At 70.2% G+C, this 57,671-nt stretch carries 49 protein-coding genes, 1 tRNA gene and 1 other RNA gene (2 of these 51 cut by a window edge); 31 read left to right on the forward strand and 20 right to left on the reverse strand.

The features are described 5' to 3' along the window. The 5 genes in view from ACFO6S_RS20055 to ACFO6S_RS20075 are tightly spaced (at most 9 nt apart) and all read right to left on the reverse strand, a layout consistent with a single transcriptional unit that may run on beyond the window. Positions 1-600: the start of an acyl-CoA dehydrogenase family protein gene (locus tag ACFO6S_RS20055; RefSeq protein ID WP_378419740.1), read on the reverse strand. It extends 1,623 nt beyond the left edge of the window; the window shows 600 of its 2,223 coding nt (coding positions 1-600); its start codon is at positions 598-600; its stop codon lies off the left edge, out of view. Positions 601-609: 9 nt separating this feature from the next. Further along, positions 610-1,524: an SDR family NAD(P)-dependent oxidoreductase gene (locus tag ACFO6S_RS20060; protein ID WP_378419741.1), complete on the reverse strand. Its 915-nt coding sequence runs from the start codon at positions 1,522-1,524 to the stop codon at positions 610-612. Next, on the reverse strand, positions 1,521-2,336 hold the full coding sequence (locus tag ACFO6S_RS20065; RefSeq protein WP_378419742.1) for an enoyl-CoA hydratase/isomerase family protein: 816 nt from the start codon (positions 2,334-2,336) through the stop codon (positions 1,521-1,523). The genes ACFO6S_RS20060 and ACFO6S_RS20065 overlap by 4 nt, the downstream gene beginning before the upstream one ends. After that, on the reverse strand, positions 2,333-3,346 hold the full coding sequence (locus ACFO6S_RS20070) for a TIGR03617 family F420-dependent LLM class oxidoreductase (RefSeq protein WP_378419743.1): 1,014 nt from the start codon (positions 3,344-3,346) through the stop codon (positions 2,333-2,335). The genes ACFO6S_RS20065 and ACFO6S_RS20070 overlap by 4 nt, the downstream gene beginning before the upstream one ends. Further along, positions 3,343-3,960 (reverse strand): TetR/AcrR family transcriptional regulator, encoded by a 618-nt coding sequence (locus ACFO6S_RS20075; RefSeq protein WP_378419744.1) that lies wholly within the window; start codon positions 3,958-3,960, stop codon positions 3,343-3,345. The genes ACFO6S_RS20070 and ACFO6S_RS20075 overlap by 4 nt, the downstream gene beginning before the upstream one ends. 96 nt (positions 3,961-4,056) lie before the next feature. Here ACFO6S_RS20075 and ACFO6S_RS20080 point away from each other — a divergent pair, with 96 nt between their 5' ends. Genes ACFO6S_RS20080 through ACFO6S_RS20090 form a run of 3 tightly spaced genes read left to right on the forward strand, consistent with a single transcriptional unit; the run spans position 4,057 to position 7,534 of the window. Then, positions 4,057-5,538, forward strand: coding sequence for an aldehyde dehydrogenase family protein (locus ACFO6S_RS20080; protein ID WP_378419745.1), 1,482 nt, complete (start codon positions 4,057-4,059; stop codon positions 5,536-5,538). Positions 5,539-5,594: 56 nt separating this feature from the next. Further along, entirely contained in the window at positions 5,595-6,731 is a 1,137-nt protein-coding gene (locus ACFO6S_RS20085; RefSeq protein ID WP_378419746.1) for a thiolase family protein, read from the forward strand. Positions 6,732-6,769: 38 nt separating this feature from the next. Further along, a complete protein-coding gene (locus ACFO6S_RS20090) occupies positions 6,770-7,534 on the forward strand; it encodes an SDR family NAD(P)-dependent oxidoreductase (protein WP_378419747.1) in 765 nt (254 codons plus the stop codon). Between the two features lie 95 nt (positions 7,535-7,629). On the opposite strand, the gene ACFO6S_RS20095 is transcribed toward ACFO6S_RS20090, so the two are convergent. Next, positions 7,630-8,622 (reverse strand): poly(ethylene terephthalate) hydrolase family protein, encoded by a 993-nt coding sequence (locus ACFO6S_RS20095; RefSeq protein ID WP_378419748.1) that lies wholly within the window; start codon positions 8,620-8,622, stop codon positions 7,630-7,632. A 131-nt stretch (positions 8,623-8,753) separates the two neighbouring features. Between ACFO6S_RS20095 and ACFO6S_RS20100 the strand changes: the two genes are divergently transcribed. The 4 genes from ACFO6S_RS20100 to ACFO6S_RS20115 all read left to right on the forward strand — a co-directional run bounded on the left by ACFO6S_RS20100 (position 8,754) and on the right by ACFO6S_RS20115 (position 15,381). Next, positions 8,754-9,398, forward strand: coding sequence for a TetR/AcrR family transcriptional regulator (locus tag ACFO6S_RS20100; RefSeq protein ID WP_378419749.1), 645 nt, complete (start codon positions 8,754-8,756; stop codon positions 9,396-9,398). Positions 9,399-9,639: 241 nt separating this feature from the next. Then, on the forward strand, positions 9,640-12,081 hold the full coding sequence (locus ACFO6S_RS20105) for a beta-glucosidase (protein ID WP_378419750.1): 2,442 nt from the start codon (positions 9,640-9,642) through the stop codon (positions 12,079-12,081). Positions 12,082-12,395: 314 nt separating this feature from the next. Beyond that, positions 12,396-15,026 (forward strand): winged helix-turn-helix domain-containing protein, encoded by a 2,631-nt coding sequence (locus tag ACFO6S_RS20110; RefSeq protein WP_378419751.1) that lies wholly within the window; start codon positions 12,396-12,398, stop codon positions 15,024-15,026. Positions 15,027-15,156: 130 nt separating this feature from the next. Then, positions 15,157-15,381: a hypothetical protein gene (locus ACFO6S_RS20115; RefSeq protein ID WP_378419752.1), complete on the forward strand. Its 225-nt coding sequence runs from the start codon at positions 15,157-15,159 to the stop codon at positions 15,379-15,381. Between the two features lie 89 nt (positions 15,382-15,470). On the opposite strand, the gene ACFO6S_RS20120 is transcribed toward ACFO6S_RS20115, so the two are convergent. Further along, the gene (locus tag ACFO6S_RS20120; RefSeq protein WP_378419753.1) at positions 15,471-16,274 is read right to left on the reverse strand and encodes a pentapeptide repeat-containing protein; all 804 of its coding nucleotides are present in this window, start codon (positions 16,272-16,274) and stop codon (positions 15,471-15,473) included. Between the two features lie 399 nt (positions 16,275-16,673). Here ACFO6S_RS20120 and leuA point away from each other — a divergent pair, with 399 nt between their 5' ends. Next, positions 16,674-18,482 carry a 2-isopropylmalate synthase gene (gene leuA, locus ACFO6S_RS20125; RefSeq protein WP_378419754.1) on the forward strand — a complete coding sequence of 603 codons (1,809 nt, stop codon included), beginning with the start codon at positions 16,674-16,676 and terminating at the stop codon, positions 18,480-18,482. 118 nt (positions 18,483-18,600) lie between these two features. Next, on the forward strand, positions 18,601-20,727 hold the full coding sequence (locus ACFO6S_RS20130; RefSeq protein ID WP_378419755.1) for an oxidoreductase: 2,127 nt from the start codon (positions 18,601-18,603) through the stop codon (positions 20,725-20,727). Between the two features lie 111 nt (positions 20,728-20,838). On the opposite strand, the gene ACFO6S_RS20135 is transcribed toward ACFO6S_RS20130, so the two are convergent. Beyond that, a complete protein-coding gene (locus ACFO6S_RS20135; RefSeq protein WP_378419756.1) occupies positions 20,839-22,671 on the reverse strand; it encodes an alkyl/aryl-sulfatase in 1,833 nt (610 codons plus the stop codon). 362 nt (positions 22,672-23,033) lie between these two features. Between ACFO6S_RS20135 and ACFO6S_RS20140 the strand changes: the two genes are divergently transcribed. After that, on the forward strand, positions 23,034-23,411 hold the full coding sequence (locus tag ACFO6S_RS20140; protein WP_378419757.1) for an SHOCT domain-containing protein: 378 nt from the start codon (positions 23,034-23,036) through the stop codon (positions 23,409-23,411). Between the two features lie 85 nt (positions 23,412-23,496). On the opposite strand, the gene ACFO6S_RS20145 is transcribed toward ACFO6S_RS20140, so the two are convergent. Further along, a complete protein-coding gene (locus ACFO6S_RS20145; RefSeq protein ID WP_378419758.1) occupies positions 23,497-24,396 on the reverse strand; it encodes a LysR family transcriptional regulator in 900 nt (299 codons plus the stop codon). Between the two features lie 72 nt (positions 24,397-24,468). Between ACFO6S_RS20145 and ACFO6S_RS20150 the strand changes: the two genes are divergently transcribed. The 4 genes from ACFO6S_RS20150 (at position 24,469) to ACFO6S_RS20165 (ending at position 28,184) form a co-directional block, all read left to right on the forward strand. After that, on the forward strand, positions 24,469-25,422 hold the full coding sequence (locus ACFO6S_RS20150) for an EamA family transporter (RefSeq protein WP_378419759.1): 954 nt from the start codon (positions 24,469-24,471) through the stop codon (positions 25,420-25,422). A 102-nt stretch (positions 25,423-25,524) separates the two neighbouring features. Further along, positions 25,525-26,784: a Mur ligase family protein gene (locus tag ACFO6S_RS20155; protein ID WP_378419760.1), complete on the forward strand. Its 1,260-nt coding sequence runs from the start codon at positions 25,525-25,527 to the stop codon at positions 26,782-26,784. Next, a complete protein-coding gene (locus ACFO6S_RS20160; protein ID WP_378419761.1) occupies positions 26,777-27,493 on the forward strand; it encodes a type 1 glutamine amidotransferase in 717 nt (238 codons plus the stop codon). The genes ACFO6S_RS20155 and ACFO6S_RS20160 overlap by 8 nt, the downstream gene beginning before the upstream one ends. A 64-nt stretch (positions 27,494-27,557) precedes the next feature. Beyond that, the gene (locus tag ACFO6S_RS20165) at positions 27,558-28,184 is read left to right on the forward strand and encodes a maleylpyruvate isomerase family mycothiol-dependent enzyme (RefSeq protein ID WP_378419762.1); all 627 of its coding nucleotides are present in this window, start codon (positions 27,558-27,560) and stop codon (positions 28,182-28,184) included. A 377-nt stretch (positions 28,185-28,561) separates the two neighbouring features. Here the strand turns inward: ACFO6S_RS20165 and ACFO6S_RS20170 are convergent, their stop codons facing one another. Together ACFO6S_RS20170 and ACFO6S_RS20175 are read right to left on the reverse strand one after the other, a co-directional pair. Continuing rightward, the gene (locus tag ACFO6S_RS20170) at positions 28,562-29,338 is read right to left on the reverse strand and encodes a VOC family protein (RefSeq protein WP_378419763.1); all 777 of its coding nucleotides are present in this window, start codon (positions 29,336-29,338) and stop codon (positions 28,562-28,564) included. Positions 29,339-29,456: 118 nt separating this feature from the next. Beyond that, the gene (locus tag ACFO6S_RS20175) at positions 29,457-30,851 is read right to left on the reverse strand and encodes an NAD(P)/FAD-dependent oxidoreductase (RefSeq protein ID WP_378419951.1); all 1,395 of its coding nucleotides are present in this window, start codon (positions 30,849-30,851) and stop codon (positions 29,457-29,459) included. A gap of 136 nt (positions 30,852-30,987) precedes the next feature. On the opposite strand from ACFO6S_RS20175, the gene ACFO6S_RS20180 reads away from it, so the two are divergent. Further along, positions 30,988-31,902 carry a LysR family transcriptional regulator gene (locus ACFO6S_RS20180; RefSeq protein WP_378419764.1) on the forward strand — a complete coding sequence of 305 codons (915 nt, stop codon included), beginning with the start codon at positions 30,988-30,990 and terminating at the stop codon, positions 31,900-31,902. Between the two features lie 52 nt (positions 31,903-31,954). Here the strand turns inward: ACFO6S_RS20180 and recR are convergent, their stop codons facing one another. Together recR and ACFO6S_RS20190 are read right to left on the reverse strand one after the other, a co-directional pair. After that, entirely contained in the window at positions 31,955-32,563 is a 609-nt protein-coding gene (recR, locus tag ACFO6S_RS20185) for a recombination mediator RecR (protein WP_378419765.1), read from the reverse strand. Positions 32,564-32,572: 9 nt separating this feature from the next. Continuing rightward, positions 32,573-32,872 carry a YbaB/EbfC family nucleoid-associated protein gene (locus tag ACFO6S_RS20190; protein WP_378419766.1) on the reverse strand — a complete coding sequence of 100 codons (300 nt, stop codon included), beginning with the start codon at positions 32,870-32,872 and terminating at the stop codon, positions 32,573-32,575. Between the two features lie 93 nt (positions 32,873-32,965). Between ACFO6S_RS20190 and ACFO6S_RS20195 the strand changes: the two genes are divergently transcribed. After that, positions 32,966-33,730 carry an Rv3717 family N-acetylmuramoyl-L-alanine amidase gene (locus ACFO6S_RS20195; RefSeq protein WP_378419952.1) on the forward strand — a complete coding sequence of 255 codons (765 nt, stop codon included), beginning with the start codon at positions 32,966-32,968 and terminating at the stop codon, positions 33,728-33,730. Between the two features lie 121 nt (positions 33,731-33,851). On the opposite strand, the gene ACFO6S_RS20200 is transcribed toward ACFO6S_RS20195, so the two are convergent. Next, positions 33,852-34,286, reverse strand: coding sequence for an SRPBCC family protein (locus ACFO6S_RS20200; RefSeq protein WP_378419767.1), 435 nt, complete (start codon positions 34,284-34,286; stop codon positions 33,852-33,854). Positions 34,287-34,545: 259 nt separating this feature from the next. Between ACFO6S_RS20200 and ACFO6S_RS20205 the strand changes: the two genes are divergently transcribed. Beyond that, a complete protein-coding gene (locus tag ACFO6S_RS20205) occupies positions 34,546-35,976 on the forward strand; it encodes an FAD-binding oxidoreductase (RefSeq protein ID WP_378419953.1) in 1,431 nt (476 codons plus the stop codon). Then, on the forward strand, positions 35,973-37,295 hold the full coding sequence (locus tag ACFO6S_RS20210) for a class I SAM-dependent methyltransferase (RefSeq protein WP_378419768.1): 1,323 nt from the start codon (positions 35,973-35,975) through the stop codon (positions 37,293-37,295). The genes ACFO6S_RS20205 and ACFO6S_RS20210 overlap by 4 nt, the downstream gene beginning before the upstream one ends. A gap of 120 nt (positions 37,296-37,415) precedes the next feature. Here ACFO6S_RS20210 and ACFO6S_RS20215 read toward each other — a convergent pair whose 3' ends face one another. After that, the gene (locus ACFO6S_RS20215; RefSeq protein ID WP_378419769.1) at positions 37,416-39,557 is read right to left on the reverse strand and encodes a 3-hydroxyacyl-CoA dehydrogenase NAD-binding domain-containing protein; all 2,142 of its coding nucleotides are present in this window, start codon (positions 39,555-39,557) and stop codon (positions 37,416-37,418) included. Between the two features lie 29 nt (positions 39,558-39,586). After that, a complete protein-coding gene (locus ACFO6S_RS20220) occupies positions 39,587-40,801 on the reverse strand; it encodes an acetyl-CoA C-acetyltransferase (protein WP_378419770.1) in 1,215 nt (404 codons plus the stop codon). A gap of 472 nt (positions 40,802-41,273) precedes the next feature. Here ACFO6S_RS20220 and ACFO6S_RS20225 point away from each other — a divergent pair, with 472 nt between their 5' ends. From ACFO6S_RS20225 to ACFO6S_RS20235, 3 genes are all read left to right on the forward strand, one after another. After that, a complete protein-coding gene (locus ACFO6S_RS20225) occupies positions 41,274-42,401 on the forward strand; it encodes a trypsin-like serine peptidase (protein ID WP_378419771.1) in 1,128 nt (375 codons plus the stop codon). A 460-nt stretch (positions 42,402-42,861) separates the two neighbouring features. After that, positions 42,862-43,800: an acyl-ACP desaturase gene (locus ACFO6S_RS20230; protein ID WP_378419772.1), complete on the forward strand. Its 939-nt coding sequence runs from the start codon at positions 42,862-42,864 to the stop codon at positions 43,798-43,800. Positions 43,801-43,968: 168 nt separating this feature from the next. Next, on the forward strand, positions 43,969-44,940 hold the full coding sequence (locus tag ACFO6S_RS20235) for an alpha/beta hydrolase (protein WP_378419773.1): 972 nt from the start codon (positions 43,969-43,971) through the stop codon (positions 44,938-44,940). Positions 44,941-44,967: 27 nt separating this feature from the next. Here the strand turns inward: ACFO6S_RS20235 and ACFO6S_RS20240 are convergent, their stop codons facing one another. Then, positions 44,968-47,373, reverse strand: coding sequence for a DNA polymerase III subunit gamma and tau (locus ACFO6S_RS20240; RefSeq protein ID WP_378419774.1), 2,406 nt, complete (start codon positions 47,371-47,373; stop codon positions 44,968-44,970). 204 nt (positions 47,374-47,577) lie between these two features. On the opposite strand from ACFO6S_RS20240, the gene ACFO6S_RS20245 reads away from it, so the two are divergent. Both ACFO6S_RS20245 and ACFO6S_RS20250 read left to right on the forward strand, forming a co-directional pair. After that, entirely contained in the window at positions 47,578-48,903 is a 1,326-nt protein-coding gene (locus tag ACFO6S_RS20245; protein ID WP_378419775.1) for an ammonium transporter, read from the forward strand. A 98-nt stretch (positions 48,904-49,001) separates the two neighbouring features. Next, positions 49,002-50,762, forward strand: a complete 1,761-nt coding sequence (locus ACFO6S_RS20250) for an alpha/beta hydrolase (protein WP_378419776.1) — start codon at positions 49,002-49,004, stop codon at positions 50,760-50,762. A gap of 93 nt (positions 50,763-50,855) precedes the next feature. Here ACFO6S_RS20250 and ACFO6S_RS20255 read toward each other — a convergent pair whose 3' ends face one another. Beyond that, positions 50,856-51,440: an HhH-GPD-type base excision DNA repair protein gene (locus ACFO6S_RS20255; protein WP_378419777.1), complete on the reverse strand. Its 585-nt coding sequence runs from the start codon at positions 51,438-51,440 to the stop codon at positions 50,856-50,858. A 91-nt stretch (positions 51,441-51,531) separates the two neighbouring features. Between ACFO6S_RS20255 and ACFO6S_RS20260 the strand changes: the two genes are divergently transcribed. Further along, on the forward strand, positions 51,532-52,191 hold the full coding sequence (locus ACFO6S_RS20260) for a DUF5701 family protein (RefSeq protein WP_378419778.1): 660 nt from the start codon (positions 51,532-51,534) through the stop codon (positions 52,189-52,191). Positions 52,192-52,215: 24 nt separating this feature from the next. On the opposite strand, the gene ACFO6S_RS20265 is transcribed toward ACFO6S_RS20260, so the two are convergent. Together ACFO6S_RS20265 and ffs are read right to left on the reverse strand one after the other, a co-directional pair. Next, entirely contained in the window at positions 52,216-53,508 is a 1,293-nt protein-coding gene (locus ACFO6S_RS20265) for an aspartate aminotransferase type Ic (RefSeq protein ID WP_378419779.1), read from the reverse strand. Between the two features lie 45 nt (positions 53,509-53,553). Next, an RNA gene (gene ffs, locus ACFO6S_RS20270) (signal recognition particle sRNA small type) lies at positions 53,554-53,648 on the reverse strand. A 150-nt stretch (positions 53,649-53,798) separates the two neighbouring features. Here ffs and ACFO6S_RS20275 point away from each other — a divergent pair. The 7 genes from ACFO6S_RS20275 to ACFO6S_RS20305 form a co-directional block, all read left to right on the forward strand. After that, a tRNA-Ser gene (locus ACFO6S_RS20275) sits at positions 53,799-53,886 on the forward strand. 490 nt (positions 53,887-54,376) lie between these two features. Then, positions 54,377-54,580 carry an MbtH family protein gene (locus tag ACFO6S_RS20280; protein ID WP_378419780.1) on the forward strand — a complete coding sequence of 68 codons (204 nt, stop codon included), beginning with the start codon at positions 54,377-54,379 and terminating at the stop codon, positions 54,578-54,580. Then, entirely contained in the window at positions 54,580-55,212 is a 633-nt protein-coding gene (locus ACFO6S_RS20285; RefSeq protein WP_378419781.1) for a GNAT family N-acetyltransferase, read from the forward strand. Before ACFO6S_RS20280 ends, ACFO6S_RS20285 begins: the two co-directional genes overlap by 1 nt. A gap of 55 nt (positions 55,213-55,267) precedes the next feature. Then, positions 55,268-55,447 (forward strand): thioesterase II family protein, encoded by a 180-nt coding sequence (locus tag ACFO6S_RS20290; RefSeq protein ID WP_378419954.1) that lies wholly within the window; start codon positions 55,268-55,270, stop codon positions 55,445-55,447. A 179-nt stretch (positions 55,448-55,626) separates the two neighbouring features. Next, positions 55,627-56,181 carry a TIGR03086 family metal-binding protein gene (locus tag ACFO6S_RS20295; RefSeq protein WP_378419782.1) on the forward strand — a complete coding sequence of 185 codons (555 nt, stop codon included), beginning with the start codon at positions 55,627-55,629 and terminating at the stop codon, positions 56,179-56,181. A gap of 56 nt (positions 56,182-56,237) precedes the next feature. Then, positions 56,238-57,143 (forward strand): tRNA glutamyl-Q(34) synthetase GluQRS, encoded by a 906-nt coding sequence (gluQRS, locus tag ACFO6S_RS20300; RefSeq protein WP_378419783.1) that lies wholly within the window; start codon positions 56,238-56,240, stop codon positions 57,141-57,143. Positions 57,144-57,303: 160 nt separating this feature from the next. Next, positions 57,304-57,671: the beginning of a DUF2189 domain-containing protein gene (locus ACFO6S_RS20305; RefSeq protein ID WP_378419784.1), read on the forward strand. 667 nt of this gene lie beyond the right edge of the window; 368 of the gene's 1,035 nt are visible here — the first part of the coding sequence; its start codon is at positions 57,304-57,306; its stop codon lies off the right edge, out of view.

Raw genomic sequence — 57,671 nt, forward strand, 5'->3', positions numbered from 1 at the left:
CACGTGCCCGGTGAGCGTGAGCCGACCGACCGTCCTGGTCGGGTCGGTGGCCTCGCAGGCCTGCACCCGGGCGGACTCCGCGAGATCGTCGGCGTCGAGCCAGAACCACAGGCCGACCCCGCTCGTGTCCGCGGCATCGGCCCGGACCAGGATCCGCTCGGCACCCGACAGCCCGAGGGTGGGATCGGAGGTACCGTCGACCACCCAGCCCTCCCCCGCCGCTCGGGCCGTCAGTCGGCCTTCGGCGACGAGCGCCCCGGTGGCGCCGTCACCGAAGGCGCTCAGCAGTTCGTCCGCCCCGGCCGGGGCCAGCGCGGCGACGGAACTGGCCAGAACCGTGGACAGGAAGGGCCCCGGGAACAGCGCCTTGCCGAACTGCTCGACCACTACCGCGAGTGCCGGCAACCCACAGTCCGCTCCGCCGACCGACTCGGGAAGATGCATTCCATGGAAGCCGTTACGCACCACGGCGTCCCAGGTCACCTTGCCGGAGAACATCGCGAAGTCCTTGCGGACCTCCTCGGTCGGCGCGGTCTTGCGGGCGAAGGCCAGGGCGGAATCGGCCAGTGCCTGCTGGTCCTCGTCGATCGGTAGTGCCATGGAAAGCTCCTAGGAGGTCAGTCGGACCGACAGGGACCACAGTTCCCCTGCGGTCGTGAGGTCGGTGGCGTGGCCGTCGGCCGCGCCTACCGCGCAGTCTGCGAGGTAGGCACCGCCGGCGGTGTCGAGCTCGGGAGCGGTTCCGCCCCACACCGAGGTCGCCGCGGCGGCGGGAACGGACTTGAGGTTGCTCAGCGCGTTCTCGGAGCCCTCCGACATCCGCCGCATCTGCGCCATGTCCTCGCGCGACATGTGACGGGCGAGGCCGGTGGCGCACACACCCGGATGCACCGCGAACGCGTGCACGCCCTGCTCGCCGAACCGCCGCTGCAGCTCGACGGTCATCAGGACGTTCGCGGCCTTCGACTGGCCGTACGCGACGAACTTGTCGTAGGCGCGGCTCTCGAAGTTCGGGTCGACGAGGTCCACGGGATGCGCCCGGTGCGCATCCGAGGACAGGGTGACCACCCGCGCGGGGCGACCGGAGCGATCGGCTGCGGCCGTCAAGGCCGGCAGCAGCGCCGTGGTGAGCGCGAAGTGGCCGAGGTGATTGGTGCCGAACTGCAGCTCGAATCCGTCCCGGGTGCGTTGCAGCGGCGGGTACATCACCCCGGCGTTGTTGATCAGGACGTCCACCGGCAGTCGCCGGGCTGACAGCCGAACAACCAGGGCGCGAATGCTTTCCAGGTTCGCGAGGTCGACTCCGAACACCTCCGGCTCGACTCCGGGGTGCGCTTCGCGGATCCGGGCCGCCACGGTGTCGGCGGCGACCGCGTCGCGTGCGGTGAGGACGACGTGGGCGCCCGCACCGGCGAGCGCCCGGGCTGTCTCGCTGCCCAGGCCGCTCGTCACCCCGGTCACGAGCACGGTCCGACCGCGCAGGTCCACTCCGTCGAGGACGTCCCCGGTGGTGCGCGCGGTCATCGCGGGTCGATCTCCTGCCAGTCGGTGGACAGCCGCGAATCCCATTGGGGGGCACGGCGCTCCGTGAACGCTCGAACACCCTCGGCGGCGTCCGGCTTACCCATCACCCTCAGGTGCAGCTCCGTCTCGAGCTCAGCCACCCGTTCCGGCCCGTACCCGCGCCGGACGGTCTGCCACAGCAGCCTCTTCGACAGCGCGGCCGACATCGGTGCCACGTTCACCGCGATGTCGTGAGCGATGCCCATTGCGGTGGGCAGCACCTCGTCCGCCGGCAGATGCCTGCTCGCCAGGCCCAGCCGGACCGCCTCGGCGCCGTCGAAGGTGCGACCCGTCAGCAGGATGTCCGCTGCTGCCGCCATGCCGGCGATGTGCGGAACGGTCCAGTGCGACATGGCATCCGGGATCACCCCCCGTCGGACCTGCGGAATGGAGTACTTGGCGTCGGTGGCGAAGATCCGGATGTCGGCCTGCATCGCGAGCGTCAGGCCGATGCCGATCGCGTGCCCGTTCACCGCGGCGACGACGGGCTTGCGCAGGTCGAAGGCGGGCGGGTTGACGGGCGAGGCCGTGAACGTGTCGCTTTCCGGCGCGGCGAAGGTGCCGTCGCCGCCGGTCATGTCGGCGCCCGCGCAGAACGCCGGCGAGGCGCCGGTGAGGACGATCGCCCGTACGTCGTCGTCGTCGTCGAGCGCCCGGTACGCCTCCCCCAGTGCCCGGCCCATGTCCTTGGTGAACGCGTTGCGCCGCTCCGGTCGGTCGAGGGTCAGCACCGCGACCCCCTGCCCCACTTCGACGGACAGCCCGCAGGTCACGACGCCGCCTTGACGGCCGAAATCATCTCGGCAACATGGAGATCTGAGACTGGGTAGCCAGGGAAGTAGCAGCACACCCGGTCCGCGTGGTCGCCGAAGCGCGCGACGATCTGCGCCGCGCACTGCTCGGGCGTGCCGTGCACGGCGAGGACGGCGAGCATGTCGTCGTCGATCAGTTCCGTCATCGCGGCGAACTCGCCGCGCTTGGACAACGCGTTGAGCTCCGGCTGTACGTCCGCCCAACCCTCCACCTCGAGGACCGGGCGGTACGCCGGGGTGGAACCGTAGAACCCGAGCAGGCCCCGCACACCCCGGGCGGCCGCGGCGAGTTCCTCCGGTGTGCGGCCCACACCCACGATCACCTGGGGGTACACCGCGAGGTCCGAACGCGACCGTCCGCCGCGCTCGAGGCCCTCCTCGATCGCCGGGACGGTCCGCTCACGGAAGTGCCGGACGCTGTTGAACGGCATGACGAGCAGCCCGTCCGCGACCTCGGCCGCGACCCTCGTCATCAGCGGGCCCAGCGCGCCGAGGCAGATCTCCGGCGGACCGTAGGGATTGGGACCGGGATTGAAGGTGGGCGGCATCAGGGTGTGCGTACTGAACTCGCCCTGGAACTTCAGCGGCGCCTGGCCCTCCCAGGCCGCGAAGATCGCCTTGATCGCCAGCACCATCTCGCGCATCCGGGCCGCGGGCCTGGACCACTCTGCGCCGTAGCGCTTCTCGATGTGCGGCCGGATCTGCGAGCCGAGTCCCAGCCGGAACCGCCCGCGGCTCAGGGTCTGCAGGTCGTAGGCGGTGTGCGCCAGGTGCAGGGGGCTCCGCGGCAGTGCAATGGCCACGTTCGTCATCAGGTCCGCCGAGGTCACGGCCGACGCCGCGACGAGCGGAACGAACACGTCGTGGGCACCCTCGAACGTGAACAGACCGTCCGCACCCAGTTCGACGAGTTCACGCGCCCGCGCGGCCGCGTCCTCGGGTCGGCCGTTCAACTGCACGTCGACCTTCACCGCGGTACCGCCTTGGTGTTCGCCGCCTCGTCCGCGTGTGCGGCCAGGACGTACAGGGCGCCGGCGAGCGACTCGACGAAGCTCGCCTCGCCCTCCGCACCCCGGGTGATGCCACGCATCGTCGTGGCACCGGAGAGCAGGTCGAACAGGAACATCGCATCTGCTCCGGCGGCGATCTCCCCCCGAGCGACGGCGCGGTCCAGCAGCTCCCGGAACGCCTGGCGCACCGGCCCCCCGATGGCGAGCAGGCGCTGACGCGCCTCCACGGACTGGGAATCGGCGAGCAGGCCCGGCACCCCGGCGCGCGCGGCGGGACGCGCGGCCCGCACCAGGAAGACCCGCACCCACGTCGCGAGGTCGGCGCGCAGGTCCCCGGATTCCTCCGGCAACGGATGCCCGCCCGTGCCGTGCACGGCCTCCTCGATCAGCGCCTCGCGGGTCGGCCACCGCCGGTAGATGGCCGGCGTGTTCACCTCGGCCATCCGGGCGATGGCGGCGACCGTCGTCTGCTGGTACCCGACCTTCGCCAACAGTCGACGGGTGGCGACCAGCACCGCCTGGTCCTTGCTCAGGTCACGCGGACGCCCTGCGCGGGCCGATGTCTCAGGCTTCACCATTACATATTAACCCGTTACATTAGTCGGCACCGACGCTTCGCATGAATACGGCCCGAGACCGACGCAGGACGGTGGACACACCGAGGAGGCACGATGAACGACGACCTTGCGGACATGGTCCCGCCCGCACGTCGGAACGGACGCTCGTCGAGGAAGCCCGTCGACATCCCCTGTGCAGGCACCGGCGCGGGCGCCACGCAGTCCGGACGAACGCGCCCGCTCCCGCGGCCCGACCCGTGGCAGGCGAGCTCGGCCCTGAGGTGTGTCAACCCCGCGACCCTCGAGCAGCTCGGGACAGTCGCGGTCACCACCGCCGATCAGCTCGACGACCTGCTCACCCGAGCACACCACGCGTTCGCCGGCTGGCGCGTCGACCGCGAGGTGCGGCGGCGTTACCTCACCGACTGCGCCCGCGAGCTCCTGCGCGCCGTCGACACCCTCGCGCCCCTGCTGACGATGGAACAGGGCAAGCCGCTCCGCGAATCCGAGGACGAGATTCGACTCGCCGCCGAGTGCCTGGCCGATGCCGCCGCCACCGCCTGGGAAGACGACGCCCTCGCCCACCGCTACGACGGACGCACCGCCGTGGTCGAGCACCGGCCGTTCGGGGTCGTCGCCGTCCTCGTCCCCTGGGATCTGCCGATCCTCCGCATGGCCGTCACGGTCGGCCCGGCCCTCGCCGCCGGCAACGCGGTCGTCGTCGAGCCGCCGGCCTCCGTAGCGCTCTCGGTCACGCGGACCGTCGAACTCCTGGGCTCTGCGCTCCCGCCCGGGGTCCTCGACGTCTCGGTCGGCACCCGCAGGGCAAGCAGTGCACTGGTTGCCCACCCGAAGGTCCGCCTCGTGTCCTACGCCGGATCCCGCCGCGGCGCGACGCGGATCGCCGGCCAGGCGGCTCGGCACCTCACACCGGCGACCCTGACCACGGCCTCCGGCTCGGCCGCCCTGCTGCTGTGCGACGCACCCGCCGACGAGGCGGCAATCACACTGGCCCGGAGCGCCTTTGCCAACGCTGGACAGACACTCGACGCTCCCAAGAGCGCCTACGTCCCTGCCCATCTGGTCGGCGACTTCTGCGACACCTTCGTGGACACCATCCGAACACTGACCGTCGGCGACGGCATGACCCCGGCCACCACGGTCGGTCCACTGCACAGCGCCCGGCAACTGACCCGCACCGAGGATCTTCTCCGCCATGCCATTGCCTCCGGCGCCGCGCTCGTCACAGGCGGCGGCCGCGGCACCAACCTGCCCGGACACTTTCTGGAGCCAACCCTGTTGCGGGACAGGGACGGTTTGCTCGAGCCCGAGACCGTGAGCAGCGGACCGGCATTCACCGTCATCGGATACCACGACTTCGACCAGGCACTCGACCGCATCAACAGCACCTTCCCAGTCCCCAACACCTCGGTGTGGGGTTCCGACCTCGACCGGGCCGCCAAGGTCGCCGAGCGCATCGACGCCGGTTCCGTCTCGGTCGGACGAAGCGAAACACTCTGTACAGCATGGCCGTTCGACGGTGGCGTCGACTGTGCGGTCGAGCAGTTCCTGCGTCAACGCGTCATCACTCACTGAACCCGGGCCTACGCCCCTTCCCACTCCAGCACCCAACCACCACAGGAGGAACCACAATGCACGACGCCGTCATCGTCGACGCCGTTCGAACACCCATCGGGAAGCGTGGCGGATCCCTTTCCGAGCTGCACCCGGCCGACCTGTCGGCCCACGTTCTCGCGGCCCTCACCGGACGCGTCGGCATCGACCCCGCCGAGATCGAGGACGTCATCTGGGGCTGCGTCGTCCAAGCCGGTGAGCAGGCAGGCAACATCGCCCGCACCGCCGCGCTGGCCGCCGGCTGGCCCGAGTCCGTCCCGGGCACCACCGTCAACCGCGCCTGCGGCTCGAGTCAACAGGCGCTGAGCTTCGCCGCCGCATCGGTGATCGCCGGACACGCGGAATTCGTCGTCGCCGGTGGAGTCGAGTCCATGAGCCGGGTGCCTATGGGCAGCGCGGCCATGGAGGGCAGATCGGCCACCCCGCCGAGCGTGCAGACACGCTACGGCGTGGAGGGCTTCAGCCAGGGCCTGGGCGCCGAGATGATGGCCGAGCGCTGGAATCTCGACCGCCGTACCCTCGACGAGTACGCGCTTCGCTCACACGAGCTCACCGCCCAGGCCATCGACACGGGCGCCTTCGACTCGCAGCTCGCACCGGTCGAGGGCCGCCTGGCCGTCGACGAGGGACTGCGCCGCGGCGGCTCGATCGACAAGCTCGCGACGCTGAAGGCACCGTTCAAGGAAGACGGGGTCATTCACGCGGGCAACGCATCCCAGATCTCCGACGGTGCCGCGGCGCTGCTGGTCACCACCGGCAGGATCGCCGCCGACCGGGGCCTGTCCCCCATCGCCCGCATCCACACCGTCGCGGTCACCGGCGACGACCCGGTAATGATGCTCAGCGGCCCCATCTCCGCCACCGCGAAGGCACTGTCCCGTTCGGGTCTGTCCATCGAGGACATCGGCGCGTTCGAGGTCAACGAGGCATTCGCCCCCGTGCCGCTCGCCTGGCTGGCCGAGACCGGTGCCGACGTCAAGCGCCTCAACCCGCTCGGCGGCGCCATCGCCGTCGGGCACCCGCTCGGCGGGTCGGGCGCGATCCTCATGACCCGGCTCGTACACCACATGCGCGCCAACGGAATCCGATACGGCCTGCAGACCATGTGCGAGGCCGGCGGCATGGCCAACGCCACGATCGTCGAACTCCTCTGACCGCGGCCACCCCGACGACACCGAAGGACTCTCACATCATGGAACTCAAGGGACTATCCGTCGCCGTCACCGGCGGCGCCTCCGGACTCGGGAACGCCACCGCACGGCGGCTGATCGACGGCGGCGCCTCTGTGACCCTCATCGACCTGCCGAGCTCCGACGGCAACACCGCCGCACGGGATCTCGGACCGAATGCACAGTTCGCACCGGCCGACATCACCGACACCGACCAGTTCGCCGCCGCGCTCGACGCGGCCACCGAGGCGGGCGAATTCCGCGGTCTCGTTCACTGCGCGGGCAGCGGCCGCGGCATGCGGATCCTCGACAAGCATGGCAACGCCGGCTCGCTCGAAGATTTCGAGCACGTCATCAAGCTCAACCTGGTCGGTTCGTTCAATGCACTGCGCCTCGGCGCCGAGCGCATCGCGAAGACGGACGAGGTCGACGGCGAGCGCGGGGCGATCGTGATGACCGCCTCCGTCGCGGCCTTCGAGGGGCAGATCGGCCAGATCAACTACACCGCGTCCAAGGCCGGGATCGTCGGCATGACCTTGACCGCCGCCCGCGACCTGGCAACCCGCCGCATCCGGGTGTGCACCATCGCGCCGGGCATCATGGACACCCCTCTGCTCTCCGGGATGCCAGATGTAATGCGCGCGGGCCTCGAGTCCTCGGTGCCCAACCCCTCGCGGCTGGGGCGAGCGGACGAGTTCGGCCAGCTCGCCGTGTCGATCCTGGAGAACCGCTACCTCAACGGCGAGACCATCCGGCTCGACGGGGGAATCCGCATGGCGCCCCGCTGACCTACGCAACAAGACACGCGATCGGTTCCTGCCGTTGGCAGGAACCGATCGCGTGGAAGGTATTCGGGTGGCGCCTGTCTCCTGCGCCGCCGGGATCAGCCGGTGATGTTGCTGGCCTGGTTGCTCCAGGCGGTCTGACTGAAGAGCTCGCCGGCGCCGGAGACGAATGCGCTGTGTGCGTACGCGTCGCCCCGCAGCTTGTCCATGTTCCAGGCGGTGAGGGTGCCGAGGAACCCCTGCACGCCGCTGACGCAACCCGGGTCGTTCGGCGGGCAGCCGGGCTGGCCCTGAATGTCGTTGTGGTTCGGGCCGTTCAGCGTGGCCGTCGCCTTCTGCACCGTGTCGGGGGTGGCGCCGTAGTAGCCCTGCGCGGACTGGGGACCGATCTGCTCCCACGGAAGCGGCTGCGTGGACAACGAGATGGGGCTTCCGGAACCGTTGACGTACAGGACGGAGCCGGTGGTGAGCTTCTGGGGGTCCGCGCACACGGTCATCGCCGCGTCCGGCTTCGGCAGGTTGAGCGTGCACATGTACTGGCCGGGGAGCTCGATGGGGACGGCGGTCTTGACGACGCCGCCCGAGGTGATGGCCGCGTTGAGGGTGCCGACCGCGCCCTGGGAGTGACCCATTGCGCCGACGTTGTCGGTGTCCAGCGTCTGGTAGAACACGCTCGACGGGTCGTCGTTCTGACCCTTGAGGAAGTCCACCGCCTGCAGCATCTCCTGTCCCGAGCCCGTGTTGGTGTTGTCGGGTGCGATCACCACGAAACCCCAGGACGCCAGGTGCGAGAGCAGGTAGTCGTACTGGAAGGGGTGCGCCCAGGTGCCGTCACCCCAGGTGATGATCGGGTGCTGCTCGCCGTTCGCGCCGATGTCGGTGGGGTACCAGACATCGAACTTGTGGCCGGACGAGTCGCAGCAGCCGAACCCCAGCTGCTTGGTCACCTCGAAGGGCCCCCGCTCGGAGTACGTGGCCTCGACGGACTTCGCCGGCGCGGCGCCCGGCGCGGGTGCACCGGCCTGCGCCGTGGCCCCGGACCCCAGCAGAGCCAGGGTTGCGGCGGCGAGGAGCACTACACCTCTACTCAAGCGACTGTTCATACGCCCGAGACTAACGATTGCACCTAACAGGCCTTAGGTCTTGTTATTCAATCGTTACGATGTTCGGAATGCCGCAGGTCGCCGCACCGGATCATCCCCGTCGTCGCTAGGCTCGCCCCGTGACTGAGCGACAGCGGGGCGGACGAGCAGCCAAGGCGGAAGCCAGGCGCGAGGCCATCCTCGACGCCGCGATGGCCGAGATTGCGGAGCGCGGGTACCGCGCCACCACGCTCGCCGCGGTGGCCGCACGCGTCGGCCTGACGCAACCGGGCATTCTGCACTACTTCCCCAGCAAGAAGCACCTGCTGATCGGCGTGCTGGAGGCCCGCGACCAGTGGGACACCGCGGCGGTTCTGGCTAGGTCGACCGACGTCCGACTGGCCCACCTCGAACAGGTCGTGGAGTTCAATGCCGAACGCCCGGGCATCGTCCAGACGTACACCGCACTGGCCGCGGAGAGTGCGACCGGACAACATCCGGCTCGCGAGTTCTTCACCGAGCGGTACGCCGCGGCCCGCGAGACGTTCACCGCATTCCTGCACAAGGAGTTTGGCGACCGGATGCCCGGCGGACTCACGCCCGAGCAGGCTGCACCGCTGCTGATCGCCGCGATCGACGGCATTCAGATCCAGTGGCTGCTGGCCCCGGACGAGGTGGACATGCCCGCCGCCTTCCGAAACCTCGTCGCCCTACTCACGGCCGGCGCCCCAGCCGAGGATCCGGCGGGCTCACGCTCACCGCACCCGCCCACCCCCGATGCTTAGATAACGTTTCAATAACGACACCTAGTGGACATTAGGTAAACGGTAGCCTGGGTATCACCTGTCCGGCGGGGCCCGCGCCCGCGGCGCCGTGATCGAGGCTGGCCGCGCGCTGATCCCGGGTCGAGGGTCCCCGCTCGACTAGCCTTCGCAAAACCCCAGCGCATCCTGGGTTCCGCTTCGGACACGGCCGCTCCGGCCGGAAGCCCAGGGCAATACCCGCCCGATGACGAAGGAGTTCACGATGGAAGACGAAGCGACTCACAAGGCCGTCGAATCGGCACTCGCCAAGCTGGATCTGGAGGCGAAGGCGCGACTGCTCCAGGGACAGGACATCTGGACGCTGCCGCCGCTCCCCGAGATCGGCCTCGGCTCCCTCGTGATGTCCGACGGCCCGGTCGGTGTGCGCGGGGCCAGTTGGGGTCCGGAGGACCCGTCCGTCCTGCTGCCCTCCCCGACCGCGATGGCCGCGTCCTGGGACCCCGAACTGATCGCCCGGGCGGGAACGCTGCTCGCGCAGGAGGCCCGCCGCAAGGGCGTGCACCTGCTGCTCGCCCCCACCGTGAACATGCACCGCACCCCCGTCGGCGGCAGGCACTTCGAGGCGTACTCCGAGGACCCGCTGCTCACCGGCGCGATCGGCTCCGGATTCGTCCGCGGCGTGCAGTCCGGCGGCGTCGGCGCCACCGTCAAGCACTTCGTGGCCAACGACGCCGAGACCGACCGCATGTTCGTCGACAACATCGTCTCCCCCGAGGCCCTGCGCGAGATCTACCTCGCGCCGTTCGAGGCGATCGTCCGCGACGCCGGCCCGTGGGCCGTCATGTCCGCGTACAACAGCGTCAACGGCACCACGATGAGCGAGCACGCCGAGCTGCTGCGCGGCGTGCTCCGCGACGAGTGGGGCTTCGACGGCATCGTGGTCTCCGACTGGATGGGCACCCGTTCGACGGTGGGCGCGATCCTCGGCGGCCTCGACGTCGCGATGCCCGGCCCCGTGTCCGTCTACGGCGAGCTCCTGGTCAAGGCGGTCCGGGACGGTGAGGTCGACGAGTCCGTCGTCGACGACGCCGTCCGCCACGTCCTGCTGCTCGCCGCGCGCGTCGGCCTGCTCGAGGGCGCCCCGGCCGCGGTCGCCGAGGTCCCCGCCGCGGTCGACGGCCGCGAGATCGCGCGCGAGGTCGCCCGCCGCTCCTTCGTGCTCGCCCGCAATGCCGAGGTCGACGGCGATCCGGTCCTGCCGATCGACCCCGCCGGGACCTCCGTCGCGCTGATCGGCCTGGCCGCGCGCGAGGCCCGGGTGCTCGGCGGCGGCTCCGCCATGGTCTTCCCCGAGACCGTCGTCTCCCCACTCGACGGGCTGACGGCCGCGCTGCCCGAGGGGGCGCTGAGCTACCACGTCGGCACGGTGCTGAGCGAGGAGATGGGCGTCGCCGACCGCGGGTTCGACCTGCGCGCCCGCTGCCTCACCGCCGACGGCTCACTGCAGCGCGAGCTCCCGCTTGCGGACGGCAACATCATGTGGATGGGCGACCTCCCCGAAGGCATCGACTACCCGACGCTGCAGACCGTCGAAATCCTCGGCACCTACACGCCGGAGCTGTCCGGCCCGCACCGCTTCGGCACCAAGGGCATCGGCCGGTTCACCCTGGCCGTCGACGGAGAGACCGTGTTCGAGGGCGAGCAGGCGCTGGAGAGCTTCGACCCGTTCGAGATGTTCTTCGGCTCGCCGAAGGACCGTGCCGTCGTCGAGCTCGAGGCGGGGCGCACCGTCGAGATCTCGCTGCGGTACGACCCGATGAAGATGGAGGGCTCCCCCATCGCCGTCGTCAGCTTCGCCCTGGGACACCTCGAGCCGCAGCGCGACCCCGAGGAGCTGATGGCCGAGGCCGAGGCCGCCGCGGCCCGCGCCGACGTGGCCGTCGTCGTCGTGGCGACCACCGACAAGGTGGAGTCCGAGGGCTTCGACCGCACCACGCTCGCACTGCCCGGGCGTCAGGACGAGCTGGTCTCCCGCGTCGTCGCCGCCAACCCGCGCACGGTGGTGGTCGTCAACTCCGGTGCCCCCGTGGAGATGCCGTGGCGCGACGAGGTCGCCGCGGTACTGCTGAGCTGGTTCCCCGGCCAGGAGGCCGGCTCGGCGCTGGCCGAGGTGCTCACCGGCGCGGCCGAGCCCGGCGGCCGGCTGCCGACCACCTGGCCCGCGACGCTCACTGACTGCCCGGTCACCGAGGTCACCCCCGTCGACGGCAAGCTCGTCTACAGCGAGGACCTGTTCGTCGGCTATCGCGCCTGGGACCGGTCCGGCGTCGCGCCCGCCTACGCGTTCGGGCACGGACTCGGCTACACCACCTGGGAGTACGAGGGCGTCGAGTGGGACGGCGAGACCGTCACGGTCCGGGTCCGCAACACCGGATCGCGGTCGGGACGCGAGGTCGTGCAGGTCTACCTCGCCCCGGTCGACGGCGACCCGGCCCGGCCCGCCCGCGCGCTGGCCGGCTTCGCGAGCGTCGAGGCGGCTGCCGGCGAAACCGTCACGGCGACCGTCACCTTGCCGCAGCGTTCCTTCGAGGTCTGGGACGAGGCAAGCCGGAAGTGGGCCTTCCGGCCCGGCGCGTACGACCTGACGGTCGGCGGCTCGTCCGCAAATTGCCAGCTAACACGGCGTATCACGGCGACCGACTGACTGTTGCGCTGACGCAGCTTGACACGAACGCACGCCGGCCCACCGCATTAGGCGGTGGGTCGGCGTGTTTTCGTAGGTGTTTAGGAGCTCTCACGATCCGGATACCGCCTCGAACGCCGTCCGAACGGATCCGGGCCTGCCGCTGCAATCGCCGACGACACTCCGTGGACGACCGGATAACGCGCGCAAAACCGTGACCAGGATTACGCTCGCCCGTAACTGGCCCCGATGCGGATACGCCGCATTGGGGCGCGTTGGTGCACAGGAACAGGCGCCGGAACCGGCACCGGCATTGCGTACGCGAGGAGGCCAGATTGTCCGTCACGAGCTGGGATACCCGTCGACTGCGTACCTGCCCACCGTCGTACGCCGCTCCGGTCATTCGCCGTCAGCGACTGCTCGATTCACTCTCCGACCTGACCCTCCAGACCGAACGATCCACCGGTGCGGTCGTATTGCTCAGCGCACCAGTCGGTTCCGGCAAGACCATGCTGCTCTCCGACTGGGCGGCCGAGCTCGCGTGCCGTTCCGACAGCCCGGCCGTCGCCTGGCTCACCGTCGACGAGACGGACAACGACCCGATCGCCCTCCGGGCGTCAATGCATGTCGCACTGGAGAACTCGAGCGACGCCGCACTGGCCGACGCCGTCCGCCCGCTGCCACCCGTCACCGACGACCGCTATGCCGACGAGCTGTCGCGGATGCTCGGCACCCGCAACAACCCGGTCGTGATGGTGCTCGACGACGCGCACCTGCTGCACGAACCCGCGGCCATCGACACCGTGAACGAGATCCTCCGGTGGGCGCCTGCATCACTGCGCACCGTCGTTGCCGGACGATTCGAGCCGCCGTTGGCCGTACACCGGATGCGACTCGACGGCCGGGTGCACGACTTCGCGCCCGACGACCTGGCGTTCACCACCGAGGAGACCGCAACCCTGCTGGACGAGCACGAAGTACGCCTGGACACTTCCGAGCTCGCGATGATCCACGACCGCACCGAGGGCTGGGCCGCCGGACTGCGGCTCGCCGCGATCTCCCTGGCCCGGCACTCCGATCCCGCCTCGATGATCGCAGACTTCAACGGGGACAACAGAATTGTTGCCGACTACCTGGTCAACGAGGTGCTGGACGGCCTTCCCGAGCGGGTGTGCCGGTTTGTCGTGGAGACCTCGATTCCCGACCAGTTCACGGCCGAACTCGCCGAGGACCTGACCGGCAACATCGACTCCAGGACCGTTCTGGACTCCCTCGAACGCAGCAACTTCCTCCTCGAACGAGTCGCCGGATCCCCGGGCTGGTACCGGTACCACCCCCTGCTGCGCGAGTACCTGCGCGCCGAGGTCGGTCGGCTCGGGCAGCGCGCGGTCGCCGACCTCGAGCAGACCTCCGCGCTCTGGTTCGGCCGCGCCGGCGACTACCTGCCTGCCCTGGAACACGCCCTGCACACCGGCGACGACGATGCGCTGCTGGCCCTGCTCGACGAGCGTGGCCTGCACCTGGTCCTCACCGGACACGGCGAGGCCGTCATCGGCGTGCTCGACCGCGCCTCCCTCGTCGTACGCTCCGCGCCTGCCGTCCGGCTGCTGCGCGCCGCGGCCGAACTCGCCCGCGGAAACGACGCCGCCGCCACCTCCCACCTCGGCACGGCCGACGGTCGGACCACCGACCACACCGACCTGACCGTCCTCGAGGACACCCTGCGACTGCAGCTGGCCGTCCGGACCGGCGGCATCTCCGAGGCGCTCGAGACATTGCAGTCCGCACCCGTCGGCGCGACCGGCAACCCCGAACTCGACGCCTTCTCCCGGATCCAGCAGGGCCTGGCCGAGCTGCACCTCGGCCGAACCGGGGCTGCCGACCGCCACCTCGCGGACGCGTTGGCAGACGCACGTTCGGCCGACCTGCCCGCAGTCGTCCTGCAGGCGCTCGTCGCGCAGGCAACGGTCGCGGCCGACCGGTGCCGGATCACCCGCATGTCCGAGCTGGCCGGGCAGGCGATGGCGTTCGGCCGTGCCCACGACCTGACCGGCGCCGCGGCGTTCCATGTTGCCCAGCTGCTGGCCGCGTGGGGGCACTACCTGCGGGTCGAGGAGGAGCCGATGCGGCGACTCGCAGGCGAATCCATCCCCGCGCTGGCCGCAGGCACCGACCCGACCACGATGCGGATCGCCGCCTGCCTGGCCGCGCTGTTCGACTTCGAGTCCGCCGACGACCCGCACGCCCTGGCCCGGGTGCTCCGCGAGCACACGGCGCCGGATCCCGACCGGCCGCGCCCGCCCTACGTGACCGCGCTGCTGGTGCCGTCCGTCCAGCGCGCCTTCCTGCGCGTCGGCGAAGTCGGCTGGGCCACCCGGCTTGCGGAGGTCACCGCGCACGAGCTCGGGGACGTCGGCGAGCTGGCGGTACTCGGCGCGTCCGCGGCACTGCACCACCGGCGTGCCGACGCGGCCCAGCGGGAACTCGCTCCGGTCCTGAGCGGCGACCTCGAATGCACGGCGGTCACCACGCTGGTCCGGGCCTGGCTGATCGCCGCCTGCCTCGCCGACGACCGCAACGACCCGATCGGCGCCAGGGCCGCGCTCCTCGAGGCCCTCACCATCGCCGAACCCGACGGCCTGCTGCGGCCCTTCCGCGACGCAGGCGAACAGGTACGCACCCTGCTCGAGCGCCACCACGGACGCTTCGGCGTGCTCGACGGCTTCGCCGCTGCCGCGCGGTCGGCCATTCCGCAGGCCGTCGGCCCGCGGTCCGGCCTGCTCACCCCGCGCGAGATGGAACTGCTCCGTGAGTTGCCGTCCTGGCGGACCGCCGACCAGATCGCGGCGGACCTGTTCGTGTCGGTGAACACCGTCAAGACCCACCTCCGTGGCGTCTACCGGAAACTTGACGTGCGCACGCGCCGGGACGCCATCACCGCGGCCCGGGCCCTCGGCCTGCTCTGAGGGGCCGGGCAGCGCAGTCTCACCATCCGAGGGTGAGGCGCCCCACACCTGCCGGCGGCGACACTGGGGAGGTGCCGGATTCTTCGGCACGACCGACCCAACAGTGACCACCCGAAGGGGGGATGCGTCGGTGACACACCCTCAACCTTCGCGGGTCCGGTACGAGTTCCTGCTCCGGGGCGAACTCTCCGAACGCGTGCTGGCAGCCTTTCCCGAACTCGATGTGGCCCCGACGCCGCACGCGTACACGACGCTCTACGGACCGATCGACGGCGACACCCGACTGCGCGGCATGCTGGCGCGATTCGATGCGCTGGGCATCACCGTCGTCGAGATGCGTCGGCTACCCGACTGAACTCGGGCACCAGGTCCGGATACAACTGTGCGCGGTCGACCATCCCGCTGAGGGGTGGTCGACCGCGCACAGTCGAAGACTACTGCCGCCTATCCGATCGAGCTGGCACCACCGGTGGGGGCACCACCGGTTGTGGCCCCACCGGTTGTGGCCCCACCGGTGCCACCACCGGTGGGGGGGAGCAGGTCCTGCTGGGCGAAGGTGGAGGAACCGACAAAGGACAGATCGATCAGCGCGGGCGTCTTGGCCGGCGGGAGGGCCCCACCGCCGCCGATGATGCCGATGGTGTCCATACCGATGAACGAGGAGCCGATCAACGAACGCCCGTCCAGCACAGAGTCGAGGCTGCCGTCACCCTGACCAGCCTTGGTGATCGCGCCGGTCAGGTCCGCATCACTGGCGTCCTTGAGGTTGGCGCCGATCAGGCTCGCCCCGGTGAAGGTGGCACCCTTGAGGTTCGCACCGCCCAAGTCTGCCTTGTCGAGGACGGCGTCCGTACCGTTGGCATTGCTGAGGTTCGCACCCGTCAGATTCACCCCGGAGGCGAGCGCCGAGTTGAGGTTCACGCCGGTCAGGTTCGCGCCGGAGAGGTTCGACTTCTCCAGCGTCGCACCGCTCAGGTTCGCACCGGCCAGGTTCGCGAACGACAGGTCGAGGTCACCGAGCGCGGCACCGGCCAGGTTGGCCTTGGCGCAGTCGGTGAACTTCTCTGCCGTCGGCTTGGCGACGATCTCGCAGCCGTTGATCACGGCCGCACCCGCGGTGGGCGCCAGCGCCGCAATTCCGGCGAACGCGACTCCGGTACCGGCGAGCACTGCGGCGCAGCGGCGCGCGAGGCTGCCCCGGCCCGAAACTCGTCGAGAACCGACCGCGACCCGGGCAGGGTCATTCACGAAAGCCGACATACACATCTCACTTCCCAGAAACCGAAACTCAAGGGGGACTCCCAATCCGGGGAAATCCCAATCCAACGGCCACACAGTAGCCAACCTGTAACCCTCATAGTCAGGTTTTGGAAAACAAGCGTCCAGGTTCACGTTCCGGCCGGTCCTGCGCCCCGCGAAACCGGTCGGCACCGTGGGTTTCGAGCCGGCGCCCGGACCTGCCGACCGTCACCGCTTCCGTGGGGGAGAACGCGTAGCGCGCCGGTGGCGAGTAGACTCCCCCTCATGCAGCGGGCGCTCCTTCTTCACCGCCGCGACGGGGTCTGATCCAGACTGGCTTCCCGTCGCGGGGTTCAGTCGCGCCGGTCGACCCATGGACCACCCGTCCCCTCATTTCGGAGAATCGTCATGTCACCCGCCGACGCCTTTACCTCTGGATCGCGCATCATCACGCCGCCGTCCAAGCCCGCTCCTGCCGACCAGCCATCCTGGAACCCGCAGAAGAACTCCTCGATGCCCAGCTACCGGTACCGGCCGTTCGCCGACGAGGTCGAGCCTGTCACCCTCCCCGACCGCACCTGGCCGGACAAGGTCATCGACCGCGCCCCGATGTGGTGCGCGGTGGACCTGCGTGACGGCAACCAGGCCCTGATCGATCCGATGAGCCCGGCCCGCAAGCGCCGCATGTTCGACCTGCTGGTCCGGATGGGCTACAAGGAGATCGAGGTCGGGTTCCCGTCCGCGAGCCAGACCGACTTCGACTTCGTCCGCGAGATCATCGAGGACGGCGCCATCCCCGACGACGTCACCATCCAGGTGCTGACGCAGTCGCGGCCCGAGCTGATCACCCGGACCTTCGAGGCCTGCGCGGGCGCGCACAACGTCATCGTGCACTTCTACAACTCCACCTCGATCCTGCAGCGCCGGGTGGTCTTCCGCGCAGACAAGGACGCGATCAAGAAGATCGCCACCGACGCGGCGAGCCTGGTACTCGAGGAGTCCAAGAAGTACCCGGACACCAACTGGCGCTGGGAGTACTCCCCCGAGTCCTACACCGGCACCGAACTCTCCTACGCCAAGGAGGTCTGCGACGCCGTGACCGAGACCCTCGGCGCGACCCCGCAGAACCCGGTGATCCTGAACCTGCCGGCCACCGTCGAGATGGCGACGCCGAACGTCTACGCCGACTCCATCGAGTGGATGCACCGCAACCTGGCGCGCCGCGACTCCGTCATCCTGTCGCTGCACCCGCACAACGACCGCGGCACCGGTGTCGCGGCCGCCGAGCTGGGCTACCAGGCGGGCGCGGACCGCATCGAGGGCTGCCTGTTCGGCAACGGCGAGCGCACCGGCAACGTCTGCCTGGTCACGCTCGGCCTGAACATGTTCACCCGCGGCGTCGACCCGCAGATCAACTTCTCCAACATCGACGAGATCCGTCGCACCGTCGAGTACTGCAACCAGCTGCCCGTCGCCGAGCGTCACCCGTACGGCGGCGACCTGGTCTACACCGCGTTCTCCGGCAGCCACCAGGACGCGATCAACAAGGGCCTCGACGACATGAAGGTCACCGCCGAGGCGCAGAACGCGGACGTCGACGACATCGTGTGGCAGGTGCCGTACCTGCCCATCGACCCGAAGGACGTCGGTCGCAGCTACGAGGCCGTGATCCGGGTGAACTCGCAGTCCGGCAAGGGCGGCGTCGCGTACATCATGAAGGCGGACCACGGCCTGGCCCTGCCGCGGCGGCTGCAGATGGAGTTCTCGCAGTCGGTGCAGAAGCTGACCGACGGCGAGGGTGGCGAGGTCTCGCCCAAGGAGATGTGGGACGTCTTCCACGAGGAGTACCTGGCCCCGGTCACCCCGCTGGAGCGGATGCGGCAGAAGGTGACCGCATCCGAGGAGGACGGCGGCATCGACAGCGTCGACGCGGTGGTCAAGGTCGACGGCAAGGAGCAGGAGATCTCCGGCTCCGGCAACGGCCCGCTCGCCGCGTTCGTCGACGCGCTCGGCAGCATCGGCTTCGACGTCCGCGTGCTCGACTACTCCGAGCACGCCATGTCCGCTGGTGACGACGCCCAGGCCGCCGCCTACGTGGAGGCCGCGGTCACCACGAAGGACGGCGAAAGCAAGGTCGTGTGGGGCGTCGGCATCGCCACCTCGATCAGCACCGCGTCGCTGCGGGCGGTCGTCTCGGCGGTCAACCGCGCGCACTGAGCCAGGCGCAGGGAGGGGCCGCACCCATCGGGGTGCGGCCCCTTCGTCGTCTCCGCGCCGGTCTCACTGATCGGAAACGAGCACCACCCCGGCGCCCGTTTCGCATTGACTACCGATCGTGACGACCCGTAACCAGACGTACCCCCACCTGCTCGCGCCCGGCACCATCGGGCCCATGACGCTGAGCAACAGGGTCGTCCTCCCCGCGATGGACATGAACCTCTGCGTTGACGGCGAGATCCATCAGACCGACATCGACCACTTCGTCGCCCGCGCCGCCGGCGGCACCGGGCTGATCATCACCGGTTGCTGCGCGGTCGCCTACCCGATCGGCAGCACCAGCCTGAAGGAGCCGGGCCTGTCCGAGGACCGGTTCATCCCGGGCATCCGGGCGCTGGCCGACGCCGTCCACGAGGCGGGCAGCAAGCTGTGCGTGCAGATGACACACCACGGCAAGGTCGCGCGGATCGACACCCTCGAGGGTCGGTCCATGCTGGTGCCGTCTCCCCCGAAGGCGCCGGGCGACATGAGCGCGTTGGCCGACAACACCCCGGCCGAACTGCAGAAGATGGCCGCCATCCAGGGCGGCAAGAAGGCCAGCTACCGCGAGGCCACCACCGACGACCTCGCGTGGATCGTCCGGATGTTCGCCGAGGCCGCCGGCCGCGTGAAGGCCGCCGGCGGCGACGCGGTCGAGATCCACTGCGCCCACAACTACGTCCTCGGCGGCTTCCTGAGCCGCTACACGAACCAGCGCACCGACGAGTACGGCGGATCGCTGGCGAACCGGGCGCGGTTGACCTGCGAGGTGGTCCGCGCGGTCAAGGACGAGGTCGGCGACGACCTGGCCGTGATCGTCCGACTCGCCGGGCAGGAGTACGGCGAGTCCGACGGCCTGACCGTCGACGAGGCGGCCGGGGCTGCCGCCCTGTTCGAGCAGGCAGGCGCGGACGCCATCCACGTCACCGGTACCGCACTGAACGCGTTCGCGAACTTCACCGACGGCCCGCTGCCCGACAAGGTCGGCTACTACACCGACAACGCCACGGTCATCAAGCGCGCGGTGTCGATCCCGGTGATCACCGTCGGCCGCATGCTTCCCGAGGTCGGCGAGACGATGATCGCCGAGGGGCGGACGGACTTCGTCGCGATGGGACGGCAGTTGCTGGCCGATCCCGGGCTGGTCGGCAAGCTCGTGGCCGGGCGCGCCGACCAGGTCCGGCCCTGCATCAACTGCTACGTGTGCGTCCAGGAGAACTTCTGGGACGACACGCCGATCTGCGCGGTCAACCCCGCGCTGGGCAACGAGACCCTGCTGCCCTTCCCCGGCGTCCCGAGCCGAAAGCACGTCGTCGTCGTCGGCGCCGGACCCGGCGGCCTCGAGACGGCCCGGGTGGCCGCCGAGCGCGGCCACCGGGTGACGGTGCTCGACAAGACCGATCGCCTCGGCGGCACGCTGTGGTTCTCGTCCCTGACCACCCCCGACAACGGTCGGCTGCTCGACTGGCTCACCGTCGAGGTCGAGCGCCTCGGCATCGAGGTCCGCCTGAAGACGACCGCCACCGCCGAGTCGATCCGGGCGTTGTCCCCGGACGTGGTCGTGGTGGCCACCGGCGCGATCCGCGAGCGGCCGGGCATCCCGGGCGGCGACCTGCCGCACGTGCACACCGGCGACACCCTCCGGAACCTGATGACCGGATCCGGCGACGTCTCGGACCAGACGCTGTTCCTCCGGACCATGGGCAAGCTGGGCGCGCTCACCGGCATCACGAAGAGCCCCACCCTGATCCGCAACCTGAGCCGCCGGTTCCTGAAGTTCCTGCCGATGAGCAAGAACGTCGTGGTCATCGGCGGATCGCTCGTCGGCCTCGAACTGGCGGAGTTCCTGGCGGAGCGGGGCAGCCGGGTCACCCTGCTCGAGGAGGGCCAGCAGCTGGGCGTGCCGATGGCGATGCCGCGTCGCTGGACCGCCGTCAAGCACGCCACCGCGATGGGTGTGACCATCCACCGGCACGCCACCGCACAGCGCATCACGCCCAAGACCGTCGAGTTCACCGTCGGCGGCAAGACCATGTCCGTGGCGGCCAGCATGGTCGTGGTCGCGTCCGGCGTGTCCGCCGCGGCGCCGCTGGCCGACGCGTTGGCGGCCGCCGGAGTCGACGTGCGGGTCGTCGGCGACGCCGGGCAGGTCGACTACATCGAGGGCGCCATGCACACGGCATGGAAGGTCGCCGCGGAGATCTGACCCTCGACGAGCGCGAGGGACTGCCGGAGCGGGTGCCGGTGTGGGGCCCACGCCTCGCGCCGACGAGCCTCGCGCCGGCGACGCACCCATGTCCGACTCTGTCGCCGCGCCCTACGGCGTGACGATCGCGAAGTCCGGATCGGGGCTGTCGAGGTAGCCGGCCAGCTCGACCAGCTTCCCCGGGTCGCCCTCCGCGACGATGCTGCCGTCGGCGATCGCCGCTCCGAGGTCGGCGCCCCCGACCAGAACCTGCAGCAACAACGGCCGGGTCAACCGGAACACGGCATCGGCGCCTGCCGACTCGTCCTCGAGATCCCAGTGCACCAGCAACCCGTTGCGCAGTTCGCACCGGTGCACGAGGTTCTCGTCGGTCACGTGCCAGTCGATGACGATCCGCGCCGACCACGCGCGCGGGCCGTCGACCCGCAGCGACACCGCGTCGAAGACCTGCTCGACCGACAGGGCAGACGCGATGTCGGGCGCCGCCGCCACCGTCGGCGTCCCGACCGAACCGTTGCGCAGTTCGTGGGCGCCGGTGAGGTAGAAGTTCCGCCAGGTGCCGTTCTCCGCACCGAATCCGAGCTGTTCGAGGGTGTCCGCCTGCAGCGCCCTCGCCTCGGCATTGCCCGGCTCGGCGAAGATCACGTAGTTCACCACCTGCGCAACCCAGCGGAAGTCGCCCGCCGCGAACGACTCCCGGGCCCTGCGCAGCACCTCTGCCGACCCGCCCATGTACTCGACATGCCGTTTCGCGGACTCGACCGGCGGGTGTTCCCACAGGTGCGCGGGGTTGCCGTCGAACCAACCCAGGTACCGCTGGTAGATGGCCTTGACGTTGTGGCTGACCGAGCCGTAGTAGCCGCGGGTGTGCCAGGCGTCGGCGACCGCGGGCGGCAGTTCCATCTCCTCGGCGATCTCCGAGCCGGTCCGGCCCTGGTTCATCCGCCGCAGCGTCTGGTCGTGCAGGTAGCCGTACAGGTCGCGCTGCAGGGACAGGAACTCGGTCAGCCGCTCGGTCCCCCACGTCGGCCAGTGGTGCGAGGCGAACACCACGTCGGACTTCGCGGCGTAGCGGTTGATCGACTCGGTGAGGTACTTCGACCACACGTGCGGGTCCCGAACCAGGGCGCCGCGCAGGGTCAGCAGGTTGTGCAGGGTGTGGGTGGCGTTCTCCGCCATGCAGAGCGCGCGCAGGTCCGGGAAGTAGAAGTTCATCTCCGACGGCGCCTCGGTGCCCGGCGTCATCTGGAACTCGATGCGCACCCCGTCGACGGTCTCGAGGTGACCGGTCGTCGACACGTCGAGGGTCGGGAGGATCAGCGTCGGGGTTCCGGTGGAGGTGGTCTGCCCGAGCCCCGCGCCGACCCCGCCTCGGGGACCGCGGGGCAGCGCCGCGCCGTACATGTAGGCGGCGCGGCGGGCCATGGCGGTTCCCGCGTAGACGTTCTCCGCCACCGCGTGTTCGACGAGGCCGGCAGGCGCGATGACCTGACACCGCCCGGCGGCGACGTCCTCGGCGGTGGTGACCCCCTTGACCCCGCCGAAGTGGTCGATGTGCGAGTGCGTGTAGATCACCGCCCGAACCTCTCGGTCGCCGCGGTGCGCCCGGTAGAGCGCGAGCGCCGCCGCCGCGGTCTCCGACGAGATCAGCGGATCGATCACGATGACGCCGGTCTCCCCCTCGACGAGGGTCATGTTCGACAGGTCCAGCCCCCGGACCTGGTAGATCCGTTCGGCGACCTCGAACAGGCCCTGCCTGGCGACCAGCCCCGACTGCCGCCACAGGCTGGGGTTGACGGTCTGCGGACAGGCTTCCGCCAGGAAGGCATAGGAGTCGTTGTCCCACACCACGGTGCCGTCCGCCGCGGTCACCACGCCGGGGTCGAGCGCGGCGATGAATCCCCGCTCCACGTCGGCGAGATCCGAGTCGTCGAGATTCGACATACCTGTCACCTCTTCTCGCGGCCCGTCGTGGGTCCAACACCGCGGTGACCGGTAGCCGGGCCGTTCGTACCGGTCTCCGCCTGTCCGCGAACCGGGCTGCCCCAGCACGCACACCGGGAGGGTCGTGACCCCGACTTCGCCCGGGCCGAGACTCACGGGCTCAGTCAATCACCCATCCCGGGCGCTCGCCGACCGACGTGGCGGCATCGACGGCCGACGAGACCCCGGGTATCGCGATATCCGGCCGGCGTTCGACCACCAAAGATTGTCGGCGTTTCACCTGCAAAGAATGAGGTGGGCGCCCGGCGACTCTGCCACTGTCATGGCAACACCCGACGTCACATCAGAAACTGGAGACCACAATGTCGTTCTGGGACATCATCTGGTACATCATCGTCTGCTTCGCATTCATCGCCTACCTGATGCTGCTCTTCTCGATCATCGGGGACCTGTTCCGCAACGAGAAGTCCTCGGGCTGGGTCAAGGCGATCTGGATCGTCTTCCTGATCTTCCTGCCGTTCATCTCGGCGTTGGTCTACCTGATCGTCAACGGCGACGCGATGACCAAGCGCTCGGTCCGTGCGGCTCAGCACATGCGGGACCAGCAGGACGAGTACATCAAGCACGTCGCGGGCGGCAAGTCGCCCGCCGACCACATCGCGGACGCCAAGGCGCTGCTCGACAACGGCACCATCACCGAGGCGGAGTTCCAGGCACTCAAGGCCAAGGCGCTCGCCTAGAGGTCACGAACGATCCGGCAGTTCGACTGCCGGACAACGGCACCGAGGTTCCCGCAGCCATGCGGACCCGGTGCCGTTGTGCTGACTAGCCTCGCTCGACCACCGCCCGTGCCTCGGCGCGGAAGGCGTCGAGTACCGCCTCCACCGCCGGACGATCCGCCGCGGCCGGCCTGGTGGCCAGATCGTAGATCCGCGCCGCCCGGATACCCGCGAGGTGTGTGTGCACCAGGCCGGGGTGGGCGACCGCGTGCCGCGGCATCAGCGCCACCCCGTGACCGGCCGCGACCAGCTCCTCGATCACCCGAAAGTCGTTGATCCGCTGCACCACCCGCGGGCGGACGCCGGTCGCCGCGGCCACCGACTCCAGCACGTCGTCCACCGGGAATCCGCCGCGCACGCTGATCCAGCTCTCCTCCGCCAGCTCGTCGAGCTCGACGCCGGCCCGGCCGGCCAGCGGATGCCCGGGCCAGAGCACCAGGTCGATGGGTTCGCGCATCAGCTGCTCGATCCGGACCCGCGGCGACGCCACCGTCGGCGCGCGCTCGTCCCGGTGGGTGAGGATCACGTCGAAGTCGGCGAGCAGCTGCGGCACCGCCGACGCGGGCTCGTCCACGTCCTGCGCCTCGACGTCGACCCCGGATCCGGCGAGCCGGCGCAGCAGGCCGGGCAGCATCAGCGCGGCGCCCGAGGGGAACAACGCCACCCGCACCCGCCCGCGGGGCGAGCCGCGGTAGGAGTCCATCTCCGCGGTCGCCCGGTCCAGCGCCGCCAGCACGTCCTCCGCCCGCAGCACCAGCGCCTGACCGGCGGCGGTGAGCCGGACCCGGCGGCCGTCCGGCTCGAGGATGGGGACCCCCGCCTCCCGGGCCAGGACCTTCAGCTGCTGGGAGACCGCGGACGGAGTCAGGTTCATCGCGACGGCGGTCGCGACGACCGTGCCCCGGTCGGCCAGCTCACGGAGAAGCCGCAGACGTTCGACATCCATGTAGAAAAGCTACTGCATAGGTGTACTTATATTCGATTGTCCTGATGCTTAGGACGGCGCACCATTGTCCGGGTGACCACTCGCGACCGCCTGCTCGGACTGACCGTCGTGCTGCTGTGGGGGCTGAACTTCCTGGCCATCCGCGCCGGCCTCGACCATTTCCCGCCGTACTTCTTCGCGGGACTCCGCTTCCTGGTGATCGCGGTCCCGGTGGTCCTGTTCGTTCCCCGCCCGGCCGTGCCGCTGCGATGGCTGCTGCTCTACGGCGTCGGGTTCGGGGTGGTGCAGTTCGCCTTCCTGTTCTGGGCCATGAGCGCCGGGATGCCGACCGGACTGGCATCGCTGGTGTTGCAGTCGGCCGCGCCCTTCACGGTGCTGCTCGGCGCGGCGCTGTTGCGCGAACGCGTGAGCGGACGGCAGGTGCTCGGCATCGCGGTTGCCGTCGCCGGCATGGCGATGATCGGCTGGGACCGGGCCCAGCACGCGACGGTGCTGCCGCTGCTGCTGACCATGCTCGCCGCGCTGGGCTGGGCGTTCGGCAACATCGGCAGCCGACTGGCCCGACCGGACAACCCGATGCGGCTGATGCTGTGGATGACCGTGATCCCGCCGCTTCCGCTGCTGGCCCTGTCCGCGGCGGTCGAGGGGCCCACCGCCGGCTGGTCCGCCCTCGGCGATTCGCTGAGCCCCGGCGGCTGGCCCGCGCTGGCCGGGCTCGCGTACATCGTCGTCCTGGGCACCCTCGTCGGATCCGGCCTCTGGACCGTGCTGATGAGCCGGTACCCCGCGAGCACGGTCGCGCCGCTGTCGCTGCTGGTTCCGGTGGTCGGCATCGGCGCTGCCTGGCTGGTACTCGACGAACAGCCGAGCGCGCTCGCCCTGGCAGGCGCGGCGGTGGTCGTCGGCGGCTGCCTCTTCGGGACCATGCGGTGGAGCGCGCGGCCGGCGGGCTCCACCGGCACCGCACCGGGGCCGGACTCGGCGGCACCCGTGAGCTCCCCCACCCCGGTGGCGGCACGCGTCTGACCGATCGGTCCGGTGTGGAAAACTCGGCCCGTGGCAATTGACAATCGCGGGGCGACGAGCCCGGGAAATTCTGGGGCGACCCAGCAGCGCGCTCGGTTCTCTGTGCGCGGCAGGCTCGCACTGCGGGCCGCCGCCGCCGCGTCCTGGGCCTCGCAGAAGGCCGGTCGCGGCAAGGGCTCGATGATCGGCGGGCTGATCGCGCTCAAGATCGACCCGACCCTGATGACGCAGCTCGGCCGTGGCAAGGCGACGGTGCTGATCACCGGCACCAACGGCAAGTCCACCACCACCCGGATGACGGCCGCGGCACTCGCCACCGTCGACGACGTGGCCACCCAGGCGGACGGCGCGAACATGGACGCCGGCATCGTGGCCGCGCTCAGCGTGCACCGCGACGCGCCGCTGGCGGCGATCGAGGTAGACGAGCTGCACGTCCCGCACGTGAGCGACGCCCTGAACCCGGCCGCGGTGGTGCTGCTGAACCTCAGCCGCGACCAGCTGGACCGGGTCGGCGAGATCAACATGATCGAGCGGGCCCTGCGGGCCGGCCTCGTCCGGCATCCCGACGCCGTCGTCATCGCCAACTGCGACGACGTGCTGGTCGCCTCCGCCGCCTACGACGCGCCGAACGTGGTGTGGGTGGCCGCAGGCGGCGGCTGGGCCGGCGACTCGGTGAGCTGCCCGCGCAGCGGCGAGGCCATCGTCTGGGAGGAACGGACCGGCGACGTCACCGGGCTGGCGTACAGCCACTGGCGCAGCACCGGCACCGACTTCCAGCGGCCCACGCCGCAGTGGTGGCTCGACGACCAGAACCTCTACGGACCGGACGGGCTGGTCCTGCCCATGACCCTGGCCCTGCCCGGAAAGGCCAACCGCGGCAACGCCGCCCAGGCCGTCGCCGCCGCCGTCACGATGGGTGCGTCGGCCGCCGACGCCGTCGCCGCGGCGTCCTCGGTCCGCGAGATCGCCGGCCGCTACTCCGCGGTGCAGGTCGGCTCGCACTCGCTGCGGATGCTGCTGGCCAAGAACCCGGCCGGCTGGCAGGAGGCGTTGTCGATGATCGATCCCGACGTCGACGGCCTGGTCATCGCCGTCAACGGCCAGGTGCCGGACGGCGAGGACCTGTCCTGGCTCTGGGACGTGCGATTCGAGCACTTCGAGGGTGTCAAGGTGGTGGCGTCCGGTGAGCGCGCCACCGATCTGGCGGTGCGGCTGACCTATGCGGGGGTGGAGCACACGCTCGAGCCGGATCCGTTGCGCGCCATTGCCTCCTGCCCGCCGGGCCGGGTCGAGGTGCTCGCAAACTACACCGCGTTCCGCGACCTCAACACCGCCATTGCCAAGGAGACCCGGGATGTCTGAGTCAACCGTGCGGATCGGCCTGGTGCTGCCCGACGTGATGGGCACCTACGGCGACAACGGCAACGCACTGATCCTGCGGCAGCGGCTGCGGATGCGGGGCCTGGCCGCGGAGATCGTCGAGATCACCCTCGCCGACCCGGTCCCCGACTCGCTGGACGTCTACACCCTCGGCGGCGCCGAGGACTCGGCGCAACGCCTGGCGACACGGCACCTGGCCCGCTACCCCGGCCTGCAGAAGGCCGCCGAGCGGGGCGCACCGGTGCTGGCGATCTGTGCCGCGATCCAGGTGCTCGGTCACTGGTACGAGACCTCGGCCGGCGAACGCGTCGACGGCATCTCGATGCTCGACGTCACCACGTCGCCGCAGCCCACCCGGTCGATCGGCGAGGTGATCACCCGGCCGCTCCTCGACGGTCTGACGCAGCCGCTGACCGGTTTCGAGAACCATCGTGGCGGAACCACTCTCGGGTCGGCGGCGGCGGCGCTGGGCCGGGTCACCCACGGCGTCGGCAACGGGGTCGGCGACGGCCTCGAGGGCGTCGTCCAGGGGTCGGTGATCAGCACCTACATGCACGGGCCGGTGCTGGCCCGAAACCCGGAGCTGGCGGACCTGCTGCTGGCGCGGGCGACCGGGGTCGATGCGCTGGCGCCCCTGCCGCTCGACGAGGTGGACCGGCTGCGCCGCGAACGGCTCGCCGTCGGGCGCTGACGGCGGCCGGGCGACGGGTGTAGCTTCAGCTTCAGTGGGGGTACGCCTCGTCCCTGGAGGACCGATGTCTGCTGCAAGCCCGTGGCCCACGATCCATACCGAACGCACCGCGCTGGCTGACGACCTGGCCTCGCTGACCGACGAGCAGTGGTCCACGCCGTCGCTGTGCCGCGGCTGGTCGGTGTGGGAGACGCTGGGGCACCTGACCGCGACCGCGAAGATGACCCCGGCCAAGTTCGTCCTCGGCATGCTGGGCACCGGGTTCCGGTTCGAGTCGTTCGCCGCCAAGAACATCGCGCGTGAGACGGCCGGGTCCCCCGCCGACACCCTCGCCGAGTTCCGGTCCGTGCGCGGGTCCACGTCCGCGCCGCCCGGCCCGGTCGACTCCTGGCTCGGCGAGACGATCGTGCACGCCGAGGACATCCGGCGGCCGCTGGGCATCGCGCACACCTACCCGGCGGACGCGGTGATCCGGGTCGCCGACTTCTACAGCGGATCAAACCTGTTGATCGGCACCAAGACCCGGATCTCCGGGCTGACGCTGCGGGCCACCGACACGGACTGGTCCACCGGTTCGGGCCCGGAGGTCACCGGACCGATGCTGTCGCTACTGATGGCGATGACCGGTCGCGAGATCGCGCTGGCCGAGCTGTCGGGCGACGGGCTCGCCACGCTGACCGAGCAGATGTAGTCGCGGCCAGCAGTACGTGATGACCCTCGGTTCGTGATGACGCGCGGTTCGTGATGCGGACCGCGCCCGCCCGTTCCGGGCCGTACCCGGAACTACCCCAGACAGGGGTTCGGCCGGGGATGTAGCGACTAATCGCATCCTCGGCCGGATCTCTGCTTCTCAAGTTTCTGACCGTCACCGGTCGTTCTTCCTTGATCCGCACCCTGAGCGTACGCCCGTCGCCGAACCTCGCGCAATAGCCCTGACCAGCGTTTCCGGCCCGTTGTTGCGGGACCGGCCGGCCGGTGTGCGCGAGTCCGAGCCCGTCCTGTCCCCCGCGAACTTCGGCCGGTCCCGGCGTCGCCACGCGGCGACGCCAGGCCGAGAATGTGGCGGGGTCAGGACTCCGCGATCATCGCGATCTGGAAGGCCGCGCCGAGCGGGTCGGCCACCGCGGCGAGCTTGCCGAACGGCGTGTCCTCGGCGGGGCGCAGGATTCGGCCGCCGAGCTCGGTGACCTTGGCGAGGGCCGCGTCCATGTCGTCGACGCCGACGTAGAACTGCCAGAACGACGGCACGCCCTCGGGCAGGAACCCGTCCGCGTCCATCACCCCGGCCACCATCTGCTCACCGAGCATGGCCTGCGAGTAGCGGAAGTCGTCGGTCTCCCCGATCGGGGTGTAGCTCCAGCCGAACACCTTCTCGTAGAACGGCAGCGCGTCGCGGTACTTCCGCGAGAGGGTCTCGAACCAGACCGGCGCGCCGGGCTCGTCCACGAGGCCGAAGCCCTCGTGCTGGTCGGGCTGCCAGACGCCGATCACCGCGCCGGCCGGGTCGCCGAGGATCGCCATGGTCCCCTGCGGCCCCACCTGCATCGCCGGCATCATGACCTGTCCACCGGCGGCGGCCACCTGGTCCGCGGTCGCGGCCGCGTCGTCGGACCTCAGGTAGACCGTCCACACGTCACCGTACGGATTGCCCTCCTGCTGCGGGCCGAGCCCCGCGATGGGCTTGCCGTCCTTGCTGAAGATCGCGTACCCGCCGTACTGCGGGTCCTCGTTGGAGTCGACGTCCCAGCCGAACAGGCCACTGTAGAAGGGTTTGGCCTGCTCCGGATCCGAACTGGTGAGGTCGATCCAGCAGGGGGCGCCGGTGAGTGACTTGTGATCGGGCACGAATGTCTCCTTGGGCGTAGGTGCGGAGGAAAGGTGCGAACCCAAACCTACGCCCGAGCACCGACAGTCGCCGGGCGTCCGGGCCCTCGCGGTTCGGCCGGTGCGCGGCCGCCCGTGATCAGGAGACGGAGACCGGCTCGCGCTCCTCGGTCTGCACCTCGGCCTTGATCAGCTCGGTCTTGATCGGCTCGGCTTCGACCGACTCCGACGCGGCCTGCTCGGCCTCGGCCGGCGTCGCCTCCGCCGCCGCGCCTGCCTTCTGCGCGTAGTAGAAGTGCGGGCGACGGTGCCCCAGGAACGAACCGAACCATGACATCACCGCGATGTAGCGGTTGCGGAAGCCGACCAGGTACATCATGTGCACGACCAGCCACAGCACCCAGGCCAGGGCGCCGGTGAGCTCGATCTTCTTCACCTTCGTCACCGCGCGGAAGCGGTTGATGATCGCCATGCTGCCCTTGTCGCGGAACTTGAACGCGGTGCCGCGGGGGGTCTTGCCGAGGATCGTGCGGGCCACGTGCCGCCCGCCCTGCATCGCCACCGGCGACTGGCCCGGCAGGTTGTTCAGCGAGGTCATGTCGCCGATCGCATAGATGTCGGCGCGGCCGCCGACGGTCAGGTCCTGGTTGACCAGCAGTCGCCCGGCGCGGTCGGTCTCGCAGCCGGTGCGCTCGGCGAGCACGCCCGCGAAGTCGTTGGCCTGCACACCCGCCGACCAGATGATCGTCTCGGCGGTGCGCCGCTCGCCGGTCTCGCTGCCGTGCGCCTTGAAGGTCGCGCCGTGCGCGTCGATGTCGGTGACGAGGGTGTTCAGCACCACCTCGACGCCCGACTCCTCCAGGGACACCCGGGTGTACTCGCTGAGCTTGCCGCCGTACGCGGGCAGCGCCACGCCGGCGCCCTCGACCAGGGTGACGGTGACATCGGCGGCGGTGATGCCGCGGATCGACTGCTCGAAGTAGCGGCCCGCGAGCTCCTTGATCTGGCCGGCCAGCTCGACGCCGGTCGCGCCGGCGCCGATGACGATGAAGCTGAGCAGGTTCTTGCGGCGCTCCGGGTCGGTGGTGGTGTGCGCCTCCTCGAAGCAGCGCACGATCTGCGAACGCAGCCGCTCGGCGTCGTCGACGGTCTTGAGCGCGTAGGTGACCTTCGCGAACTCGTCACGGCCGAAGTACGACTGCCGGGCGCCGGTCGCCGCGACCAGCGAGCGGTACGCGATCGTGTGGCGCACCCCGCCCGCCACGTAGTCGAGCTCCTGGTCGTCGGGGCGCACGTCGACGACCCGGCCCAGCCGGACGTCGGCGTTCGGGTACTTCGCGAGGATCGAACGCACCGACGGCGCGACCTCGCCTGCGGAGAGCACGCCGGTGGCAACCTGGTAGAGCAGCGGCTGGAAGAGGTGCTCGGTGGTCTCGGAGATGAGGACGAACGGCGTACCCGCCTTGGCCAGCTTCTTCGCCGTGGCGAGGGCACCGAAGCCCGAGCCCACGATGACAACCTCAGTGCGGTCCATGCCTGCCTCGCTCACGAAATCCTCCAGCTAGATCAGATGTATGAGAGCCACGCTATGGATTCCGCGCGCGGTTTGGCCACCCAGCTGGGATATTCGGAGAACAGTTATCTGGATCGCTCATAAGTAGGATGGCGGCATGGACTTCCGACAACTGCGGTACTTCCTCGCGGTCAGCGAGGAGCTGAACTTCAGCCGCGCCGCGCAACGCTGCTTCATCTCGCAGTCGGCGATCAGCCATCAGATCACCCGGCTCGAGGGCGAACTGGGCGCGTCGCTGTTCGAACGGTCCACACGGGTCGTCCGGCTCACCCCCGCGGGCGCCCGACTGGTGCCCATCGCGCAGGAGGTCCTGAGCCTCGAGAGCCAGGCGTTCGCCGTCGCGCGCGAGCCCCGCAACCGGATCCGGATCAGCGCGAACATGAGCTTCGCGCCGCAGAGCCTCGATGCCGTCGCCCGTGTCCGCGAACGGCACCCGGAGGTCGACATCGAGTTCGTGATCAAGAGCTTCGCGGACCGCATCGATGCCGTCGCGACCGGCGACGCCGACCTCGCGCTGATCCGCGGGGAGGTCGACCGACCGGGCCTCGAGACCGTCCGGCTGGGCATCGAGGACCTGGTGATCGTGACGTCCAGCCAGCATCCGTTGTCCGCGTTCTCCACCGTCGAGCTCGGCGAGCTGGCGCCGTACCCGTTGCTGCTGCCGCCGCGGCACAGCCAGGTCCTGCTGCACTCGGTGGTCGAGGAGGCGTTCGTGGAGGTGGGTCGGCGGGTACAGCTCGGCCCCCCGATCGCGCGCGACCACCGGGCCACCCTCGACGTGCTCACCAACCCGCGGGCCTGGACGGTGCTCTACGCCAGCACGGTCACCGACGTCGCCCGGACCGGCCTGAGCGTGATGCGCGAGGCCCGCGGACGGCTCCGCGTCCCGGTCTGCGGCGTCGTGCGCAGCGGCGGTGCGCCCTCGCCGGCGATGGCGCACCTGGTGAGCTCGCTGCGCCAGACCATGTACCCCGCCGAGAACTCGGCCGACGCCGCGGACCCCGACGCCTAGCCCTCTCGGAGGGAAGCGGGGACGGCGGCGGTCGTCCGCCGTCCCCCGCGAACTACATCGCGCGGCGGCCCGACAGCGCGCGACCGAGGGTCAGCTCGTCCGCGAACTCGAGGTCGCCGCCCATCGGCAGGCCCGAGGCCAGCCGGGTGACGGACAGTCTGGGGAAGTCGCGCAGCATCCGCACCAGGTAGGTGGCGGTCGCCTCGCCCTCGGTGTTCGGGTCGGTCGCGATGATCACCTCGGCGACATCGACGCCGTCCTCCTGGTTTCCGATCCGCGCCAGCAGCTCCCGGATCCGGAGCTGGTCCGGCCCGACGCCGCTGAGCGGGTCCAGCGCACCGCCGAGCACGTGGTAGCGCCCCTTGAACTCGCGGGTGCGCTCGACGGCCTGCACGTCCTTGGGCTCCTCGACCACGCAGATCATCGTCCGGTCGCGACGCGAGTCCGCACAGATCCGGCACCGCTCCTTGTCGGAGACCGTGCCGCAGACCTCGCAGAACTGCACGCCGTCGCGCACCCGCTGCAACGCCTTCTGCAGCCGGTCGATCTCCGGCGGTTCGACGCTGAGCAGGTGGAAGGCGATCCGCTGCGCGCTCTTGGGACCGACTCCCGGCAGCTTGCCGAGCTCGTCGATCAGATCCTGAACCGGACCCTCGTACACCGGGCGCCGCTAGAAGGGGAGTCCGGGCAGGCCGCCCGCGAGCGGCCCGAGCTTGCCTGCCGCCAGCGACTGCGCCTTCGTCGACGCGTCCGCGATCGCCCCGATCACCAGGTCCTGCAGGGTCTCGACGTCGTCGGGGTCGACGACCTTCGGGTCGATCGCCAGCGCCACCACCTCGCCGGTCCCCCGGACGGTGGCCGTGACGAGTCCGCCGCCGGCCTGGCCGGTGACCTCTTCCTTGGCGATCTCGGCCTGCGCGGCCATCAGCTGCTGCTGCATCTGCTGGGCCTGCGCGAGGAGTTGCTGCATGTCGGGTTGTCCACCGGGCTGCACGTCGATGTCCTTTCTGCGTGTTGTCCGCCAGCGTAGACGCATCCGGTTAGCGTGAGCCGCGTGCAATCGATGTCCTGGGTGACCGGCGTGGCGGTCGCGGTCGGGTTGCTGCTCTCGGGCTGCACCATCCCCGTCGACGACGCGACCGCGGACCCCGCGGCCGCCGCCCCGTCGACGGGCGTCCCCTCCCCCGCCCTGACCGGCCGGACGGTGTTCCTGGACCCCGGGCACAGCGGTGCCAACGACGCCTCGATCGGCGAGCAGGTGCCCACCGGCCGCGGCGGCCTCAAGGACTGTCAGACCACCGGCACGGCCACCGATGCCGGGTACCCGGAGCACACCTTCGCCTGGGACGTCACCGGGCTGATCCGGGCCGAACTCGAGGCGCTCGGCGCCCGGGTACTGCTCAGCCGCCCGGACGACGCGGCGACCGGCCCGTGCGTCGACGCCCGCGCCGAGGCGGCCAATGCGGCGGCGGCGGACGCGGTGATCTCCGTGCACGCCGACGGCGCAGGCCCGAACCAGCACGGCTTCCACGTCTGCTACTCGGCGCCGCCCCTGAACCCGGCGCAGACCGGCCCGGCCGTCGCCCTCGCCGGGTTCCTGCGCGACCGACTGGCGGCGTCCGGGTTCACACCGTCGAACTACGCCGGCACCGACGGGCTGATGCCCCGCGAGGACCTCGCGGGGCTCAACCTCTCGACCCGGCCGAGCGTGCTCGTCGAGCTGGGCAACATGCGCAATGCCGACGAGGCCCGCGCCATGACCGACCCGGCGGGCCGGGCCCGCTACGCCCGGGCGGTGGCCCGCGGCGTCGCCGACTTCCTCGAATGAACGATTCCGTTCATTCGATCCAATCGAATGAACGGTCCGTTCATTCGATGCGCCGCGGTTGGGACGGGCGGGCGGCGGGGCGGACGGACGGGGGCGGACCGTCGGGCGGACCGGGGTGGGGTCAGCCGACCTCGCGCGCCAGGTTCGCCAGCACCGCGCCCTGGATCTTCCGCAGTCCCAGCGGGGCAAAGGTGCGCTCGAAGAACCCGCCGATGCCGCCGGCGCCCTTCCACTCGGTGGTGGTGGTGATGGTCGAACCGGAACCCGACGGCGCCACCGACCAGGTGGTGACGAGGCTGGAGTTGGCGTCGGTCTCGGTGACGGTGTTGCCCGAGACGGTGACGGTGGACTTGATGTCGCGGGAGCGCTTCTCGGTGGCCTTGAGGGTCCACTGGGCGACGGTGCCTGCGCCCTGCCCGCCCTCGAGCACCTGGTAGTCCAGGTACTGCTCGGTGAGGATGCGCGGGCGCACCGTCTCGTAGTCGGCCAGTGCGGTGAGCACCCGCTCCGGTGTCGCGGTGACCTCGACCGAACTGCTGGCGCTGACCTGTCCCACTGTGGATCTCCTTCTCGCCGGCCGACGCGGAATATGCGCCGGTCCCGACCATCGTGCCCGCTGCCCGAATGCCCCGGCCACCATCCGTCGCCGCATTGTGCGGGGGATCACAGCGTCCATGACGCCGCCGCCTGATCCGCGGCCCGATCGCATCGTTTACCTGACGTTTTCCGGCGACACGTCGACATCGCTCGCCGAGACGCTCGGCGCGCGATAGCGTCGGGTGGTGGCTGTAATTCCAAGTGCCTTGCGCGACGGACTGAGCCGGCGATCATCCACACCGCGGGAAGTGGGACCCCGATCCCACCACGCGGGTGTGGAACGACTGCTGGCGAGCTACCACGCGATCCCACCGGACGCGACAGTCCGGCTGTCGAAGAAGACGTCCAACCTGTTCCGGGCCCGCGCGCGGTCGAACGCCCCCGGACTCGACGTCTCCGGCCTGACCGGCGTGATCTCGGTGGACCCGGTGGCCAGGACCGCCGACGTCGAGGGCATGTGCACCTACGAGGACCTCGTCGACGCGACGCTGCCCTACGGCCTGGCCCCGCTGGTGGTCCCCCAGCTCAAGACCATCACCCTCGGCGGCGCCGTCACCGGCCTCGGCATCGAGTCGAGCTCGTTCCGAAACGGCCTGCCGCACGAGTCGGTGCTCGAGATCGACGTACTGACCGGAAGCGGCGAGATCGTCACCGCGACACCGAACGGCGAGCACGCCGACCTGTACTGGGGTTTCCCCAACTCGTACGGCACGCTGGGCTACTCGACGCGGCTGCGAATCGCACTCGAGCCGGTGAAAGCCTTTGTCGCGCTGCGGCACCTGCGGTTCGACGACCTGGCCGAGATGCAGGCCGCGATGGACACGATCACGACGGACCGCAGCCACGACGGGGTCGCGGTGGACTACCTGGACGGCACCGTGTTCTCCGCGACCGAGAGCTACCTGACCCTGGGCACCCAGACCGACGAACCCGGACCGGTCAGCGACTACACCGGCCAGCAGGTCTACTACCGGTCGCTGCAGCACACGTTCGCCCACCGCCCCAAGACCGACCGCCTCACCATCGCCGACTACCTGTGGCGCTGGGACACCGACTGGTTCTGGTGCTCGCGGGCGTTCGGCGCACAGCACCCGCGGATCCGTCGGGTGTGGCCGAAACGCTACCGGCGCAGCAGCTTCTACTGGAAGCTGATCGCGCTCGACCAGAAGTACGACATCGGCGACCGGCTCGAGCGACGCAAGGGCAACCCGCCGCGCGAGCGGGTGGTGCAGGACGTCGAGGTGCCGATCGAGCGCACCGCCGAGTTCCTGCAGTGGTTCCTGCGGGAGGTCCCGATCGAGCCGCTGTGGCTGTGCCCGCTGCGACTGCGCGAGCCGGCCCCCACCGGTGCGTCCGCCGCCCGCCCGTGGCCGCTGTACCCGCTCGAACCGAAGCGGACGTACGTCAACATCGGCTTCTGGTCCTCGGTCCCGGTCGTCGCGGGCCAACCCGAGGGCGCCGCGAACCGGCTCATCGAACGCACCGTCAGCGACTACGACGGCCACAAGTCCCTCTACTCCGACTCCTACTACCCCGAGGCGGAGTTCGACGCCCTCTACGGCGGTGAACGCCTCCGCGAACTCAAGAAACGCTACGACCCCGATTCACGTCTACTCGACCTGTATGCAAAGGCGGTGCAGCGCAAGTGACCACGTACAAGGACCCCCACACCTCGACCGGACTTCGGGTCGGTGCGCCGAAGCTCTCGATCGCCGAGATTCTCGAGACCGTCGCCGGCGGCGACATCCCGCTCCGCTTCACCGCGTACGACGGCAGCGCGACCGGGCCCGCCGACGCCGAGTACGGCCTGACGCTCAACTCCCCGCGCGGCGCCACCTACCTGGCCACCGCGCCCGGTGACCTCGGGATGGCCCGCGCGTACGTCGCCGGCGACCTCGAGGCCACCGGCGTGCACCCGGGCGACCCCTACGAGTTGCTCCGGGTGATGGGCGACGAGCTGCACTTCCATCGGCCGTCCCCACTGGCCCTGGCCACCATCACCCGCTCGCTGGGCTGGGACCTGTTGCGGCCCATCACACCTCCCCCACAGGAGCACCTGCCGCGGTGGCGCCGGTTCGCGGAAGGGTTGCGGCACTCGAAGACTCGTGACGCGGAGGTGATCCACCACCACTACGACGTGTCCAACACCTTCTACGAGCACGTGCTCGGGCCGTCGATGACGTACACCTGTGCGGCGTACGAGTCCCCGACCCAGTCCCTCGAGGACGCCCAGCACAACAAGTACCGGCTGGTGTTCGACAAGCTCGGACTCAAGGCCGGCGACCGACTGCTCGACATCGGCTGCGGCTGGGGCTCGATGGTCCGGTACGCCGCCCGGCGCGGCGTCCGGGTGATCGGTGCGACGCTGTCCGCCGAACAGGCCGAGTGGGCACAGAAAGCCATTGCCGAAGAAGGACTCTCGGACCTCGCCGAGGTTCGGCACTCGGACTACCGGGACATCGTCGAGACCGGTTTCGACGCGGTCTCCTCGATCGGGCTGACCGAGCACATCGGGGTCGGCAACTATCCCGCCTACTTCGGATTCATCAAGGACCGGCTGCGCGAGGGCGGTGTGGTGCTCAACCACTGCATCACCCGGCCCGACAACAAGCACTCGGCGCGGGCCGGCGGGTTCATCGACCGGTACGTGTTCCCGGACGGCGAGCTGACCGGCTCCGGGCGGATCATCACCGAGATGCAGGACGTCGGGCTCGAGGTGCGGCACGAGGAGAACCTGCGCGAGCACTACGCCCTGACACTGGCCGGCTGGTGCCGGAACCTGGTCGAGAACTGGGACGCCTGCGTCGCCGAGGTCGGCGAGGGCACCGCGAAGGTGTGGGGCCTGTACATGGCGGGTTCGCGACTCGGGTTCGAACGCAACGTCGTCCAGCTGCATCAGGTGCTCGCGGTCAAGCCCGGCCCCCGCGGCGAAGCGAACCTGCCACTGCGCCCGTGGTGGACGGGCTAGGCAGCTCCGCCGCCACCGGGCCCGAACACAGTCATGCCCGGATCGTGCGCATCGAGTGCGACACGATCCGGGCATGACGGGTGGTTGCCCACAGGATCTGTGGACAACCACCGGAACCGACTAGGCCTTGAGGGAAGCCGGCGGGGTGAAGCGCTCGCCGTACTTCGCGGCGAGCTCCTCGGCCCGCTTGACGAAGCCCTCCTTGCCGCCCTTGTAGCCGACGACGTACTGGTGCACGCCACCGGTCCAGGCCGGGAAGCCGATGCCCATGATCGAGCCGATGTTGGCGTCGGCGCTGGTCATCAGGACGCCCTCGTCGAAGCACTTCTGCGTCTCGATGGCCTCGATGAACAGCATCCGCTCGATGAGGTCCTGGATCGGAGCCTGGTTCGAGCCGGAGTTGAACTCCTCGCGCAGGCCCGACCACAGGCCGGTGCGCTTGCCGTCGGCGTACTCGTAGAAGCCCGCGCCGCCGAGGCGGCCCTTGCGGTCGTTGCCCTCGACGAGGAAGTTGATGACGTCGCCCGCCGGGTCGGCCGGCAGGACCTTGCCCTCGGCCAGCGCCGCGGCCTTGGACTCCGCGCGGATCTTCTGCATCAGCGTCAGGTTCAGCTCGTCCGAGAGCTGCAGCGGCGCCGCCGGGTAACCGGCCTGCATGCCCGCCTGCTCGATGGTCGCCGGCTCGATGCCCTCGGCAACCATGCCGATGGCCTCGTTGATGAAGGTGCCGATGACGCGCGAGGTGAAGAAGCCGCGCGAGTCGTTGACCACGATCGGGGTCTTGCGGATCGCCTGGACGAAGTCGAACACCCGGGCCAGCGCCTCGTCGGAGGTCTTCTCGCCGCGGATGATCTCCACCAGCGGCATCTTGTCCACGGGAGAGAAGAAGTGGATGCCGATGAAGTCTTCCTGGCGCTTGACGCCGGTCGCCAGACCGGTGATCGGCAGCGTCGAGGTGTTCGATCCCAGCAGGGCGTTGGGCTCGACGATGTCCTCGATCTCCTGGAAGACCTTGGCCTTGAGCTCGGGCGACTCGAAGACGGCCTCGACCACGAAGTCGACGCCCGCGAAGTCGGCCGGGTCGGCGGTCGGGGTGATGCGCGAGAGCAGCGCGTCCGACTTCTCCTGCGTGGTCTTGCCACGCGAGAGGGCCTTGGCCTCGATCTTCTCGGAGTAGGCCTTGCCCTTGGTCGCCGCCTCGATGGTGACGTCCTTGAGCACGACCTCGAAGCCGGCCTTGGCGGAGACGTATGCGATGCCCGCGCCCATCATGCCGGCGCCGAGCACGCCGATCTTCTTGATCTGGGTCTTCTCGACGCCGGCCGGACGCGAGGCGCCGGAGCCGATCGCCTGGATGTCGAAGAAGAACGCCTGGATCATGTTCTTCGCGACCTGGCCGGTGACCAGCGACGTGAAGTAGCGCGACTCGATGGTCAGCGCGTTGTCGATGTCGACCTGGCTGCCCTCGACCGCGGCGGCCATGATCGCCCGCGGGGCCTCCATCGGAGCACCCTTGAGGGTCTTGCGCAGGTTCGCCGGGAAGGCGGGCAGGTTCGCCGCGAACGCCGGGGTGGCGGGGGTGCCACCGGGGATCTTGTAGCCCTTGACATCCCACGGCTGCACGCCGGACTCGGGGTTGGCCTTGATCCACGCCTTCGCGGCGGGGACGAGCTCCTCGACGGAGGAGACGACCTCGTCGACCAGACCGACCTCCTTGGCCTGCTGCGGGCCGCGCTGCTGGCCCTGCAGCAGCATCTGCGTCAGCGCCGGCATCAGGCCGAACATGCGGACGGTGCGGACCACGCCGCCGCCACCGGGCAGCAGGCCGAGGGTGACCTCGGGCAGGCCGATCTTGACGCCCTTGACGTCCGCGGCGATGCGGTGGTGCGTTGCCAGCGCGATCTCCAGGCCGCCGCCGAGGGCCGCGCCGTTGATGCAGGTGACGACGGGCTTGCCGAGGGTCTCGAGGCGGCGCAGGTCCGCCTTGAGGACGACGCTGTGGTTGAAGATCTCCTCGGCGTTCTCGGGGCCGACCTTGATCATGTTCTTCAGGTCGCCACCGGCGAAGAAGGTCTTCTTGCCCGAGGTCAGCACGACGCCGGTGATGGCGTCCTTCTCGGCGTACAGCCGGTCCACGGTGGCCTTCATCGAGGCGATGTAGGCCGAGTTCATGGTGTTCGCGCCCTGGTTGGGGTCGTCGATGGTGAGCACGACGATTCCGTCGGCGTCCTGCTCCCAGTTGATGATGTTCTGCTCGCTCACTGCTAAGTCTCCTGGTAGTCCGGGCCGCGTCAGACGCGCTCGATGATGGTGGCCACGCCCATGCCGCCGCCGATGCACAGGGTGACCAGTGCGTAGCGGGCGTTGCGGCGCTCGAGCTCGTCGATCATGGTGCCGGTGATCATCGCGCCGGTGGCGCCGAGCGGGTGGCCCATGGCGATCGCGCCGCCGTTGACGTTGAGCTTCTCGTCCGGGATGTTCATGTCCTTCTGGAACTTGAGCACCACGGAGGCGAACGCCTCGTTGATCTCGACGAGGTCCATGTCCTCGATCGTCAGACCGGCAGCGGCCAGCGCCTTCTTGGCCGCAGGCGTCGGGCCGGTGAGCATGATGGTCGAGTCGGCACCGGAGGTGGCGGTCGCGACGACGCGGGCCCGCGGGGTCATGCCCATGTCCTTGCCGGCCTGCTCGGTACCGACCAGCAGCAGCGCGGCGCCGTCGACGATGCCGGAGCTGTTGCCGCCGTGGTGGACGTGGTTGATCTTCTCCACGAAGTGGTACTTCTGCATGGCGACGGCGTCGAAGCCGCCCATCTCGCCGATCATCGCGAAGGCGGGAGCCAGGCTCGACAGGCTCTCGACCGTGGTGCCCGGACGCATGTGCTCGTCGTGGTCGAGGATGGTGATGCCGTTCATGTCCTTGACCGGGACGATGGACTTGGCGAAGTAGCCGCCGGCCCAGGCCTTCGCCGCGAGGTCCTGCGAGCGGACGGCGTAGGCGTCGACGTCGTCGCGGCTGAAGCCCTCGATGGTGGCGATCAGGTCGGACGAGATGCCCTGCGGGACAACGTAGTTGTCGTAGTTGGTGGCCGGGTCGTTGACCCAGGGGCCGCCGTCGCTGCCCATCTTGACGCGCGACATCGACTCGACGCCGCCGGCGATGATCAGCTCGTCCCAGCCGGAACGCACCTTCTGCGCGGCCATGTTCACGGCCTCGAGGCCGGAGGCGCAGAAGCGGTTGATCTGCACGCCGCCGACGGTGTCGGGCAGGCCGGCGTCGGTCGCAGCGATGCGGGCGATGTCCATGCCCTGGTCGCCGAGCGGGGAGACCACGCCGAGGATCAGGTCCGAGACGCGGTCCTCGTCGAGGTCCGGGAAGCGCACGCGCAGCTCGTCGATCAAGCCGGTGACCAGCGAGATCGGCTTGACCGAGTGCAGCGAACCGCTGCTCTTGCCGCGGCCACGCGGGGTTCGGATGGCTTCATAAATGAATGCCTCTGTGGTCACTGTGAAGTGTTCCTTCCTGTGCACGTCCCCGCGCGCGTGCGTGCGGTTCGCGATGTCAGTCCAACGTCCACGCCTGACGCCGTCTACTTCAGCGTCGGGCTCGAGGCGTACACCTCGACTCAGCCATATTAGAACGTGTTCCAGAAAGTGGTCTAGGACTGAAGCGATCAGAGACTGTGACCGTGACGAGCACCGATTCCCTCGCCGAGCGTCCTGTCACGCGAGCGGGCGGCCCGGACACCAGTCCGGGCGGGCCGAGAACACGGCAACCGATGCGGGATCCGAACACCGCCCAAAGCCTTCGAAAGACAGTGATCTGGATCACTGTCACTAAGGCCGAATGCGCTGGGCGATCGTTGCTACCTTGCAGTCCTGCTCAGCTGCGCCGCCATTGGATACCGATCGATCCGCACGCCGTGAAATACATTGCCGCCGTATCAGTCCCATGCACAGACGACCGGAGACAAACTACGTGAAGATCAGTAACTGGCTGGCAAAACCAGCCGCCTACCTTGCGACCTGCGCACTCGCACTGACCGGGTTCGCCGTTGCAACCGCAGCCCCGGCGAACGCCGCCAGCGATCTGGTCGAACTCAAACGGCCGGTCGCGGCAGGAAGCACCTACGAGGCGGACCTCAAGAAGGACGCCGACTTCTGGACCCTCGGGAAAATGGCCGCCGCAGGGCTCAACTCTGACGGCAACGACGAGATTGCTCCCAGCGGAGGCTGGGACGAGCTCAGCGCCCCCTGGACAGACCAGGGCCTGGTCTCCAGGACCACCGGAAAGCTCCTGACCGAGTACACCCACACCGTCGGCGGCAAGAAGGTTCTCAGTGCGTGTTCCGCCAATGTCGTGACAAGCGCGAACAAGAGCGTCATCACGTCGGCTGGCCACTGCTTCAAGTTGGCTGGCGTTGTCATGGGTGCCGTGATCGGCGACTGGGAAGCCACGAACGTCGCCTTCATCCCCGGCTTCAACGGGGCGAACCTGCCGCGCGACTTCGACAACAGCCAGCCACCCGGTACCGACGTCGCCCCCTACGGAGTCTGGCCCGTGACACGCGTCTGGATGCCGTCGAACTGGTACTACGGCGCCAACTGGGTCAATGGCTCGGACGTGGCCATGGCCGTGGTCGACAATCCCTACGACAGCCGCCCGGTCGAGGACGTCACCGGCGGGCAGCGCATCGGCTTCAACCAGGTCAGCAACCCCCAGACCGTTTACCAGTTCGGTTATCCCACCGACAACTCCCGCAACTGGTACAGCAAAGGCGCCTCGAACGGCGACCCGTCGGACCGGCGGAACTACGACGGCCGGACCATGATGTACGCCCACGGCACCAGCTTCAGTGACAAGTACTACTACGGGAACGACCTCATTTCCGCGATGTCCCCCGGCTCCAGCGGCGGCCCCTGGCTCAAGGACTTCGACCCGGCCACCGGCGCCGGCGTCCAGATCGGCGTCACCTCCCGCTTCTCCAACGCGCAGGGCACCATCGTGCCCACGGCCTGGCTTGCGGGTCCCGCCCTGGTCAGCCAGGGCTTCGGCGCCGTCTCCCAGGCGATGTACGAGAAGGCCCAGATGGCTACCACCAACTGACCGTTGTCGGGTCACCGATCCACACCATGACAGGGCCGCTTCCCGAGAGGGAGCGGCCCTGTTTGCATCGATCCCGCTGGGCGACGGAGCCGCTCACCAACTCCACCGGACGACCGCTGTCCGAACGCCCGGCCTCGCCGGACGCGATCCGGTCGGAAAGGGGTCGCGCCCACCCTCCGCGCCGCATGCCGACGTGGTCGTCCGCCGCACGCAGTAACGGTTCCACGGGTACGTTGGACGCAGCCCGTCCGAGTAGCTGCCCGACCTGTGACTGCTCGACATCCGACTCGAACGGTCAACCCGGCACCTCTCGATCCGGACCCGAACAGCATGGTCACCGATATCGCGCAACGGCGGGGATTTCACCCACTCGGGCCGCTTGGCGGCGGCCCACCGCAGCAAGTACGGCACGTCCCTTCTCAGTCCCTGAGGGGCTGACACATCGCACCGGAGTTCTCCCATGGCGATCGCGACACCGAACCAGACGGCACTCCTCCGCGAACTCGAGCCGACCGTCGAGTCCGGACTGAACCAGCACCTGTCCATCGCGAAGCAGTGGCACCCGCACGACTACGTGCCGTGGGACGAGGGCCGAAACTTCGCGGCGATGGGCGGGGACGACTGGGAGCCCGGCCAGTCCCGGCTCTCCGAGGTGGCCCGGGCGGCGATGATCACGAACCTGCTGACCGAGGACAACCTGCCGTCCTACCACCGGGAGATCGCGTCGAGCTTCTCCCTCGACGGTGCGTGGGGTACCTGGGTGAACCGCTGGACCGCGGAGGAGAACCGCCACGGGATCGTGATGCGGGACTACCTGACCGTCACCCGGTCCGTCGACCCGGTGCACCTGGAACAGCTGCGCATGGCGCACTTGACCACCGGGCTGAACTCGCCGATGGACGGGTCCTTCCTGCACTCGGTGTCCTACGTGACCTTCCAGGAACTGGCGACGCGCCTGTCCCACCGCAACACCGGCCACGCCTGCGCGGACGCCGCCGCCGAGCGGATGCTGGACCGGATCTCCGCCGACGAGAACCTGCACATGGTCTTCTACCGGACGCTCGCCGGCGCGGCGCTGGACCTGACGCCGGACGCGGCGATGGACGCGATCACCGAGGTGGTGATCCGGTTCCAGATGCCCGGCCTGACCATGCCGGACTTCCGACGCAACGCGCTGCTGCTGGCCATGCACGGCATCTACGACCTGCGCCAGCACCTCGACGACGTGCTGTGGCCGGTGCTCCGGATGTGGAAGGTGTTCGAGCGCAACGACTTCTCCGACACCGGCGAACGGGCCCGGGACCGGCTCGGCGCCCACCTCGAGGAGCTCTCCCGCAAGGCCGTCCGCTTCGAGGAGACCCGGGAGCGGCTGCGGGCCAGGGAGGGCATGCGCGCCTGAGCCGGCGGCCCGACCGGTAGGCCCACGTGCGGGGTCGCCCACGGAGGAACCGGTGGCCGAAACCCGCCGACCGGGGCGTTCGGTGTCGGGATCGCGTCACAGCCGCCCAATACGGGTGCCGCGTCCTATCGTGGTCGGGTACTGCACGGCAGGGGCAGAGGAGGCGGCATGCGCACGGGTGAATCCACGGTGTGGCACTGGACGACGAGCAGGCGGGCTCGACTCGTCTTCGGATTCGCCCGGGTCTTCGTCAAACCGGTGATGACGGTCTGGCCCACCGGCAGGCGTGGACTGGCGGCGCTCGCCCGCCTCGACGACCGCCTCGACCGGATGCCCGCACCGCCGCACACCACCGTCGAGCCGCTGACGCTCGGCGGGGTGCCGTGCGAACGCATCAGCCACCCGCGCCACGCGACCGACGCCCTCGCCGGCGCCACCGTCCTGTACTTCCATGGCGGCGGCTTCGTGTTCTGCGGGCTCGGCTCGCACCGCGGCGCGTGTGCCCAGCTCGCCGCCGTCACCGGTGTGCCGGTGGTCTCGGTGGACTACCGCCAGATCCCGCAGGGCGGCATCGGGACCTCGATCGCCGACGCGATGACCGCGTACCGCGAACTGCTCGACCGATGCGACGACCCCACCAAGATCGTCGTCGCCGGCGACTCCGCGGGCGGCTACCTCGCGATGAAGGTCGCCGAGATCACCGCGCTGCAGGGCCTGCCGAAGCCGGCCGCGGTGATCGGGTACTCGCCACTGCTCAACCTCAACCTCGAGGCACACGACCCGGAGTTCATGCGCCGGGACGCCTACCTGCCGATGCGGCAGGTACGCAGGATCAAGGACCGCTGGCTGTCCGGGCCCGACAAGATCATCGGGACGCCCTCGCCGGTCGACGCCGACCCGTCACTGTTCCCTCCGGTGTTCCTGGTCGCAGCCGAGTACGAGCTGATGCGACCGGACGTCGAGCTCCTCACCACCCGCTTCGAACGGGCAGGCCGGCAGGTGGAGACCCACCTGTGGGCCGGGCAGATCCACGCCTTCCCGGTGCTCAGCCCGATGCTTCAGGAGAGCCGCGAGATCATCGACCTGAGCGCCGACTTCCTGCGCCGCAGCCTCGCGACGGTGCGGGAGCGCTCGGCTTGACCCTTCAGCACCGGGCGGCGGCAACGGTCAGTCGAGTGGCGTGGCGCCGAGCTCGTTCTTGAGCAGTTCGATAGCCAGCTCCTCCGGGTCCCGTCGGACCGACTGGTCGCCGGGCTCGGCGGCCTGCGCGATCAGCTCCTCCTCGGTCTCCGGGGTGAGGTTCACCGGGGCCGGCGGCTCCGGCTCGTCGGGCGGCCCCGGATCGTCCGGGTAGTCCGGGTAGTCCGGCGGCGGGATGTCGTCCGACCGATCGGCGACCGGCCGGGGACGCGACGGCTGCGCACTCTCCTGGCTCGGCCGTGAGAAACGCGGCACACCGGCCGGTTTCGCGGCCTGCTGCGGAGCTGCGGCACGCTGGGCCGGCGCCGCCGGCTCGGCGGTGCCGACCTGGCAGTCGATCACCCAGTCCACACCGAAGACCTCGCGCAACGCCTCTCGGATCACGTCCGCGTTGCGGGCCTCGACCAGTCGCTTGGCGAGCGGCGCCGAGGCGTGCACGAGGACCAGTCGGCCGTCCGCGACCCCGCGGACGGCGGCGCCCGAGAGCATCACCTCCACGGTGCGGCTGCGATCCCGCACCTTGGCACGGACCTCGGACCACGCGGAGCGGACCGCGTCGGCGTCAGGCTGACCGGCCGCAGGGCCTGCCGGTTCCGGCGCGGGTCCGGGCATCGGCTCCGGAACGGATGCGTGAGTGGGGATCTCGACAGGTGCCGCGACCTCGGCCACCTGCGCGGGAGGTTCGTCCGGCTCGGGGGCGACCGGCTCCGGCGCGAAGAGTTCCTCCGGGACCGGAGCGACGTACTCAGCGGGCGAAGACGGAACAGGCTCCGGCGCGGCGGACTCCACCGAAACGGGCTCGACCGGCTCCGGCACGAACTGGTCCGGCGCCGTGGCCTGGTCTGCGGGCGCCGGCAACTCGGGTTCGGGTTCGGGCTCCGGCGCGGGCGCGGGCACCGGCACGGGCACGGGTGCCTCCACGACCGGAGCCGCGGGCGGCGTCACCGGCGCGGGCGGCGTCACCTGGACGGAGGGCTCCGGCGTCGACGCGGCCGGTGCCGCAGCATCCGGCTCGGGGATCGGTGTCGGCGCAGGCGGCGGCGTCACCGGCACGGCCGGGATCTGGGCCGCAGGTTCGGCGACCGGCGCCACGGGTGCGGCGGCCTCCTCGGGCCGGCGCTGCGAGGGCCGCTGGTAGATCGGCTCGGGTTCCGGCTCGGTCGGGTTGCTACGCGCCGGCGCCGGGCCCACACTCGGCCGCACGCCCTCCGGAGCGATTCCGACGGGCCGCTGCTCCAACTGCTCCAGGCGTTGCAGCACAGCAGATTCCGCGTCGGATGCCGAGGGCAGCAGCATCCGCGCACACATCACCTCGAGCAGCAGGCGGGGCGCGGTCGCACCGCGCATCTCGCCGAGGCCGGCGTGCATCAGTTCCGCGTACCGCGCCAGCGTCGCGGGGCCGATCTTCTCGACCTGCTCCCGCATCCGCTCCAGCACGTCACCCGGCGCGTCGACCAGGCCGCGCTCGGCGGCGTCGGGCACCGCCCGCATCAGGATCAGGTCGCGGATCCGCTCGAGCAGGTCCACCGCGAACCGCCGCGGATCGTGTCCGGCGTCCATCACCCGGTCGACCGTGCCGAAGAGCATCGCGCCGTCACCGGCCGCGAGCGCGTCGACGGCGTCGTCGATCAAAGCGACGTCGGTGACGCCGAGCAGCGAGAGCGCGCGCGCGTACGTCACGCCCTCCTCCCCCGCGCCGGCCAGCAGCTGGTCCAGCACGCTGAGCGAGTCACGCGGCGAGCCGCCGCCGGCCCGGATCACCAGCGGGTACACCGGGGGCTCGACCGGGACGTGCTCCTGCGCGCAGATCTTCTCCAGCAGCCCGCGCATGGTGGTCGGGGCGAGCAGCCGGAACGGGTAGTGATGGGTCCGCGACCGGATGGTGGCCAGCACCTTCTCCGGTTCGGTGGTTGCGAACACGAAGATGAGGTGCTCCGGCGGCTCCTCGACGATCTTGAGCAGGGCGTTGAAGCCCTGAGTGGTGACCATGTGCGCCTCGTCCACGATGAAGATGCGGTAGCGGGACTCGGCGGGCGCGTAGAACGCCCGGTCACGCAGCTCGCGGGCCTCGTCGACGCCGCCGTGACTGGCCGCGTCCATCTCGATCACGTCGAGGTTGCCCGGACCACCCGGTCCGAGCGCGACGCACGAGTGGCACACGCCGCACGGTGTCGAGGTGGGTCCCTCCACACAGTTCAGCGACCGCGCGAGGATGCGGGCCGAGGACGTCTTGCCACAGCCGCGCGGACCCGAGAACAGGTAGGCGTGATTGATGCGTCCGGCGTCCAGTGCGGTGCTCAGGGGCTCGGTGACGTGCTCCTGCCCCACCACCTCAGCGAAGGTCGCCGGTCGATACTTCCGGTAGAGGGCCACGCGGTGAGGGTACCGGCGAGCACCGACATCGTGCCCGCGGACCGCTCCCACCGTCGCGTCGCGCGTCCCTTGCCGCCGCGGACGCACCGACGAGCTGTGCAAATTCCGAAACACAGCGGCAACACGACGGCATCGCCAGGGAAACCGCGGACCCGGATCGTCTGTCACGGGAGGCGACGAAACCGCCCCGGTAGGAGGACTGACGTGCAGACAATCGATACCGGCGACACCGCCTGGTTGCTGGTGAGTACCGCCCTGGTGCTGCTCATGACGCCCGGCCTGGCCCTGTTCTACGGCGGCATGGTGCGCTCGAAGGGCGTGCTCAACATGATCATGATGAGCTTCGTCGCAATCGCCCTGGTCACCGTGGTCTGGCTCCTCGTGGGGTACAGCCTGGCCTTCGGGGACGACATCGGCGGCGGACTGCTCGGTGGGCTCGAACACTTCGGGATGGCGGACATCGACCCGACCACCCTGCACGGCACGGTGCCGGAGTTCCTGTTCGCCACCTTCCAGCTGACCTTCGCGATCCTCACCGCGGCGCTGATCAGCGGTGCGATCGCCGACCGCGCCAAGTTCTCCGCGTGGATGGTGTTCGTTCCGGTCTGGACGCTGGCCGTGTACGTGCCCGTCGCGCACTGGGTGTGGGGTCCGGACGGCTGGATCGCCCAGCTCGGCGCACTCGACTACGCAGGCGGACTGGTCGTCGAGATCGTCTCCGGCGCCTCCGGCTTGGCCTTGGCGCTTGTCCTGGGCCCGCGCATCGGGTTCCGCAGCGAGCCGATGCGCCCGCACAACCTGCCGTTGGTGCTGCTCGGCGTGGGCCTGCTGTGGTTCGGCTGGTTCGGCTTCAACGCCGGCTCCGCGCTGTCCGCCAACGGCACCGCCGCCGCCGTCTTCCTCAACACCCTGGTCGCGGGCTGCACGGGCATGCTCGGGTGGCTGGTGGTCGAGCAGCGCCGCGACGGCCACCCCACCACCTTCGGCGCCGCGTCCGGCGTGGTCGCGGGCCTGGTCGCCATCACCCCGTCCTGCGGCTGGGTGACGGCAGGCGGCGCCGCGGTGATCGGCGTGGTCGCCGGCGCCGTCTGCTCGTTCGCGGTCGGCTGGAAGTTCAAGTTCGGCTACGACGACGCGCTCGACGTGGTCGGCGTGCACCTGGTCGGCGGCATCATCGGCACCCTGCTGATCGGCCTGCTCGCCGCGAAGGTGATGACCGGCGGCGTGTCCGGACTGCTGTTCGGCGGCGGACTGGCCCAGCTCGGCAAGCAGGTCGCGGCGATCCTGGTGGTCGGCCTCTATGCCTTCGCGATGAGTTACGGCCTCGGCAAGCTGATCGACCGGTACCTCGGATTCCGGGTCAGCGCAGAGGACGAGGTCACCGGCGTCGACCTGGCGCTGCACGCCGAGTCCGCGTACGAACACGCGGTGCTCGCGCACGGCGGACCGACCGGATCCGGACTGTTCCCGCCGCGCGACGAGGAGCCCCGCCGCCGCCCCGCCCAGGAGGACGACGACCCGGTGCACTGACCTGGCCGAGGGATCCGCCGCCGCCCCGCAACAGGTCCGCTACTGTCCTGGGGTCCGGGCACCGCACGGAAGATTCCTCGTCCCACCAGGAAGCACCGATGTCCGAGACCACTGTCACCCACGCAACGACGTCGCCGTCCGACGACACACCCGACGCACCGACACCGACCGGCGACGCGGACACCGCGTCGCCGGTCGGTGTCGGTGTCGGTGGCCGTCTACGCCGCTACGGCCGCTCGCTGCACCCCGTCGGCCTGACGCTGGCCCTGCTGTTCTTCTGCTGGTCGATGACGCCGTCGTTGCTACCGCGCGTCTGGTACCTGCAGGCCGTCGCGACCGGCATCAGCGTCGCGACCGGCTACGGAATCGGTTGCCTCGCAGCGTGGCTGGTCCGTAAGTGCGGGGTCACCGCGCGGTACTCGGAGCGGACGCGGCGGATCGGCTGGTGGATCCTGCTCGGCCTGGCCGTGGTCGCGGTGCCGACCTTCCTCGTGCTCGGCTCCTGGTGGCAGCAGATCGTCCGCGAGCTCGCGGAGGCGGAGGCCGCATCCCGCTCGTACTACCTTCTGGTGCTGGCACTCTCACTGACCGTCGCGGCCCTGATCCTGGCGATCGCGCGGTCGATCCGCGGCGGCACCAACCGGCTGACCGCGTTCGGGCGGCGCTACGTGCCCGCCCCGGTCGCGCGGCTCGCGAGCCTGGTGGTGGTGCTGGTCGTAGGTGTCTTCGTGGTCAACGGCGTTGTCTACCAGGGCGTCATCGGCCTCGCGAACCGGTCCGCGGCGGCCGCGGACCAGAGCACCGCACCCGACGTGACGGAACCGACCGCCAGCGAGCGGTCGGGCTCCCCCGCCTCCGCCGAACCCTGGGACAGTCTCGGCCGGGAGGGCCGTACGTTCGTCGCCGGCGGCCCCACCCCCGAGCAGATCACCGCCGTCACCGGCCGCCCGGCGCCCATGCCGATCCGGGTCTACGCGGGCCGCGAGTCCGCCGATTCCGTTGAGGGCGTGGCAGATCGGGTCGTCGCCGAGCTGGAGCGCACCGGCGGCTTCGACCGCAGCGTGCTCGCCGTCGCCACCACCACCGGCCGCGGCTGGGTCAACGCCCGGGTCGCATCGTCGCTCGAGTACGTCGCAGGCGGCGACTCGGCGATCGCGTCGATGCAGTACTCGTTCCTGCCGAGCGCGCTGTCCTTCGTCGCGGACCGGCAGACCCCGCCGGAGGCCGGACGCGCGCTGTTCGAGGCCGTCTCGGCGGCCGTGGACGCGCGTCCCGCGGAGTCCCGTCCCAAGCTGGTGGTGTTCGGCGAGAGCCTCGGCTCGTTCGGCGGGCAGGGCGCGTTCGGCGGGGCCCAGGACATGCTGTCCCGCACGGACGGCGCGCTGTGGGTCGGCACCCCGAACTTCGCGCCGCAGTGGGCGCAGATCACCGCGGACCGCGATCCGGGCTCGCCGGAACGCCTTCCGGTGGTCGACGGCGGCGCAAACGTCCGGTTCGCCGCGTCCGCCGCGGACCTCGACCTCCCCGGGCCGTGGGGCACCCCGCGGGTCGTCTACTGGCAGCACGCCAGCGACCCGATCACCTGGTGGTCCTTCGACCTGCTGCTGAACAAGCCGGACTGGCTCCGCGAACCGCTGGGCCCGGACGTCGACCCCGGCATGCGGTGGATCCCGTTCGTCACGTTCTGGCAGGTCACCATGGACATGGTGTTCTCCGCCGACGTGCCGGAGGGCCACGGCCACACCTTCGGCCGGGACGCGGTGAACATGTGGGCCGGCATCCTCGACCCCGCCGACTGGACCGCCGCGCAGACCGAGCAGGTGCGCGCCATCGTGGGCGGCGACCGGACGGAGGAGTAGCCGCCCACCGCGCGGCCGTCACGCCCTCTTTCGCGCTGTGACTCACTCGTTGCGGTGCAGGGGGCGGGTGACGGAGACAGACGGTGTGTGCGACTAGGTGGCCTTGGCCGCCTTCGCCGCGGCCTTGGCGGCCTTCTTGAACTCGCGTACCTCGGCGAGCGTCTGGTCGTCGACCACGTCCGCGATCGACCGGCGCGCACCGTCGTCGCCGTACGCGCCCGCGGCCGCCCGCCAGCCGTCGAGCTCGACGCCGATCTGCTTGCCGAGCAACGCCAGGAATATCCGGGCCTTCTGGTCGCCGTAGCCGGGCAACGCCTTGAGCCGACGGAGCACCTCCTTGCCGTCCGGGTCGCCGTCCGTCCAGATCGCCTCGGTGCGGCCGTCGTAGTGCTCGACCAGGTAGGCGCACAGGTCCTGGACCCGCTTGCCCATCGACCCGGGGAACCGGTGCACGGCGGGCGGGGTGGCGCACAGTGCCAGGAACTTCTCGGGATCCATCTCCGCGATCTTGTGCACGTCGAGCCCGTCGAGGCGGTCGTCCAGCTTCTTCGGTCCGGCGAAGGCGACCTCCATCGGAATCTGCTGGTCGAGCAGCATGCCGATCAGCAGGGCCAGCGGGTCCGCGGCGAGCAGGGCGTCCGCGTCCGCGTCGCCGGCGAGGTGCAGGGTGAGGGCCATGGCGTCGATCCTGCCACCCACCACGGCCGCCGGGGAACCTCACGCGGACCACGCGCGTTGGTCCGGTACACCACACATAGGAGAGATGCCGATGCCGTCGACCACTGTCGAGTCCGAGTTCGACCGCCAGGTGGAGGTGCTCACCACGCTGGGCTATCCCGCGCTGACCGGCCTCACCCCCGCGCAGTTCGCCGCCGAGCTCGAACCGTTGCGCGAGACGGTCCGCACCCATCCCGAGTCGACGGACGACCACGGCGAGGACCACATCCCGTTCGTCCTGGTGGTCGCGCGAACCGCCAAGGGCGCGTCCCTCGACGCCCACGAGGCGATGTCCCGGACCGCATTCGGCGCCAAGCCCGGCTTCTCGGTTCTCGCGCCGGCCGAGCTGTCACAGTTCCGGCCGGTCGAGTCCGTCGAGATCCCGGACGGCATCGCCTACGCGCTGATGAACATCGACACCGGATCGGAGTTCCTGAACGTGACGCCGGCGGCGGCGCTGGAGTCGCTGACCGCGATGGAGCGCACCCCGCTGACCGTCGAGGAGGGCATTGCCCTGCTCACCGTGCGTCCGGACATGCTGCGCAAGAACAAGTGCTTCTCGCTGCTGGCGTCGAGGTGCGGGGACAAGCGGGTACCGGCGCTGTGGATCAGCGAGCGTCGACCGAAGCTCGGCTGGTGCTGGAACGGCAATCCGCACACCTGGCTCGGATCTGCCTCGGCGTCAGCCAGGCTCTCGCTCGTGCGTGGTTGACGGGTCCACAGACCCGTCAACCGCTCACGAGTGCGTGAGCGCCTGCTCCGCGGCGGCGAGCAGGACGCACGTCGCGACGCCGTCCATGGCCGTGGCGAGCTCGTCGATCGACGGGAAGCTGGGCGCGAGGCGGATGTTCCGGTCCTCGGGGTCCTGCTTGTAGGGGAAGGCGGAGCCTGCGGCCGTCAGGGCGATGCCGGCGTCCTTCGCGAGCGCGATGACGCGCTTGGCGGTGCCGTCCACCACGTCGAGGCTGATGAAGTAGCCGCCCTTGGGCTCGGTCCATGACGCGATCTTGGAGGCACCGAGACGGTCCTCGAGGATCTGCAGCACCAGCGCGAACTTGGGTGCCAGGATCTCGCGGTGCTTGTCCATGTGCGCGCGGACACCGTCGGCGTCCTTGAAGAAGCGCAGGTGGCGAAGCTGGTTGATCTTGTCCGGTCCGATGCTCTTCTTGCCCAGGTGCTGCTGGTACCAGGCCAGGTTGGCGTCGGAGCCGCCGAAGAAGCTGACCCCGGCGCCGGCGAAGGTGATCTTGGACGTGGACGCGAACACCAGCGGGCGGTTCGGGTTGCCGGCCGCGGCGGCGAGGCCGAGGATGTCGAGCGCCGGGGCGCACTCGGTGACCAGCGGGTGCACCGCGTAGGCGTTGTCCCAGAAGACCCGGAAGTCGGGGGCGGCTGCGGGCATCGACGCGAGCTCGCGGGCGACGTCCTCCGAGTACACGGCACCGGTCGGGTTGGAATAGGTCGGGACGACCCACATGCCCTTGATCGCCGGATCGGCGGCGACGAGCTCCGCGACCTTCGCCATGTCCGGGCCGTCGTCGCGCATCGGGATGGCGATCATCTCGATGCCGAAGGACTCGGTGATCGCGAAGTGACGGTCGTAACCCGGTGCGGGGCAGAGGAACTTGACCACCGGCTCCTGCGACCACGGCCGCGGCGAGTCCGGGTTCCCGTGCAGCAGCGAGAACACGATCGCGTCGTGCATGATCTCGAGGCTCGCGTTGTTGCCGGCAATGAGGTTGGCCACCGGGATGTTCAGCAGCTCGCCGAAGATTGCGCGCAGCTCCGGCAGGCCGGTGAGACCGCCGTAGTTGCGGCAGTCGGTGCCGGAGCCGTCGCGGTAGTCGCCGTCACCCGGCAGCGACAGCAGCGCGAGGGAGAGGTCCAACTGCTCGGGTGCGGGCTTGCCCCGGGTGAGGTCCAGCGCGAGCTTCTCGGCCTTCAGCTGCGCGTACTTCGCGGCCTGCCGTTCGTGCTCGGAGCGGAGTTCCTCATGGCTCATCAACCCAATCTGGGTTTGAGTAGGCATCCCGAATGACCTTTCACACCGTGGCGGCGGAGCTGGGGTGGAAATTAAAGGGGACCCCGCGCACCCGGCAGAGCCCATTGACCCTTGCTGCCTTCCGGCCCTGGGGGAGTTCACAGGATGCGCGCCGCGCGGGATCCACTGACGAGCATACCGACCCCCGTACGGGCATGGACGGCGGGTGGGTACCAGCGCGGTTCGACGGGTGGCCGAGGACCGGTCGGAGGCCGGGAACAGCACCGATCGGCGGCCCCGTTTTCGTTCTACGGCGACCGTCCCGTATGCTCGCTCACGGAGGATTCGCCTAGTGGCCTATGGCGCTCGCCTGGAACGCGGGTTGGGTTAACGCCCTCAGGGGTTCAAATCCCCTATCCTCCGCCATAGGGAAACCCCCTGTGAACCGCATTCGTGCGGGTCACAGGGGTTTTTTCTTGCCCACACCTGCAGCGTGACAGGATCCGTCCGGACCGTCCACCTCGGCCGATGCGCCGGCGCACCCGTGGCCGAGACAGGCCGATCGGCAGCACCGCGGCTGTCCCGCACCCCACCGACACCACAGGCCTCGGCCTCCGCTACGTGACCTTCGGTGGTGAGGCGCTCGAGCTCGGCCGACTCGGCGCGGATCGCCACCGAGTACGAGCCCCGGCATACACCGGTGACGTCCGTTCCTCACCGCGATCCAGGTCCGGACCGGAGCGTCACCGACCGCCGAGGGCAACTGGCGGCCGTACGTGTCGGGCCGGATCGGCGACCGGCTGCTGAATGTGGCCAATGTGGCCCTGTTCGAAGGTGAATCCGTGCTGAGATAGGCCGGGTTCTGGCCACTGAACTCGGCTAACACCCTTCCCACCAGTCCCACCCCGGAGGAATCATGACGAACCCCTTTGAGAACGACGGCGCGACCTATCTCGTGCTGACCAACCACGAGAACCAGCATTCCCTGTGGCCGTCGTTCGCGGCCGTGCCCGCGGGCTGGACCGTCGCCAAGGGCGAGGACACCCGGGCCGCCTGCCTGGAGTTCATCACCGCGAACTGGACCGACATGCGCCCCAAGAGCCTGATCGACGCGGCCTGATGCAGGTCGCCACGGAGGCGCCCCCGGTCGAGATCCCAGTCACCGAATGGTCGCTGGAGATGCTCGACCGGCGTGACCTGCAGCCGAGCCCGCTGCCGTCCGGTGAGATGACCTTCAGTCTCTCGATGCTCCCCTCACCCGACCTCAACCGGGCGTTCTACGCCACGGTCGGGTCCCGAGTGTGCTGGACCGACCGGTTCTCCTGGACCTACGAGGACTGGGACAAGTGGGTCAACCGGCCGGAGCTGAGCACCTGGATCGCGATGGCCGAGGGCACGGTGGCCGGCTTTTTCGAGCTGGAGGCCCAGCCCGACGGTGACACTGAGGTGCATCTGGTCGGCCTGGTCCCGGCGTTCGTCGGCAAGGGATTCGGCGGCTACCTGGTGGAGCAGGCCGTCCGCAGGGCCTGGCAGCGCGGTCAGCTGTGGGCCGAGGGCTTCGGCCCGACCCGGCGGGTATGGCTGCGTACCAGCACCCTCGACCACCCCAACGCCAAGGCGAACTATCTGCGCCGTGGCTTCAAAGTGGCCGAGGAGGAGTCCTTTCTGAGGAATGTGCCCGACCCCAGGATCGCTCCCTGGCCTCTGCCCGGTGACCCCCGGACGGCCAGGCTCGTACAGGACGAGGACTGACCCGATGAGCTGGCTGCGTTGCCCGACCCCGCGCCCGTAGGCCACGGCCCGGCTGATCTGCTTCCCGCACGCGGGCGGCAGCGCGGTCGCCTACCGGTCGTGGACGCCCAGTCCCGCCGTCGAGGTGCACGCCGTGCAGTATCCGGGCCGCGCCGACCGGATGCGCGACCCGTTCCTGACCGACGCCCGGCAGATGGCCAAGTCCATCGCCGCCGCACCTGCGCAGCGAACGTGAGAACACCTCGGGCGCGAGCGACGCCCGGGTGGTGGCCAAGCTGGTGGAACTGGGCGGCATCGACGAAGAGGCGCTGAAGGACCCCGAGCTGCGCAACCTTGCCCATCGCCCGCCCAGCGATGCCCCTCCGCGTGGCGTCAATGCCCGGGAGTGTCGGTGCCCCGAGGCACGATGTTGTGATGACCACCACAGAAACTGCCGACCTGTACCGCCGCCTCGCCGAGAACCTGACCGCAACCGTCGCGGCGGTGCCGGCGGACCGCTGGGCGAGCCCCTCGCCGTGCGAGGGCTGGAATGCCCGTGACCTGCTGCGCCACATCATCGAGACGCAGTCCTTCCCGCTCGGCCCCGCCGGCCTGACGCTGCCGCCGGTGCCCGATGTGGACGCGGACCCGCTCGGCGCCTGGACCCAGACCCGCGACGCCGTGCAGGAGATCCTCGACGACCCGGCCCGGGCAAGCCTCGAGTTCGACGGCCAGATGGGCAGAACCTCCGTCGCCTCCACCTTCGCCCGGTTCATCGCCTTCGACCTGGCGGTGCACCGCTGGGACATGGCACGGGCGGCCGGCCTCGACGAGACCCTCCCCGAAGAGGACCTCGCGATGATCGCCGGGTTTACCGAGCAGATGGGCGAGGCGCTCCGCAGTCCCGGGGTGTGCGGACCGGCCGTGCCGACGCCCGCCGACGCCGACACCCAGACCCGGCTCCTCGGCCTCCTCGGCCGCCGGGTCTGAGCCCGCGGACGGGCCGCCGCGACGGGTTCGGCGGGTCGTCTCGATAGGGTTTCCCCATGAGTCAGGACGCCGGAGCGGGCCGGTTCGCCCCCAGCCCCTCCGGTGACCTGCACCTCGGCAACCTCCGCACGGCACTGCTGGCCTGGCTGTTCGCCCGTTCCACCGGCCGCCGGTTCCTGATGCGGGTCGAGGATCTCGACCGGGTCCGTCCCGGCGCGGAGGAACGCCAGCTCGCCGATCTCGCCGACCTCGGGCTGGACTGGGACGGCCCGGTCGTCCGCCAGTCGACGCGGCTGCCGCGATACGGCGCCGCCCTCGACGAACTCACCGCCGCCGGGCTGACCTACGAATGCTTCTGCACCAGAAGGGAGATCCAGCAGGCCGCGTCGGCGCCGCACGGCCCGGACGGGCACTACCCGGGGACCTGCCGGAGATTGACCGCCTCCCAGCGCGAGGAGAAGCGGGCCCTGGGCCGGGTGCCGGCGGTCCGACTGCGTGCCGACCGGACCGAGTACACCGTCGAGGACGTCCTGCACGGGCGCTACACCGGCGCCGTCGACGACGTGGTGCTGCGGCGCGGCGACGGCATCCCCGCCTACAACCTGGCCGTGGTGGTCGACGACGCCGCTCAGGGCGTCGACCAGGTGGTGCGCGGCGACGACCTGCTCTCCTCCGCCCCGCGGCAGGCCTACCTCGCCGGCCTGCTGGGGCTCCCGGTTCCCGTGTACGCGCACGTGCCGCTCGCCCTGAATTCCGAGGGCAAACGCCTGGCCAAGCGCGACGGCGCGGTGACGCTCGCCGATCAGCGGGCACTCGGGCACACCGCCGAGGAGGTCCGGACGGCACTCGCGGCGTCCCTGCACATCGTGCCGGCCGGCACCCATGCCAGTGTCGACGAACTGCTCGCGGCCTTCACCCCCGCCGAGCTCCCCCGCACCCCGTGGGTGTTCGCGCCGACCTGACCGGCACGATCGGCCCGCAGGCAACCCCGATCGCGACGGCGACTCTCTCGAACACCCTCCCGCGTGGGAGCTGTTTTGCACCCCCCAACCGACGTAGGGTCGATCGAGCACGTCAGTTGGCCGAATGACGCCCTGACGCCCGACGACGAGGGGAGTACACGTGAGCGAGAACCCGCCTCCCGGCGATCAGAGCCCCGAGGGATTCCCCGATCCCAACCATCCGCGGCAGCAACCGAACCCGCCCCAGCCGAACCCGGCCGGCGGGTACCCGCCGCCGCCGAACCCGGCCGGTGGGCCGCAGGGCGGCTACCCCCCGCCGCCGAACCCGGCCGGTGGGCCGCAGGGCGGCTACCCCCCGCCGCCGAATCCCGCCGGTGGATACCCGCCGCCCCCCAACTACGGCCCGCAGGGTGGCGCCCCGAACATGCCCGGCGGCTACCCGCCGCCCCCCGGCTACGGCGCCCCAGGCGGTTACCCGCCGCCGCCCGGCGGCCAGGGCGGATACATGCCCCCGCCCCCGCCCGGCTA

The organism is Rhodococcus kronopolitis, assembly GCF_042654025.1.
GTDB lineage: Bacteria > Actinomycetota > Actinomycetes > Mycobacteriales > Mycobacteriaceae > Rhodococcus_G > Rhodococcus_G kronopolitis.

Excerpts from the sequence above, each read along its gene's own strand:
- ACFO6S_RS20235 (WP_378419773.1), top strand. The coding sequence starts at position 43,969 with ATGCGCACGGGTGAATCCACGGTGTGGCACTGGACGACGAGCAGGCGG.
- ACFO6S_RS20085 (WP_378419746.1), top strand. The coding sequence starts at position 5,595 with ATGCACGACGCCGTCATCGTCGACGCCGTTCGAACACCCATCGGGAAG.
- ACFO6S_RS20160 (WP_378419761.1), top strand. The coding sequence starts at position 26,777 with ATGTCTGAGTCAACCGTGCGGATCGGCCTGGTGCTGCCCGACGTGATG.
- ACFO6S_RS20135 (WP_378419756.1), bottom strand. The coding sequence starts at position 22,671 with ATGTCGAATCTCGACGACTCGGATCTCGCCGACGTGGAGCGGGGATTC.
- ACFO6S_RS20105 (WP_378419750.1), top strand. The coding sequence starts at position 9,640 with ATGGAAGACGAAGCGACTCACAAGGCCGTCGAATCGGCACTCGCCAAG.
- ACFO6S_RS20195 (WP_378419952.1), top strand. The coding sequence starts at position 32,966 with ATGTCCTGGGTGACCGGCGTGGCGGTCGCGGTCGGGTTGCTGCTCTCG.
- ACFO6S_RS20145 (WP_378419758.1), bottom strand. The coding sequence starts at position 24,396 with ATGGATGTCGAACGTCTGCGGCTTCTCCGTGAGCTGGCCGACCGGGGC.
- ACFO6S_RS20165 (WP_378419762.1), top strand. The coding sequence starts at position 27,558 with ATGTCTGCTGCAAGCCCGTGGCCCACGATCCATACCGAACGCACCGCG.
- gluQRS (WP_378419783.1), top strand. The coding sequence starts at position 56,238 with ATGAGTCAGGACGCCGGAGCGGGCCGGTTCGCCCCCAGCCCCTCCGGT.
- ACFO6S_RS20265 (WP_378419779.1), bottom strand. The coding sequence starts at position 53,508 with ATGCCTACTCAAACCCAGATTGGGTTGATGAGCCATGAGGAACTCCGC.
- ACFO6S_RS20140 (WP_378419757.1), top strand. The coding sequence starts at position 23,034 with ATGTCGTTCTGGGACATCATCTGGTACATCATCGTCTGCTTCGCATTC.
- ACFO6S_RS20060 (WP_378419741.1), bottom strand. The coding sequence starts at position 1,524 with ATGACCGCGCGCACCACCGGGGACGTCCTCGACGGAGTGGACCTGCGC.
- ACFO6S_RS20175 (WP_378419951.1), bottom strand. The coding sequence starts at position 30,851 with ATGGACCGCACTGAGGTTGTCATCGTGGGCTCGGGCTTCGGTGCCCTC.
- ACFO6S_RS20285 (WP_378419781.1), top strand. The coding sequence starts at position 54,580 with ATGCAGGTCGCCACGGAGGCGCCCCCGGTCGAGATCCCAGTCACCGAA.
- ACFO6S_RS20190 (WP_378419766.1), bottom strand. The coding sequence starts at position 32,872 with ATGCAGCAACTCCTCGCGCAGGCCCAGCAGATGCAGCAGCAGCTGATG.
- ACFO6S_RS20280 (WP_378419780.1), top strand. The coding sequence starts at position 54,377 with ATGACGAACCCCTTTGAGAACGACGGCGCGACCTATCTCGTGCTGACC.
- ACFO6S_RS20090 (WP_378419747.1), top strand. The coding sequence starts at position 6,770 with ATGGAACTCAAGGGACTATCCGTCGCCGTCACCGGCGGCGCCTCCGGA.
- ACFO6S_RS20180 (WP_378419764.1), top strand. The coding sequence starts at position 30,988 with ATGGACTTCCGACAACTGCGGTACTTCCTCGCGGTCAGCGAGGAGCTG.
- ACFO6S_RS20080 (WP_378419745.1), top strand. The coding sequence starts at position 4,057 with ATGAACGACGACCTTGCGGACATGGTCCCGCCCGCACGTCGGAACGGA.
- leuA (WP_378419754.1), top strand. The coding sequence starts at position 16,674 with ATGTCACCCGCCGACGCCTTTACCTCTGGATCGCGCATCATCACGCCG.
- ACFO6S_RS20230 (WP_378419772.1), top strand. The coding sequence starts at position 42,862 with ATGGCGATCGCGACACCGAACCAGACGGCACTCCTCCGCGAACTCGAG.
- ACFO6S_RS20260 (WP_378419778.1), top strand. The coding sequence starts at position 51,532 with ATGCCGTCGACCACTGTCGAGTCCGAGTTCGACCGCCAGGTGGAGGTG.
- ACFO6S_RS20295 (WP_378419782.1), top strand. The coding sequence starts at position 55,627 with ATGACCACCACAGAAACTGCCGACCTGTACCGCCGCCTCGCCGAGAAC.
- ACFO6S_RS20250 (WP_378419776.1), top strand. The coding sequence starts at position 49,002 with ATGTCCGAGACCACTGTCACCCACGCAACGACGTCGCCGTCCGACGAC.
- ACFO6S_RS20255 (WP_378419777.1), bottom strand. The coding sequence starts at position 51,440 with ATGGCCCTCACCCTGCACCTCGCCGGCGACGCGGACGCGGACGCCCTG.